Source organism: Cellulomonas triticagri, assembly GCF_003696205.1.
In the GTDB taxonomy this organism is placed as follows: domain Bacteria; phylum Actinomycetota; class Actinomycetes; order Actinomycetales; family Cellulomonadaceae; genus Cellulomonas; species Cellulomonas triticagri.
Map to the genome: position 1 here is coordinate 1 of NZ_RFFI01000012.1, position 50,534 is coordinate 50,534.

The 50,534-nt window shown below is 74.2% G+C and carries 43 protein-coding genes; 11 read left to right on the forward strand and 32 right to left on the reverse strand.

Annotated elements, in window-relative coordinates; all coding sequences use genetic code 11:
• The 15 genes from EBM89_RS03575 to EBM89_RS03645 all read right to left on the reverse strand — a co-directional run.
• Positions 1 to 990, reverse strand: a 990-nt coding sequence (locus EBM89_RS03575; protein WP_147463435.1) for a chromosome segregation SMC family protein, incomplete at its 3' end; no start/stop codon positions are given.
• Positions 991 to 1,088: 98 nt separating this feature from the next.
• A complete protein-coding gene (gene ndk, locus EBM89_RS03580; protein WP_122148093.1) occupies positions 1,089 to 1,520 on the reverse strand; it encodes a nucleoside-diphosphate kinase in 432 nt (143 codons plus the stop codon).
• 9 nt (positions 1,521 to 1,529) lie between these two features.
• Positions 1,530 to 1,997, reverse strand: coding sequence for a DUF4233 domain-containing protein (locus tag EBM89_RS03585; RefSeq protein WP_122148094.1), 468 nt, complete (start codon positions 1,995 to 1,997; stop codon positions 1,530 to 1,532).
• A gap of 12 nt (positions 1,998 to 2,009) precedes the next feature.
• Positions 2,010 to 3,731, reverse strand: a complete 1,722-nt coding sequence (locus EBM89_RS03590) for an MDR family MFS transporter (RefSeq protein WP_122148095.1) — start codon at positions 3,729 to 3,731, stop codon at positions 2,010 to 2,012.
• A gap of 131 nt (positions 3,732 to 3,862) precedes the next feature.
• Entirely contained in the window at positions 3,863 to 4,483 is a 621-nt protein-coding gene (locus EBM89_RS03595; protein WP_158609469.1) for a TetR/AcrR family transcriptional regulator, read from the reverse strand.
• Positions 4,484 to 4,541: 58 nt separating this feature from the next.
• The gene (dhaM, locus tag EBM89_RS03600) at positions 4,542 to 5,270 is read right to left on the reverse strand and encodes a dihydroxyacetone kinase phosphoryl donor subunit DhaM (RefSeq protein ID WP_122148097.1); all 729 of its coding nucleotides are present in this window, start codon (positions 5,268 to 5,270) and stop codon (positions 4,542 to 4,544) included.
• Positions 5,267 to 5,917: a dihydroxyacetone kinase subunit DhaL gene (dhaL, locus tag EBM89_RS03605; protein WP_122148126.1), complete on the reverse strand. Its 651-nt coding sequence runs from the start codon at positions 5,915 to 5,917 to the stop codon at positions 5,267 to 5,269. The genes dhaM and dhaL overlap by 4 nt, the downstream gene beginning before the upstream one ends.
• Positions 5,918 to 5,977: 60 nt before the next feature.
• On the reverse strand, positions 5,978 to 6,973 hold the full coding sequence (dhaK, locus tag EBM89_RS03610) for a dihydroxyacetone kinase subunit DhaK (RefSeq protein WP_122148098.1): 996 nt from the start codon (positions 6,971 to 6,973) through the stop codon (positions 5,978 to 5,980).
• 137 nt (positions 6,974 to 7,110) lie between these two features.
• Positions 7,111 to 8,508, reverse strand: coding sequence for a bifunctional folylpolyglutamate synthase/dihydrofolate synthase (locus EBM89_RS03615; RefSeq protein WP_122148099.1), 1,398 nt, complete (start codon positions 8,506 to 8,508; stop codon positions 7,111 to 7,113).
• Positions 8,505 to 11,804: an isoleucine--tRNA ligase gene (ileS, locus tag EBM89_RS03620; RefSeq protein WP_122148100.1), complete on the reverse strand. Its 3,300-nt coding sequence runs from the start codon at positions 11,802 to 11,804 to the stop codon at positions 8,505 to 8,507. The genes EBM89_RS03615 and ileS overlap by 4 nt, the downstream gene beginning before the upstream one ends.
• A 316-nt stretch (positions 11,805 to 12,120) precedes the next feature.
• Entirely contained in the window at positions 12,121 to 12,627 is a 507-nt protein-coding gene (locus tag EBM89_RS03625; RefSeq protein WP_122148101.1) for a phosphoribosyltransferase, read from the reverse strand.
• Positions 12,628 to 12,676: 49 nt separating this feature from the next.
• Positions 12,677 to 13,183 carry a DinB family protein gene (locus EBM89_RS03630; protein WP_122148102.1) on the reverse strand — a complete coding sequence of 169 codons (507 nt, stop codon included), beginning with the start codon at positions 13,181 to 13,183 and terminating at the stop codon, positions 12,677 to 12,679.
• Positions 13,184 to 13,261: 78 nt separating this feature from the next.
• Complete coding sequence (gene dnaG, locus EBM89_RS03635; protein WP_122148103.1) at positions 13,262 to 15,421, reverse strand: DNA primase; 2,160 nt, start codon at positions 15,419 to 15,421, stop codon at positions 13,262 to 13,264.
• A 64-nt stretch (positions 15,422 to 15,485) separates the two neighbouring features.
• Positions 15,486 to 16,166 (reverse strand): response regulator, encoded by a 681-nt coding sequence (locus EBM89_RS03640; RefSeq protein WP_199731963.1) that lies wholly within the window; start codon positions 16,164 to 16,166, stop codon positions 15,486 to 15,488.
• Complete coding sequence (locus EBM89_RS03645; protein WP_122148104.1) at positions 16,163 to 17,320, reverse strand: sensor histidine kinase; 1,158 nt, start codon at positions 17,318 to 17,320, stop codon at positions 16,163 to 16,165. Before EBM89_RS03645 ends, EBM89_RS03640 begins: the two co-directional genes overlap by 4 nt.
• Before the next feature lie 189 nt (positions 17,321 to 17,509).
• Here EBM89_RS03645 and EBM89_RS03650 point away from each other — a divergent pair, with 189 nt between their 5' ends.
• Together EBM89_RS03650 and EBM89_RS03655 are read left to right on the forward strand one after the other, a co-directional pair.
• Complete coding sequence (locus tag EBM89_RS03650; protein ID WP_122148105.1) at positions 17,510 to 18,238, forward strand: ABC transporter ATP-binding protein; 729 nt, start codon at positions 17,510 to 17,512, stop codon at positions 18,236 to 18,238.
• Positions 18,228 to 19,115, forward strand: coding sequence for a hypothetical protein (locus EBM89_RS03655; protein WP_122148106.1), 888 nt, complete (start codon positions 18,228 to 18,230; stop codon positions 19,113 to 19,115). Before EBM89_RS03650 ends, EBM89_RS03655 begins: the two co-directional genes overlap by 11 nt.
• A gap of 13 nt (positions 19,116 to 19,128) precedes the next feature.
• Here EBM89_RS03655 and EBM89_RS03660 read toward each other — a convergent pair whose 3' ends face one another.
• Positions 19,129 to 20,400 carry a deoxyguanosinetriphosphate triphosphohydrolase gene (locus tag EBM89_RS03660; RefSeq protein WP_122148107.1) on the reverse strand — a complete coding sequence of 424 codons (1,272 nt, stop codon included), beginning with the start codon at positions 20,398 to 20,400 and terminating at the stop codon, positions 19,129 to 19,131.
• A gap of 80 nt (positions 20,401 to 20,480) precedes the next feature.
• Here EBM89_RS03660 and EBM89_RS03665 point away from each other — a divergent pair, with 80 nt between their 5' ends.
• Entirely contained in the window at positions 20,481 to 20,729 is a 249-nt protein-coding gene (locus EBM89_RS03665; protein WP_122148108.1) for a FitA-like ribbon-helix-helix domain-containing protein, read from the forward strand.
• Positions 20,726 to 21,121, forward strand: a complete 396-nt coding sequence (locus EBM89_RS03670) for a type II toxin-antitoxin system VapC family toxin (RefSeq protein ID WP_122148109.1) — start codon at positions 20,726 to 20,728, stop codon at positions 21,119 to 21,121. The genes EBM89_RS03665 and EBM89_RS03670 overlap by 4 nt, the downstream gene beginning before the upstream one ends.
• 22 nt (positions 21,122 to 21,143) lie before the next feature.
• Here the strand turns inward: EBM89_RS03670 and EBM89_RS03675 are convergent, their stop codons facing one another.
• The 4 genes from EBM89_RS03675 to EBM89_RS03690 form a co-directional block, all read right to left on the reverse strand.
• Complete coding sequence (locus tag EBM89_RS03675) at positions 21,144 to 23,093, reverse strand: glycoside hydrolase family 13 protein (RefSeq protein WP_122148110.1); 1,950 nt, start codon at positions 23,091 to 23,093, stop codon at positions 21,144 to 21,146.
• 1 nt (position 23,094) lies between these two features.
• The gene (locus tag EBM89_RS03680; RefSeq protein WP_122148111.1) at positions 23,095 to 23,976 is read right to left on the reverse strand and encodes a sugar ABC transporter permease; all 882 of its coding nucleotides are present in this window, start codon (positions 23,974 to 23,976) and stop codon (positions 23,095 to 23,097) included.
• Entirely contained in the window at positions 23,976 to 25,598 is a 1,623-nt protein-coding gene (locus EBM89_RS03685) for an ABC transporter permease subunit (protein WP_122148112.1), read from the reverse strand. The genes EBM89_RS03680 and EBM89_RS03685 overlap by 1 nt, the downstream gene beginning before the upstream one ends.
• A 94-nt stretch (positions 25,599 to 25,692) precedes the next feature.
• Complete coding sequence (locus tag EBM89_RS03690) at positions 25,693 to 26,934, reverse strand: sugar ABC transporter substrate-binding protein (RefSeq protein ID WP_122148113.1); 1,242 nt, start codon at positions 26,932 to 26,934, stop codon at positions 25,693 to 25,695.
• A gap of 226 nt (positions 26,935 to 27,160) precedes the next feature.
• Between EBM89_RS03690 and EBM89_RS03695 the strand changes: the two genes are divergently transcribed.
• Both EBM89_RS03695 and EBM89_RS03700 read left to right on the forward strand, forming a co-directional pair.
• Positions 27,161 to 28,189: a LacI family DNA-binding transcriptional regulator gene (locus tag EBM89_RS03695; RefSeq protein WP_122148128.1), complete on the forward strand. Its 1,029-nt coding sequence runs from the start codon at positions 27,161 to 27,163 to the stop codon at positions 28,187 to 28,189.
• Positions 28,186 to 29,940 (forward strand): glycoside hydrolase family 13 protein, encoded by a 1,755-nt coding sequence (locus EBM89_RS03700; protein ID WP_439647157.1) that lies wholly within the window; start codon positions 28,186 to 28,188, stop codon positions 29,938 to 29,940. The genes EBM89_RS03695 and EBM89_RS03700 overlap by 4 nt, the downstream gene beginning before the upstream one ends.
• 100 nt (positions 29,941 to 30,040) lie before the next feature.
• Here EBM89_RS03700 and dusB read toward each other — a convergent pair whose 3' ends face one another.
• The gene (gene dusB, locus EBM89_RS03705) at positions 30,041 to 31,237 is read right to left on the reverse strand and encodes a tRNA dihydrouridine synthase DusB (RefSeq protein WP_122148114.1); all 1,197 of its coding nucleotides are present in this window, start codon (positions 31,235 to 31,237) and stop codon (positions 30,041 to 30,043) included.
• A gap of 82 nt (positions 31,238 to 31,319) precedes the next feature.
• Between dusB and EBM89_RS03710 the strand changes: the two genes are divergently transcribed.
• On the forward strand, positions 31,320 to 32,591 hold the full coding sequence (locus EBM89_RS03710) for a YibE/F family protein (RefSeq protein WP_233571518.1): 1,272 nt from the start codon (positions 31,320 to 31,322) through the stop codon (positions 32,589 to 32,591).
• A gap of 124 nt (positions 32,592 to 32,715) precedes the next feature.
• Here EBM89_RS03710 and EBM89_RS03715 read toward each other — a convergent pair whose 3' ends face one another.
• From EBM89_RS03715 to EBM89_RS03725, 3 genes are all read right to left on the reverse strand, one after another.
• Positions 32,716 to 33,117: a RidA family protein gene (locus EBM89_RS03715; RefSeq protein ID WP_122148115.1), complete on the reverse strand. Its 402-nt coding sequence runs from the start codon at positions 33,115 to 33,117 to the stop codon at positions 32,716 to 32,718.
• Positions 33,118 to 33,174: 57 nt separating this feature from the next.
• Complete coding sequence (locus EBM89_RS03720) at positions 33,175 to 34,326, reverse strand: YibE/F family protein (protein WP_233571519.1); 1,152 nt, start codon at positions 34,324 to 34,326, stop codon at positions 33,175 to 33,177.
• Between the two features lie 75 nt (positions 34,327 to 34,401).
• The gene (locus tag EBM89_RS03725) at positions 34,402 to 35,787 is read right to left on the reverse strand and encodes a glycine--tRNA ligase (RefSeq protein ID WP_122148117.1); all 1,386 of its coding nucleotides are present in this window, start codon (positions 35,785 to 35,787) and stop codon (positions 34,402 to 34,404) included.
• A gap of 155 nt (positions 35,788 to 35,942) precedes the next feature.
• Here EBM89_RS03725 and EBM89_RS03730 point away from each other — a divergent pair, with 155 nt between their 5' ends.
• The 3 genes from EBM89_RS03730 to EBM89_RS03740 are packed head-to-tail and all read left to right on the forward strand — an operon-like array spanning position 35,943 to position 38,628.
• Positions 35,943 to 36,905 carry a metal ABC transporter substrate-binding protein gene (locus EBM89_RS03730; protein ID WP_122148118.1) on the forward strand — a complete coding sequence of 321 codons (963 nt, stop codon included), beginning with the start codon at positions 35,943 to 35,945 and terminating at the stop codon, positions 36,903 to 36,905.
• Positions 36,902 to 37,702 (forward strand): metal ABC transporter ATP-binding protein, encoded by an 801-nt coding sequence (locus tag EBM89_RS03735; RefSeq protein WP_122148131.1) that lies wholly within the window; start codon positions 36,902 to 36,904, stop codon positions 37,700 to 37,702. The genes EBM89_RS03730 and EBM89_RS03735 overlap by 4 nt, the downstream gene beginning before the upstream one ends.
• Positions 37,703 to 37,725: 23 nt before the next feature.
• On the forward strand, positions 37,726 to 38,628 hold the full coding sequence (locus tag EBM89_RS03740; RefSeq protein WP_199731965.1) for a metal ABC transporter permease: 903 nt from the start codon (positions 37,726 to 37,728) through the stop codon (positions 38,626 to 38,628).
• Here the strand turns inward: EBM89_RS03740 and EBM89_RS03745 are convergent.
• Together EBM89_RS03745 and EBM89_RS03750 are read right to left on the reverse strand one after the other, a co-directional pair.
• Positions 38,625 to 39,473 (reverse strand): PRD domain-containing protein, encoded by an 849-nt coding sequence (locus tag EBM89_RS03745; protein WP_122148120.1) that lies wholly within the window; start codon positions 39,471 to 39,473, stop codon positions 38,625 to 38,627. The two genes, EBM89_RS03740 and EBM89_RS03745, sit on opposite strands and share 4 nt — an antisense overlap.
• A 70-nt stretch (positions 39,474 to 39,543) precedes the next feature.
• On the reverse strand, positions 39,544 to 41,580 hold the full coding sequence (locus EBM89_RS03750) for a glucose PTS transporter subunit IIA (protein WP_122148121.1): 2,037 nt from the start codon (positions 41,578 to 41,580) through the stop codon (positions 39,544 to 39,546).
• A gap of 289 nt (positions 41,581 to 41,869) precedes the next feature.
• Between EBM89_RS03750 and EBM89_RS03755 the strand changes: the two genes are divergently transcribed.
• Positions 41,870 to 42,481, forward strand: a complete 612-nt coding sequence (locus EBM89_RS03755; protein WP_122148122.1) for a DedA family protein — start codon at positions 41,870 to 41,872, stop codon at positions 42,479 to 42,481.
• Between the two features lie 91 nt (positions 42,482 to 42,572).
• Here the strand turns inward: EBM89_RS03755 and EBM89_RS03760 are convergent, their stop codons facing one another.
• From EBM89_RS03760 to EBM89_RS03785, 6 genes are all read right to left on the reverse strand, one after another.
• On the reverse strand, positions 42,573 to 44,906 hold the full coding sequence (locus EBM89_RS03760) for a penicillin-binding protein (RefSeq protein WP_122148132.1): 2,334 nt from the start codon (positions 44,904 to 44,906) through the stop codon (positions 42,573 to 42,575).
• Between the two features lie 111 nt (positions 44,907 to 45,017).
• Positions 45,018 to 45,794 carry an isoprenyl transferase gene (locus EBM89_RS03765; protein WP_122148123.1) on the reverse strand — a complete coding sequence of 259 codons (777 nt, stop codon included), beginning with the start codon at positions 45,792 to 45,794 and terminating at the stop codon, positions 45,018 to 45,020.
• On the reverse strand, positions 45,794 to 46,525 hold the full coding sequence (gene recO / locus EBM89_RS03770) for a DNA repair protein RecO (RefSeq protein ID WP_122148133.1): 732 nt from the start codon (positions 46,523 to 46,525) through the stop codon (positions 45,794 to 45,796). The genes EBM89_RS03765 and recO overlap by 1 nt, the downstream gene beginning before the upstream one ends.
• Before the next feature lie 207 nt (positions 46,526 to 46,732).
• Complete coding sequence (gene leuA, locus EBM89_RS03775) at positions 46,733 to 48,493, reverse strand: 2-isopropylmalate synthase (protein WP_122148124.1); 1,761 nt, start codon at positions 48,491 to 48,493, stop codon at positions 46,733 to 46,735.
• A gap of 185 nt (positions 48,494 to 48,678) precedes the next feature.
• Complete coding sequence (locus tag EBM89_RS03780; RefSeq protein ID WP_122148125.1) at positions 48,679 to 50,121, reverse strand: outer membrane protein assembly factor BamB family protein; 1,443 nt, start codon at positions 50,119 to 50,121, stop codon at positions 48,679 to 48,681.
• A gap of 9 nt (positions 50,122 to 50,130) precedes the next feature.
• Positions 50,131 to 50,534 (reverse strand): FHA domain-containing protein (locus EBM89_RS03785; RefSeq protein WP_147463436.1); only part of this gene is annotated, 404 nt, incomplete at its 5' end.

The window sequence follows — 50,534 nt, forward strand, 5'->3', positions numbered from 1 at the left end:
CAGGTCCGCCGGGTCCTGCCCGCCCGTGCGCTCCGGTGCCGCCGTGCCGAGCAGCCGCGCGCGGTCCGCCGCGAGCGACGCGGTGCCGTGCAGCCGCTCGCGCAGCGACGACAGCCGGTACCAGACCTCCGCGGCCTCCCCCAGCGCCGGTGCCGCCTCGGCGGCCTCGCGCTCCAGGGCGGCCAGCCGCAGCCGGGCGGCGTCGAGGGCGGCCTCGGCCTCGGCCTTGCGCGCCTTCAGCGCCGTGTCGTCCGCGACCTCCTGCTCCAGCGTGGAGGTGAGCTGGGCCAGGTCGTCGGCGAGCAGCCGCGCCCGGGCGTCCCGGACGTCGGCCTGCACCGTCTGCGCGCGGCGCGCGACCTCGGCCTGCCGCCCCAGCGGTCCGAGCTGGCGGCGCAGCTCGCCCGTGAGGTCGGTGAGGCGCGTGAGGTTGGCCTGCATCGCGTCGAGCTTGCGGAGCGCCTTCTCCTTGCGCTTGCGGTGCTTCAGGACGCCCGCAGCCTCCTCGATGAAGCCCCGACGCTCCTCGGGCGTGGCCCGCAGGACCGCGTCGAGCTGCCCCTGCCCGACGATGACGTGCATCTCGCGGCCGAGGCCGGAGTCGGACAGCAGGTCCTGGATGTCCAGCAGCCGGCAGGCGCGCCCGTTGATGGCGTACTCGGAGCCGCCGTTGCGGAACAGCGTCCGCGAGATCGTGACCTCGGTGTACTCGATCGGCAGGGCGCCGTCGGTGTTGTCGATGGTCAGGGCCACCTCGGCGCGGCCCAGGGGCGGGCGGCCGGAGGTGCCGGCGAAGATGACGTCCTCCATCTTGCCGCCGCGCAGCGACTTGGCGCCCTGCTCGCCCATCACCCAGGCGAGGGCGTCCACGACGTTGGACTTGCCGGAGCCGTTCGGCCCGACGACGCAGGTCACCCCGGGCTCGAGGTTCAGCGTCGTCGCCGAGGCGAACGACTTGAACCCGCGCAGGGTGAGCGTCTTCAGGTGCACGCCGTCACCTTAGTGCGGGGTGCGACGAGGTCGAGGGTTTGCGGCGATCTGCGGGCTGGAGACCCTCGACCTCGCCGCGAACCCTCGACCTCGCGGGGTCAGCGCGCCAGGGAGGGGAACCAGAGGGCGATCTCACGGGCCGCGGAGTCCTCGCTGTCCGAGCCGTGCACGAGGTTCTGGGTGACCTTGAGGCCCCAGTCGCGGCCCAGGTCGCCGCGGATGGTGCCGGGCGCCGCGACCGTCGGGTCGGTGGTGCCCGCCAGGGAGCGGAAGCCCTCGATGACGCGGTGCCCCTCGGCGACCACGGCCAGCACGGGGCCGGACTTCATGAAGTCCACGAGCGGCTGGAAGAACGGCTTGCCCTCGTGCTCGGCGTAGTGCTGCTGCAGCAGGGCGTCGTCGGCGGTACGGAGCTCGACGGCCACCAGGGTGTACCCCTTGGCCTCGATGCGGCGGAGGACCTCGCCGGAGAGGCCGCGGCTGACGCCGTCGGGCTTGACCAGGACCAGGGTGCGCTGGATGTCGCTCATGCCAGGACCCTAACCGGCGGCGGGCGGCTCGCGCGGGTCGTCCGCGCGCGACCGGTCCGGCAGCGCGCGGTCCGGCAGCCCGCCGTACGGCGTCTGGTCCGGGTACAGCGCGTCGAACTCGGCGCGCTCCGCGTCGACCCGCGCGCCGAGGCGCAGCGAGACGAACCACAGCGCCGCGAACAGGACGCCGAGCGCGTACATCAGCGGGATGATCACGCCGCACGCGATGACCGCGAGCTGCGCCACCGACCCCGCGACGTAGCCGCCCGGCTTCGTGACCAGCCGGGACAGCAGCACGAGGACGACGAACGCCGACCCCGCCACCGACCAGATGGCCGGTGCCGGGGCCGAGCGCAGGCCGTACGCCGTCAGGCCCGCGAACAGCACCAGCACGCCCTCGAGGACCAGGATCATCGAGGTGAACTGGGGCTTGGCGGGGCGCTTCTCGCGCGGGGGCCGGGCGGCGTGCATGCTCATGGTGCGTCGAGGCTACCCGCGGTCCGGGGTCGAGCCCGACCCGGGGCGCTCGCCGTGCCCGGCGCCGGGACCGGGGTCCGCGGTGGTCGCCGCGGAGGACGTCGCCGCGGGGGCGCCGACCGTCGCCGGCGTGCCCGCGCCGCCACCCGCGGTGGCCTCGCCGCGCGCCACCATGCCGGCGACGTCGGAGAGCTTCACCTCGCGCAGGAACAGCGTGAGCACGAAGCCCAGGGCGAGGAGCGGCACCAGGTACCAGAACGCCGGGGCGAGCGCGTCGGCGTAGGCGTTCACCACACCGTCGTGCAGCTGCTCGGGCAGCTGGGACACGATCGCGGGCGTCAGCGACTCGGCGGAGCCGGTCGGGTCGACCGCCGCCCCGTCGGCCGCGGGCGCTCCGGCGAACACCGCCTCCAGCCGCTCGGACAGCCGGCTGGTGAAGATCGTGCTGAACAGCGCCGTCCCGACGGCCGCGCCGATCTCGCGGAAGAAGTTGTTCGCGCTCGTGGCGGTGCCGAGCTCGTGCGGGTCGACGGAGTTCTGCACGGCGAGCACGATCGTCTGCATCACGAGGCCGAGCCCGGCACCGAGCACGAAGATCATCACGCCGAACAGCACCATCGACATGTCGCCGGTGAGCGTCGTCAGCCATGCCAGCCCGAGGGTCGCGATGGCCATGCCGGTGATCGGGAAGGCCTTGTACCGACCGGTCTTCGTGATCGCGATGCCCGAGCCGATGGCGGTGAGCATGACGCCGACGGTCATCGGCAGCATGAGCAGGCCGGACTCGGTGACGCCGGAGCCGGTGGACATCTGCAGGAACGTCGGCAGGAACGCCAGCGAGGCGAACATGCCCATGCCGATGACGAGGCCGACGGCGGTGGCGAGCGTGAACGTGGGGTTCTTGAACAGGCGCAGCGGCAGGATCGGCTCCTGGGCGCGCAGCTCCACCAGCACGAACGCGACGGCGGCGACGAGCGTGGCGACCAGCAGGCCGAGCAGGCGGCCGTCGGACCAGTCGTAGCCGCTCTCGCCGGACACGGAGGTCCAGGAGGTGACGAGCACCAGGCCCGAGGTGGCGACGGTCAGCAGGACGATGCCCGCGACGTCGAGCCGGCGCCCGGAGCGGTGGCTGGGCAGCTTGAGCGTGAACCACGCGGTGATGAACGCCGCGATGCCGACGGGGATGTTGATCCAGAAGCACCAGCGCCAGTCGGCGTGGTCGGTGAACAGGCCGCCGAGCAGCGGGCCCGCGACGGCGGCGACACCGAACATCGCGCCCATCGGGCCCATGTACTTGCCGCGCTCCTTGGCGGGCACGATGTCGGCGATGATCGCCTGCGACAGGATGATCAGACCGCCGCCGCCGAGGCCCTGGACGCCGCGCCAGGCGACGAGCTCGCCGAAGGACTGCGCGAACCCGGCACCGGCCGAGGCGATGGTGAACAGGCTGATGGCGACGAGGAACGGCCAGCGCCGCCCCCACAGGTCGCCGAACTTGCCGTACAGGGGCATGACGATCGCGATGGCCAGGATGTAGATCGTCACGACCCAGCCCTGGTGCTCGACGCCGTTCAGCTCGCCGACGATGGTCGGCATCGCGGTGCCGACGATCGACTGGTCGAGCGACGACAGCAGCATGCTGGCCAGCAGCGCGCCGAAGATGAGCCACACGGTGCGCTGGTTGAGCTCGACCAGCGGCTTGTCCGGTGCGGCGGAGGGGGCGGTGGTCGCCATAGTTCCGTCCTCGGGGGTCGGCCGGGAGCGGCACCGCGACGGCACGGCCGGGGCGGCGCCGTCGTCGGCGGGGTTCAGGGGGTGGCGCGGCGCGCGGGGGCACGCCGTGCGGGATGGGTGCGGGGTGGGTCTCAGGCGGGGCCGGGGCGCGCGCCGAGGAGGGCCTGGAGCTCCCCGACGACGGAGGGCAGCTGGGCGCGCACGTCGCCCTCGCCGCCGGTGGCGTCCCAGCGGTGGAAGGCCGCGTGGGACAGCAGGATGAGCAGCGCGCCGACCATCAGGACGGCGGCGTCGTCGCGGTCCGGGCCGAGGCGGCGCCGGACCAGGGACTCGACCTCGTCGTGCAGGCCCTGCACGTGGGTGTACGCGCGCAGGAGCAGGTCGGGGTGCGCCTTGGCGACCTCGAACCCGCGGGCCATGCGCTCCTTGCCGAGCGGCGGGTTGTCGAGGACGGCCCCGACGAGGACCTGCATGTCGGGCAGCAGGTCGCCGGTGGGCCCGCCCGTGGCGAACTCCTCGGACGCGGCGGTGTCGAGCCGCCAGTGGGCGAGGCCGAGCACGGCGTCGTCCTTCGCGTCGAAGTAGTTGAAGAACGTGCGGACGGAGACGCCGACCTCGGCGCAGATGGCCTCGACCGTGACGTTCTCCAGCCCGTGCTCCCCCGCCAGCCGGTGGGTCGCGTCGACGAACGCCTCCAGGCGCGCCCGCTTCTTGCGTGCGCGCAGCCCCTCGGGCTCGACGACTTCTTGCATGGCATGCATCATTGCACGCTCTGCAAGGTTGTGCCAGGCAACCGGACCGCGACCGCCGTCACACCTCGCCGAAGCCCTCCTCCACCGCGCCGACGAACGCGTCCACCGCGACCCGGGCCTGCGGCCCCGACGCGCTGACCTCGAGCGTGCGGCCCTGCGTCGCGCCGAGCTGCATGAGCTCCAGCACGCTCGCGGCGTTCACGCCGTCCACCTGCACCTGCGCGTCGAAGCCCGCCATCATCCGGGCCAGCACCGCCGCCGGACGGGCGTGCAGTCCCATCGGGTTGCGCACCACGACCTGCGCGGTGATCACCGCCGCCTGGTCGCCGGCCACGTGCGGGGTGGGGATCTCCGGCTCTCCGGCAGGAGCCGTGTCGGCCGCGCCGGTGTGCGGGAAGCCCGCCCCGGCGGCCACCGCCGCGCCGAGCACCTCGCCCACCGGCGCACCGCCCGCCGCCGTGACCCCGGCCGCGACGGCCGCCTCCACGAACGGCGCGTCCGCGAGGTGCACGCGCGCGGCGACGTCCTCGTCCAGCATCTCCACCACCGACTCGGTGGTCAGCACGGCCGAGCCGAGGTCGGTGAGCACCACGGCCGACCGACCCTCGGCCGTCGCCTCGACGAGCGCGGACTCGACCAGGTCGAAGCTCGTGCCGAGCCCGCCCCCGCCGTCGCCACCCGCGGCGAGGATCAGCACGTCCGGCGCCATCTGCGCCGCGAGCTCCCGGGCACCCTCGGCCAGCCGCGCCGAGTGCGACACCAGCACCAGGGCGACCGGGCGGGTCATGCCGCCGCCTCCGCCGCCGTCGTCGCCGCGGCGTCGAGGATCAGCGCCGTGGACGTCGCGCCCGGGTCCTGGTGCCCCGCCGAGCGCTCACCGAGGTAGGACGCGCGACCCTTCGTCGCGACCAGCGGCGTCGTCGCCTCGGCCCCGCCGCGCGCCGCCTCGGCGGCCGCGGCGAGCACGCCCGCCGGGGACGCCCCCGCGTCGGCGGCGGCGACGGCGGCCTCGACCGCCGGGGTCCACGCGTCGACCATGGTCTTCTCCCCCGGGTTCGCCTTGCCGCGCACGACGATGCCCTCCAGACCGGCCTCCAGCAGCGCGACCACCGCCGCGCTGTCCAGGGCAGGCAGCGCCGTGACCTTCGCCGCCCGCAGGTACGCGGTGCCGTACAGCGGACCGGCCGCGCCGCCCACCGTGGACATCAGCGTCGTCGCGACGAGCTTGAGCACCGCGCCGACGTCCTCCGGCTCGGCGTCCAGCGCGTCGAGCTTGGCGAGCACGGCCGTGAAGCCCCGGGCGAGGTTCTCGCCGTGGTCGCCGTCGCCGATCTGCCGGTCGAGCTCGATGAGCTCCTCCCGGTGCTCGACCACGACCTGCGCCGTCCGGCGCGTCCAGGCCACCGCCCACGCCGCACCCAAGGTTCCCGTCACGTGCGTTCCCACCTCCGCCGTCGAGCCGACGGCCACGCGCCCGGCCGGGCGACGGGCCTGCTACCAGTGCAGCGCGGCCGTGCGCACCGGCGCGTCCCAGAGCGCGGTGAGCTCGTCGTCCAACCGGAGGACAGTGACCGAGGCGCCCTGCATCTCCAGTGATGTCACATAGTTGCCCACGAGCGACCGGGTCACCTCGACCCCGCGGCCCTCGAGCAGCCTGCGTGCCTGACGATAGACGACGTAGAGCTCGGACAGCGGCGTGCCGCCCATGCCGTTGACGAGCAGCAGCACCTGCTCGCCCGAGGTCAGGCCCAGGTCCTCGGCCACGGGGGTGAGCAGCAGCTCGGTGATCTCGTCGGCCGGGGCCAGCGGGATGCGGCGCCGGCCGGGCTCCCCGTGGATGCCGATGCCGATCTCGATCTCGTCCTCGGGCAGGTCGAACGACGGCTTGCCCGCGTGCGGCACCGTGCAGGCGGTGAGCGCGACGCCCATGGACCGGACGTTCGCGATCACCTTCTCGGCCACCGCGACCACGCCGTCCAGGTCGTCGCCACGGGCCGCGGCGGCACCGGCGATCTTCTCGACCGCCACCGTCCCGGCGACCCCGCGGCGCCCGGCGGTGTACAGCGAGTCCTCCACCGCGACGTCGTCGTTCACGACCACCGAGCGGACGGTGAGCCCCTCGGCGTCGGCGAGCTCCGCGGCGGTCTCGAAGTTGAGCACGTCGCCCGTGTAGTTCTTGACGATCGCGAGGACGCCCGCGCCGCCGTCGGCCGCGGTGAACGCGGGGGCGATCTGGTCGGGGGTCGGCGAGGTGAACATCGCGCCCGGCACCGCGGCGTCGAGCATGCCGTCGCCGACGAACCCGGCGTGCAGCGGCTCGTGCCCGCTGCCGCCGCCCGAGACGAGGCCGACCTTGCCGGTGACCGCCCCGCCCGCGCGGGTGACGATCAGCGGGGCCGGGTGCACCTCGACGAGGTCGGCGTGCGCGAGGCCGAACCCCTCGACGGACTCGGCGACGACGGACTGCGGGTCGTTGATGAGCTTCTTCACGTCGGTGGTTCCTCTCGGCCAGGGCGGGACGCGGCCCCGTCGCCGCTCCTGCCCTCAGGCTCGCCGCGCAGGTCGCGGCCGTCAAGGGGCAGACGTGCGCCCGGGGTGCACGTCCGTGCACCCCGGGCGTCCGACCGTCAGGCGCGGCCCATGAGCACCCGCGCCTCGGCGACCAGGACGATCGACCCCGTCACCAGCACGGCGGCGCCGCGCTCCACGTCCCGCTCCGCGAGGTCGGCGGCCAGCGTCACCGCGTCGTCCAGGCGCTCGCGCACGTGCACCCGGTCCTCGCCGAACACCTCGACGGCGACCTCCGCCAGGTCCTCGATCTCCATCGCCCGGGGGTTCGACGCCCGGGTGATGACGACCTCGGCCAGCGACGGCTCCAGCACCGCGAGGATGCTCTCGGGGTCCTTGTCCGCCATCACGCCGACCACGCCCACGATCCGCTGGAACGCGAACGCCTCCTCGACGGCGTCGACCAGCGCCTGCGCGCCCGCCGGGTTGTGCGCGCCGTCCACGAGCACCGTCGGGCTGGAGCGCACGAGCTCCAGGCGGCCCGGGGAGTCGACGTCCGCGAACGCCGCCTCCACGATCCCGGCCTGCAGCGCGCCGCCGCCCGCCATCAGCGCCTCGGTGGCCGCGAGCGCCGCCAGCGCGTTGTGCGCCTGGTGCTCGCCGTGCAGCGGCAGGAACACGTCCGTGTACGTGCCGCCGGTGCCGCGCAGGGTGAGCAGCTGGCCGCCGACGGCGACCCGGCGGTCCACCACCTCGATGTCGAAGCCCTCGCGGACCACGCGGGCGCCGCGCTCGGCGGCGGCCTGCAGGATGACGCCCTCGGCGTCCTCCTCCTGCTGCGCGAGCACGAGGGTGGCGCCGTCCTTGACGATGCCGGACTTCTCCCCCGCGATCTCGACCAGGGTGTGCCCGAGCCACCGCTCGTGGTCCATCGCGACGGGCGTGATGACCGCGACCTCGCCGTCGGCGACGTTCGTCGCGTCCCAGCGCCCGCCCATGCCGACCTCGACCACCGCGACGTCCACCGGGGCGTCCGCGAACGCCGCGAACGCCATGACGGTGAACACCTCGAAGAACGACAACCGCGGGCGGCCCTCGGCCTGCTCGCGCACGTCGACCATGTGCACGTAGGGCGCGACGTCCTCCCAGGTGGCGACGAACGCCTCGTCGCTGATCGGCTCGCCGTCGACCGCGATCCGCTCGGTCACGCGGCTCAGGTGCGGGCTGGTGAACCGGCCGGTGCGCAGCCCGTGCTCGCGCACCAGCCGCTCGACCATGCGCGCCGTGGACGTCTTGCCGTTGGTGCCGGTGAGGTGCACGACCCGGTAGGCCTTCTGCGGGTCGCCCAGCAGCTCGCACACCGCCGCGACGCGGTCCAGCGTCGGGTCGATGTCGTGCTCGGGGGCCCGCTCGAGGATGCCCGCGTACACCTCGTCCGCCGCGCGCCGCGCCGCCGCGGCGGCCTCGTCGCGCAGGTGGTCGGCGCCGCCGCCGCTGCGGCCCGTCTGGCGGCTCATGCCTGCACCCGCTCGACGTCGACGGTGAGCTCGGCGGCCGGGGCGACGACGACCTCGGTCGCCAGCGTCTCGGTCGCGATGAACTCCTGGTGCGCCCGCACGGCCGCCTCGTGCTCGGCGGGGACGCCGAGGGTCAGGCGGATCCGGTCGGACACGACCAGGGCCGCTGCCTTGCGCGCGTCCTGGACAGCACGCACGACGTCACGGGCGTAGCCCTCCGCGCGGAGCGCGTCGTCCAGGGCGAGGTCCAGGACGACGAAACCCCCCGCCGGGAGCACGCCCGCGGCGAGCGGCTCGCCCTCGGCGGTGCTGATCGACGTCGTCAGCTCGTACTCCGACGGCTGCATGGCCACGTCGCCGTCGTCGGTGCGGACCACCACGGTGCCCTCGGCGTCCGTGGACCAGTCCCCCGCCTTCGCGGCGCGGATCACGGCCTGGACGCCGCGGCCCAGGCGCGGACCCGCCGCGCGGGCGTTGACGGCCAGGTTGCGGTGCACGGCGACGCCGCCCGCGGCGGCCTCCTCGACCGTGCTGAGCGCGACGTGCTTGACGTTGAGCTCGGCGGCCAGCAGGTCCGTGAACGGGGCCAGCGCCTCGGGCGCCGGGGTGGCGACCCGCAGCTCGCGCAGCGGCTGGCGGACGCGCAGGGAGTTCGCCTTGCGCAGCGCCAGCGCGGCGGACACGGCCTCGCGCACCCCGTCCACTGCGGCGACCAGGTCGTCGTCCGCGGCCAGGGCCACGTCGTCCGCACCCCCGTCGCCGAACACCGGCCAGTCGGTGAGGTGCACCGAGCGCCCGCCCGTCAGGCCGCGCCACACCTCCTCCGACAGCAGCGGCGCCAGCGGCGCGGTGACGCGGGTCAGCGTCTCCAGCGCCGTCCACAGCGTGTCGAACGCCGCCTGGCCCTCCGCCCAGAACCGGTCCCGCTGCGTGCGGACGTACCAGTTGGTCAGCAGGTCCAGGTGCACGCGCACCGACTCGCACGCGCCCGGGACGTCGTACGCGTCGAGCTGCGCGGTGACGTCCTCGACCAGGCGCCGAGTCCGCGCCAGCACGTACCGGTCCATGGTGGACACCGGCGTGTCCGCCGTGACGCGCTGCCCGGTGACGCCCTCGCCGTCCTTGCCCGCGTTCGCGTACAGGGCGAAGAAGTACCAGGTGGACCACAGCGGCAGCAGCACCTGGCGGACCTCGGAGCGGATGCCCTCCTCGGTCACCACCAGGTTGCCGCCGCGCAGGATCGGCGACGCCATGAGGAACCAGCGCATCGCGTCCGAGCCGTCCCGGTCGAACACCTCGGTGACGTCCGGGTAGTTGCGCAGCGACTTGCTCATCTTCCGGCCGTCCGAGCCCAGCACGATGCCGTGCGACACCGACGTGCGGAACGCCGGGCGGTCGAACAGCGCCGTCGCCAGCACGTGCAGCACGTAGAACCAGCCGCGGGTCTGCCCGATGTACTCCGTGATGAAGTCGCCCGGGTAGTGGTGCTCGAACCAGTCCGTGTTCTCGAACGGGTAGTGCACCTGCGCGTACGGCATCGACCCGGAGTCGAACCACACGTCCAGGACGTCCGGGATGCGGCGCATCGTGGACTTGCCCGACGGGTCGTCCGGGTTCGGGCGGGTCAGGTCGTCGATGTACGGGCGGTGCAGGTCCGGCTCGCCGGCGGCGTTCAGCGGCAGCCGGCCGAAGTCGGCCTCCAGCTCCGCGAACGAGCCGTACACGTCGATGCGCGGGTACGCCGGGTCGTCGCTCTGCCACACCGGGATCGGGGTGCCCCAGTACCGGTTGCGGGACACCGACCAGTCGCGGGCGTTCGCCAGCCAGTTGCCGAACTGCCCGTCCTTGATGTGCTCCGGCACCCAGGAGATCTCCTGGTTGAGCTCCACCATGCGGTCGCGGAACGCCGTGACCTTGACGAACCACGACGACACGGCCTTGTAGATCAGCGGCTTGCGGCACCGCCAGCAGTGCGGGTACGAGTGCACGTAGGACGCCTGGCGCAGCAGCCGGCCGTCCGCGCGCAGCCGCTGCGTGATCGGCTTGTTCGCCTCGAACACCTGCAGGCCCTGGAAGTCCGGCACCAGGCCGGTGAACTTCCCGCCCTCGTCGACGCTGAGCACCGTGGGGATGCCCGCGGCCTCGCACGTCTCCTGGTCGACCTCGCCGTAGGCGGGCGCCTGGTGCACGACACCGGTGCCGTCCTCGGTGGTGACGTAGTCGGCCAGCAGCACCTGGAACCCGTGCTCGGCCATGCCGGGCTGGTCGGCCAGGTAGCCGAACAGCGGCTCGTACCGCACACCCGCCAGGTCGGCGCCGCGCACCTCGCGCGTCACCGCCGCCAGCGCGTCCTCCGCGGACTCGTAGCCCAGGTCCTTCGCGTAGCCCTTGACCAGGTCGCGGGCCAGGAGCAGCTGCTCCGCCTGCGCCGAGGTGCCGAGCGGACCGGCCGGGACGACCACGTACGTGACGTCCGGCCCGACCGCGAGCGCCGAGTTGGTGGGCAGGGTCCACGGCGTCGTCGTCCACGCCAGCGCCGCGACGCCGGTCAGACCGAGCTCGTCGGCGCGGGCACCCGTCAGCGGGAACGTCACCGTCACCGTCTGGTCCTGCACGTCCTGGTAGACGTCGTCGTCCATCTTCAGCTCGTGGTTGGACAGCGGCGTCTGGTCGTTCCAGCAGTACGGCAGCACGCGGTAGCCCTCGTACGCCCAGCCCTTGTCGTACAGCCGCTTGAACGCCCAGATCACCGACTCCATGAACGTCGGGTCCAGCGTCTTGTAGTCGCGGGCGAAGTCCACCCAGCGCGCCTGGCGCGTGACGTAGTGCTGCCACTCGTCGGTGTACCGCAGCACGGACGTCCGGCAGGCGTCGTTGAACGCCTCGATGCCCATCTGCTCGATCTGCGACTTGTCGGTGATCCCGAGGATCCGCTCCGCCTCGAGCTCCGCCGGCAGACCGTGCGTGTCCCACCCGAAGCGGCGCTCCACCCGGTGCCCGCGCTGCGTCTGGTACCGGCCGACGATGTCCTTCGCGTACCCCGTCAGCAGGTGCCCGTAGTGCGGCAGGCCGTTCGCGAACGGCGGGCCGTCGTAGAACACGAACTCGTTCGCGCCGTCCTGGCCCGCCTCGCGCGCGTCGATCGACGCCTGGAACGTCCCGTCGGACTCCCAGTACGCGAGGACGTCCTTCTCCAGCGCGGGCAGGTCCGGCGACGCGGGCAGGCCGAACGAGGCGCCCGGCGCGACGGGGGCGGCACGCCGTCCGGTGGGCGTGCGGTGCAGCGGGTAGGCCATGGGGATGGCGCTCCTGTGGTCGGTGCCCCGTCGCGACCGAGGTCAGGGCGGGGCGGGCGTGTGGCGGTCCTCACGGGGACGACACCCACCAGGTCTCACCGACCCGGGAAGCACCGCGGTACCACCCCGCTTGCCGCTCGTGCCCCGGTCCCCCGGGTCGCTCGCGACCACTCGCTGACGGCTGTGACGGGCCTACCCGTCCGGGTCTACTGGGGGTCCGCCGAGGCGGGCCCTGTTCTTCCGGAGGCTCCCCGGTGATGGCCGGATCGGTGCCTGTGCGCACGAGTGTAGCGACGCCGCGGGCGTGGGCGCGCGGTCAGGCCGTGACCGGCGGCTGCGCGGACCACGGGAACGTGATCCACCGGTCCGTGCGCCGCCACACGTAGTCGGGCGCGACGATCGAGTGCGGCTTCGCGTACAGCACGGCGGTGCGGGCCTCGTCGCAGTGCTCCGCGACGAGGCGCTGCACCAGCGCCAGGGTCTCGCCGGTGTCGGCGACGTCGTCCACCACGAGCGCCCGCCGCCCGACGAGCGCGGCGGTGTCGAGCAGCGGCGGCAGCACCACCGGGTCGGGCAGGCGCGCGTCGATGCCGGTGTAGAACTCGACGTTCAGCGTCCCGCAGGCCTTGAGCCCGAGCGCGTAGGACAGCGCCCCGGCGGGCAGCAGCCCGCCCCGGGCGACCGCCACGACGACGTCCGGCTCGAACCCGGAGGCGACGACGTCCCGGGCCAGGTCGCGGGACGCCTCCCCGAACTGGTCCCAGCCGAGGATCTCGCGCTCGTCGGGCAGGTCCTGGCCGGGTGCGGCCTCCGCAGTCGTCATGGCGGTCAGGGTAGTGCGCGCACGTGTCCGTCACGTGTCGCGCGGCGGGTCAGCCGGCGAGGATCCGCTGGACGTCGTGCAGGTGGTGCAGGGCGTCGTGCGCGTTGTTCCGGGCGACGTCGGCGGCGGACTGGGGGCCGCGGGTCGCGTGGTCGAGGACGACGTCCGCGGCGAGGGCCTCCTCGACGGCGTCGGACCAGGTCGGGACCGCGCGGCGCAGCGCCAGCAGGGACGCCCCGACGGTGGCGTGCTCGTAGTCCTGGACCGCGGCGAGGGCGTCCGGGTCGTAGCCCGCGGTGGCGGCGCGGCCGTCGAGGCGCGCGGCGTCCAGGCGGTACGCCCAGGTCTCCAGGTTGTCGGCGACGTGCCGCAGGTACCCGGCGGTCGACCAGCCGAGGTCGGGGTGGCGGCGCGGCTCCGGCGCGTCGGCGAGGGCGGTGACGAACGACGTCGTCACCTCGCCGACCGCGCGGATCGCGTCCTCGGGGGTGCGGTCCCAGGTGTAGCCGCACTCGCGGCAGGGCTCGCCGTACAGGGCGGGTCCGGACAGTTCCATGGCAGGGACCGTAACCGCAGGTCGTGGCTCCGCGGGAGGGGGACGCGCGACCGTCGCCCGCCTCCACCCGGGTGAAGGTCAGGCGCTCTCGCGCAGCGCCCGTCTGCGGTTCTCCTCGGCCATGAGCTGCACGGTGAGGGTGCGGTACGCCTCCGGGTCGGACTGGCCGTCCATGCGCTGCAGCCGGCCGCGCAGGTCCGCGATGTGCCGGGTGATCTCCATCTCCACCAGCGCCATCACCAGCCCGCGGGCGTACCCGGGCAGGCGGTCGGGGCGGTCCTCCGGCAGCGGCGCGACGGCGAGCTGCGTGATGAGCGGCTCGACCGGTCCGGCGGCCTCCTCGCGGACGGCCTCCACCCACTGCACGGTGCCCGCGGGACCGGCCGACGCGACCTTCTGCCGCGCGGTCGCCGCACCACCGGCGGCCCGGATCGCCGCGTGCACGGCCCGGTAGGCGGGCGCGGTGAACGCGTCCGCCGCGAGGTCGTCGAACTCCAGCGGGACGGCGTCCGGCATCTGCAGCACCGCCTCCAGGGCGCGGCGCTCCGTCGCGGCGACGGGGTCGCGCGGGTCGGGCAGGCTCATCCGGGGCGCGGGCAGCGCGACCGACCCGCCCGACCCGTGGTCGTCGAGGTCCGGCGGGGGGCCGTCGAACTCGGGCGGCGGCTCGTCGAACCGCCGCTCTCCCCCGCCGTTGCCGCGGAACCCGCCGTTGCCGCCGTTACCACCGCCACGTCCCCGCTCCGGGAACCGGCGGCCGCCCTTGCCGCCGCGACCGTTGTCGCGCCAGGCGCCCTCGGGGCCGGGCGGGACGAAGCCGCCGCCGCCCGAGGTGGGGGCCGGGCGCGACGACCCGCGACCGCCGCCGCCGGAGCGGTTGCCGCGGCTCGCGGCCTGCACGGCGCGCTGCACGGTCTCGATGTCCATGCCGAGCCACCCCGCGAGCATGCGGGTGTACTCGGGGCGCAGCGCGGTGTCGCGGATGCCGCCGGGGATCGGCGCGGCGGCGCGCAGCGCGGCCACCCGGCCCTCGGCGGTGCTGAGGTCGAAGCCCTCCAACGTCGTGCGGATGACGAACTGGAACAGCGGCGACCGGCCCCGCACCAGCGCGCGCACCGCGTCGGGCCCGTGCGCCTGCCGCAGGTCGCACGGGTCCATGCCGCCCTCGGCGACCGCGACGAACGTCTGCGCGCTGAACGCCTGGTCCTCGCCGAACGCCCGCATGGCGGCCTTCTGCCCGGCGGAGTCGCCGTCGAACGTGAAGATCACCTCGCCGCCGACCGACTCCCCCGACGCGAGCTGGATCCCGCCGCCGCCGGACGCGCCCATCAGCCGCCGCACGACCCGCGCGTGGTCGCCGCCGAACGCCGTGCCGCACGTCGCGACCGCCGTGCCGATGCCGGACAGGTGCATGGCCATGACGTCGGTGTAGCCCTCGACGACGACGACCTGCTTGTTCTTCGCGATCTCGCGCTTGGCCAGGTCGATGCCGTAGAGCACCTGCGACTTCTTGTAGAGCGCGGTCTCCGGGGTGTTCAGGTACTTGGGACCCTGGTCGTCCTCGTAGAGCTTGCGCGCCCCGAAGCCGATGACGTCGCCCGTGACCTCGCGGATCGGCCACACCAGCCGCCCCCGGAACCGGTCGTACAGCCCCCGGTTGCCCTGGCTCATCAACCCGCTCGCCGTGAGCTCCGCCTCGGTGAACGACCGCCCCCGCAGGTGCCGCAGCAGCGCGTCCCAGCCCTGCGGGGCGTACCCCACGCCGAACTGCTCGGCCGCCGCGCGGTCGAACCCGCGCTCGGCGAGGAACGCCCGGGCCGTCGCGGCCTCCGCGGTGAGCAGCTGCGCGGCGAAGAACTCCTCGGCGACGCGGTGCGCCTCCAGCAGCCGCTGCCGCTTGCCGGGCTCGTGGCCCGGACGCGGGCCGCCGCCCTCCTCGTAGCGCAGCTGCACGCCCACGCGCCCCGCCAGGTACTCGACGGCCTCCGTGAAGGGCAGACCGTCGGTCTTCTGGATGAAGTCGATGACGTCGCCGCCCTCGCCGCACCCGAAGCAGTGGTACAGCCCCACCTGCGGGCGGACGTGGAACGACGGGGACTTCTCGTCGTGGAACGGGCACAGGCCCTTCATCGAGCCGACGCCCGCGGGCTTCAGCGCGACGTGCTCCCCGACGATGTCCTCGATCCGGGCGCGCTCGCGGACCGTCTGCACGTCCTCCCGCCGGATCCGTCCCGCCACGGGGACGATCCTAGGTCCCGCGCCGGTGTGGTCCGGCGTCGGTCCCCAGGTCGCGCGGCCGGGCTCAGGGCACGTCCGTGCCGGTGAGGCGGAGGGCGAGCGCCGTGCGGTCCCGCACGTCGAGCTTGCGCAGGACGGCGGACACGTGGTTCTTGACCGTGCCCTCCGTGATGAACAGCGACCGCGCGATCTCCCGGTTCGTCGCGCCACGGGCGACCTGCCGCGCCACCACCCGCTCCCGGTCCGAGAGCGACGCGAGGTCGAGCGACCCCGGCTCGACCACCTCCTGCGGTGCGAGGTAGCGCTGCACGAGCAGCTGCGCCGCCATCGACCCCAGCACGACCCGGCCTGCGTGCGCCTGCCGGACCGCCCGCGCGAGCTCGTCCGGCTCCACGTCCTTGAGCAGGTGCCCGCGCGCCCCAGCCCGCAGCGCGCCGTCGAGCACCACCTCGTCCTCGAAGGTCGTCAGCACCACGCACACCAGCGCCGGGAACCGGGCCGTCAGGTGCCCGATCAGCTCGACCCCGTCCATGCGCGGCATCTGCGCGTCCACGAGCGCGACGTCGACCTCCGCCAGGCCGTCGAGCGCGAGCGCCTGGACGCCGTCGGCGGCCTCCGCGACCACGCGGAGGTCGTCCTCCAGGTCGAGCAGGGTGCGCAGGCCCCGGCGGACGAGCGGCTGGTCGTCGACGAGCAGGACGCGCACGGGCGCCGGGGCGCCCGCCGCAGGGTGGTCGTGGGTCACGTCGGCCTCCGGTCGAGCCTCAGAGGAAGGACGGCGCGCACTTCCACGCCGCCCGCAGACCGCGGCCCCGCCGCGAACGTGCCGCCCAGCACCCGGACCCGGTCCGCGAGCGCGGCGAGCCCGAAGCCGCCGGACAGGGTCAGGTCGCCCTCCACCACAGCGACGCCGTCGTCCGCGACCCCGACCGCCACGGTCTCGGCGCCGATCTCGAGGTCGATCCGGACGGTCGAGGCGCGGGAGTGCCGGACGGAGTTCGCCAGGCTCTCCTGGACCACCCGGTAGACGACGAGCTGTGCACGCGGCGGCACCCGCCCCGGGTCGCCGACGACGTGGTGCTCGATCGCGACCCCGGCACCGCGGAACGCGTCCGCCAGGCCTGCGAGCGCCCGTGGACCGATCCCGTCGTCGAGGGCCGCGGGGTGCAGCGCGCGCACCCACCGGCGGGTGTCCGCGAGCGCGTCGACCACCGTGCCCGTCGCGTGCGCGACCTCCGCCCGGGCGCGCTCCGGCTCCCCGCGGTCGTCCCACCGGCGGACGAGGTCGAGGGAGAGCTTGACCGCCGTGAGCGAGTGACCGAGCGAGTCGTGCATGTCGCGGGCCATGCGCGTGCGCTCGCTCGCCAGCGTCAGCTCCTCGACCTGCGCGAGCAGGTCCAGTGCCTCGGCGCGCCGGGCACTCTCGGCGATCACGGCGTCGGCGAGCGCGATCGCGAACAGCGCCAGGACCGCGAACGACACGAGCTCGGAGACGACCGCCGCCGCACCGACCTCCGGGACGAACCGCAGGACGCCGGCGAGCAGGAGCAGCAGGCCGACGACGGCCACGCCGACCGCGACCGCCCGGCCGAGGCTGAACGTCAGGTTCGCGAGCGCCGCGAGCAGCAGCGGCAGCGACGTCGCCGGAGGGCCGACCAGCCCGAACGCCAGCGTCGCGAGCAGGAACACCACGGGCAGCGCCCGCCGCCACCCGCGCGTCGGCTCCCACGGCAACCACCGCCAGGAGGCCAGCAGCACGGCGAGCAGCACGGCGACCGCGGCCTCGGTCACCACCGGGAGCGGCGCTCGCAGGAGCGCCGCCACCGCGGTCAGCACCCAGCCGACCCAGAACGCCACCGCGAGCGGACCGGGGCACCCCGGCGGCATCAGTCGGTGCACGCCCGCGAGCGTAGGCAGTCGCCGGGACCACCTCCGGCGCCGCGTGGCACCTACCCCATGCCTCCCGACCCATGACCAGCGCACCACCACCCGGTGCCTCCGGGGGGACGCGCCCGGCCCGCGCGCCGGACGAGCATCGACCTGGCACGGCCGACCTGATCGGCCCGCCTCGACCTCGCAGGAGGAGCCATGCACCTCTGGCCCGCCGCCCTGACGGCACGCCACCTGACCAAGACGTTCGGCGACGTCACCGCCGTCGACGACCTGACCGTCGACATCCGCCCCCACCGCATCACGGGCCTCCTCGGCCCGAACGGCTCGGGCAAGTCCACCACCCTGCGCATGGCGCTGGGCCTGTCCCGGCCGACCTCCGGGTCGGTCGAGGTGCTCGGCCGCCGCTACCGGGACCTCGACCGTCCGACGCGCCGGGTGGGGGCCGCGCTCGACGTGACCGGCATCCACCCCGGGCGGTCGGGGCGCGACCACCTGCGGGTCGCGTGCCTGTCCGCGGGGCTGCCGTCCGAGCGCGTGGCGGAGGTGCTGCTCGGCGTCGGCCTCGTGGACGCGGCCGACCGGAAGGCGCGCACGTACTCGCTCGGGATGCGCCAGCGGCTGGCCCTCGCGACCGCGCTGCTCGGCGAGCCGGACCTGCTGGTCCTGGACGAGCCCGCGAACGGCCTCGACCCCGCGGGGACCCACTGGTTGCGCGAGGCGCTGCGCGCCTACGTCGACACCGGCGCGACCGTCGTGCTCGCGTCGCACGTCCTCGCGGAGATCGAGCAGACCGTGGACGACGTCGTCGTCCTGGACCGCGGGCGGCTGCTCGCCGCCGGTCCGCTGGCCGAGGTGACCGGCGGGCGCTCGCTGGAGGACGCCTACCTCGGCCTGACCGGAGGGAGGCGGTCCGGTGGGTGCTGAGCTGCTGAAGATCTGGTCCACGCTGTCCGCGCGTGTGCTGGTCGGCGTCGTCGTGGTCGGGGGCGGCGTGCTGCTGGTGCTCGCCGCCACGGCATCAGCGCTGCTGGGCCGAGTGGTGGACCTCGACCGGCGCTATCCCGGTCTGCGGCTGACCGACGTCGACCACCCCCGCTTCGACGAGGTGCTGGCGCTGCTCGACGTCGCCGACCCCGGCTACCAGAGGTCGCTGGTCGACCTGGTGAGCACCGGACCGTTCGGCACCGCGGGGTCGGTCGGGCTGACCACGACGTGCGCGCTCCTCGTCGGGGTGCTCGTCGCCGCGGGTGACCTCCGGCACGGCGGCGTGGCGCTGACCGCGCTCGCGGTGCCCGACCGGCTGCGGATCGTCGCCCACAAGGTCGGGGCGGTCGCCGTCGTCCTCGGCAGCGCCGGGATCGTGCTCGCGGTGCTGTCCGCCGGCACGCTCGCGCTCGCGGTCACCGGGACGTCCGGGGCCGCGCTCGCGGTCACCCCGCTGGAGGTCGCCGGGGTGTGGTGCCGGGGCATCGCGGTCCTGGTGCTGCTCGGCGTCCTCGGCGTCGGGCTCGGCCTGCTCGTCCGGCACCTGACGGTGGCGGTCGCCGCGGTGCTCGTCGCGGCGCTGGTCGAGCCCGTGGTCGTCGTCGCCAGCACCCTGCTCACCGGGACCGTCCCGCCCGTGGTCGCGGCACTGCCGCTGTCCGCGAGCCGCCTCGCCTCGCGTGGCACGACGATCGACGCGGACCTCGGGCTGGGGGTCGGCCTCGCACCGGGGGTCGCGCTCGCGGCGCTGGCGGCGTGGGTCGTCGTCCACCTCGCGGCGGGGGCGTGGCGCACGCAGCGGGGCGACCTGGCCTGAACGGCCCGCGGGCTCAGTACCGCGGCGGCGGCGCCAGCCGGGCGTGCCACGCTGCCGCTGAGACGTCGGTGAGGCTCGCGACCTGGTCGACCACGACCCGCAGCCGCGCGGCGTCGTCCTCGGCCGCGCGCCAGTCGGCGGCGAACGGCGGCTCCAGCGCGAGCGGCGCCCGCTCCGACAGCACGTGCACGAGGTCGGCGAGGATCTCGCGCTGCCGCTGGTAGAGCGGCTCGAGCTCGCGGGGCGCCATGACGTACGTGACGGCGAGGCCCTTGAGCACGAGGATCTCGGCGGTGGTGGTGTCGGGGACGATGAGGTCGGCGGCGTACCGGGTGAGCGGGCCGGGTCCGTACTGCTCGCGGGTGGCGACCTGCGCGGCGCGCGCGAACCGGCCGATGAGCTGGCTGGTGGTGTCCTTGAGGGTCGCGAGGGCGCCGCGGGAGCCGTCGAAGCCGGGGCGCCACAGCTCGGCGGCGACCAGCCGGTCCATGGCGGCCTCGAGCGCGCCGGCGTCCAGGGCGTCGCCGTACCAGGTGTGGATGGCCTCGACGACGCTGGCCCGCTCGTCCGGGACCGTGAGGGCGGAGAGGTCGAACCGCCCGCCCACGACGGCGTCCTCGACGTCGTGCACGGAGTAGGAGATGTCGTCCGCGAGGTCCATGACCTGCGCCTCGAGGCACTTGCGCCCCACGGGGGCGTCGTCGCGCAGCCACCGGAACACCGGGAGGTCGTCGGCGTAGACGCCGAACTTGTGGGTGGGGCGGCCGCTGGCGGACAGCGGGCCCTCCCCGATGCTCCAGGGGTACTTCACGGAGGCGTCGAGGCTGGCGCGCGTCAGGTTGAGGCCGACGGAGGTGCCGTCGTCGCGGGTGACCTTGGGCTCCAGGCGGGTCAGCAGCCGCAGCGTCTGGGCGTTGCCCTCGAACCCGCCGATGTCCCGGGACAGGTGCGCGAGCGCGCGCTCCCCGTTGTGCCCGAACGGCGGGTGGCCGAGGTCGTGGGCGAGGCAGGCGGTGTCGACGACGTCGGGGTCGCAGCCGAGGGTCTTGCCGATCTCGCGGCCGACCTGCGCGACCTCGAGGGTGTGCGTGAGGCGGGTGCGGACGAAGTCGTCGGTGGACGGTCCGAGCACCTGGGTCTTGGCGCCGAGGCGGCGCAGAGCCGAGGAGTGGACCAGACGGGCCCGGTCGCGCTCGAAGGGGCTGCGGGCCCGCGACTTGGGCGCCTCGGCGACCCAGCGGTCCCGGTCGGCGTCGACGTAGCCGTCGGGCTGCTCAGTGGTCACGCCTGCGAGTTTATCCGCCCACCCATCCCTCACTGGGGATCACCACGGCACGTGGTGCATTCTGCATGCATACTGGGTGCATGGTGGCGATCCAGATCCGCGACGTCCCCGAGGACGTCCGGGACGTCCTGACCCGACGCGCCCGGGCGAAGGGGCAGAGCCTGCAGGCCTACCTCCGCGACGTCGTCCTCCGCGAGGCGTCGTTCGAGAACAACCTCGCGGTGCTCGACAGCATCGCCGCCCGGCGCCCCGGCTCCGCCGCCACCGGGGACGACGTGCTCGACGCCCTCGACCGCGCCCGCGAGGGGCGTCCGGGCGGGGCCCCGTGATCGTGCCCGACGCGTCGGCGTTCGCGCTCGTGTTCGCGGGCGGCGACCCCCGGGCGTCCGAGGCCGACCGCGTGCTGCGGGCCGACACCGCGTGGCTCGTGCCGGAGCACTGGCACGTCGAGGTGCTCTCCGTGATCCGCGGGATGCTCCGCGGGGGCAAGCTCGACCCGGTGCGCGCGGATGCCGCCGTCGCCGACCTCGCGCGCGCGACCGTCGCGGTGACGGCGACGGCGCCGCTCCTGCCCCGGATGTGGCAGGTGCGGGACAACCTCTCCGCGTACGACGCCGCCTACGTGGCGGTCGCCGAGGCGCACGACGCCACCCTGGTCACGGCCGACGCGCGGATCGCCCGCGCCGGTGTGGCGCGGTGCCCCGTCCGCACGATCGTCTGAGCCCCGCCCCCGATCGCCGGGCTCACGCCAGGCGCCACACCTGGAACGTCGGGCCGTCGCCCTGCACGTGCAGGCCCTCGGCCGTGACGGCGAGGTCCGCGCCGCCGTAGAGGTTCTGCGGGGTCGCGCCCGCGCCGAGCAGCGTGGTGGGCAGCAGCGCGCCGGACCAGGGGCCGCGGGCGGCGAGGACGAGCAGGCGCTCGTCGGCGGTCTCCCGCAGGTAGACCATCGCGTCGTCCTCGGCGAGCACCCACCGCAGCCCGCCCTCGCGCAGGGCGCGCGACGACCGGCGCAGGGCGATGAGCGCCCGGTAGACGTCGGCGGTGGCCGCGTCCCAGCCGGGCCCGCCGCCTGCGGCGATCGACGCCCACGGCATCGGCACGCGGGCGTGCTCGCCGTTGACGCCGGTGGCGCCGCCCTCGTCCCCCGCGAAGAGCACGGGCGTGCCGGGGTAGGTGAGGAGCAGCCCGGCGCCGACCTCGACGCGCTCGCGCGAGCCGACGAGGGTGCGCAGCCGCGCGGTGTCGTGGGAGCCGAGCAGGTTCCACTGGTGCGTGGTCACCGACCACGGCACGGCCGCGCCGAACGCCCGCATCGCGGCGACGGCGGCACCGCCGGGGCGGCGGGGCACCGGCAGCGGCGCCTCGACGTACCGGACACCCGCCGCGGAGGCCGGGTCGACGAGCCAGGTCCACAGCGGCCGGGTGAACGCGGCGTAGTTCATCGTGCCGTGCCAGCCACCGGCCCGGAGGTCCTCTCCCGCGTCGTGGAAGTGCTCGGCGATCAGCACCGCGTCGGGCGACTGCGCCGCCATGGACGCGCGCAGACGCCGGGCGACGTCGTGGGTGAGGTCGTCCGCGCCCTGGCGGCCCGTCATGTTGGCGACGTCGATCCGCCAGCCGTCCATCGCGAACGGCTCGGCGAGGTACCGGCCGACGACGGACCCGGGACCGTCGAGCAGCCGCTCGGCGAGGCCGGGCGCGTGGTGGTTGAGCTTGGGCAGCGACGCGTGACCGAGCCACCCGACGTAACCGGGGTGCTCGTCGCGCCAGTAGTAGAAGTCCCGCTCGGGCGCCGTGGGGTCCTCGACCGCCCGGCGGAACCAGTCGTGCGCGTCGCCGGTGTGGTTGGTCGTGAGGTCCCCGACCAGCCGCATGCCCCGGGCGTGCAGGGCGCTGGCCAGCGACGCGAACGCCGCGTCCCCGCCGAGCAGCGGGTCGACGTGGTCGAACGACCGGGCGTCGTACCGGTGGTTCGACCGGCCCTCGAACACCGGCGTCAGGTACAGCGTGTCCACGCCGAGGTGCTGCAGGTGGTCGAGGTGCGCCTCGATGCCCGCCAGGTCGCCGCCGTAGAGCTGGGTGCCGGTCCCGGGTCCGCCGCCGATGGGCTCGTCGTCCCACGCGGCGGGCAGCGCCCAGTCCGGCAGCGGCCCGTCGGGCAGGCCCTCGTGCCGCCCCGAGCCGCGCGCGAACCGGTCGGGGAACACCTGGTAGACGACGGCGTCCCGCGCCCAGTCCGGGCCGGGCGCGGTGGTGCTCAGCCGGAAGTCCGACGCGTCCGGGACGTCCCGGGCGAGGACGCCCTCGCCGTTGAGCCAGGCCTGGCCGCCGCCGTCCGCTCCCCCGACGCCGTCCCCGGCGAGCAGGAACCGGTAGGACGTCACCGGGTTGGTGACCGGGACGTCGGCGGTGAACCACCGCTCCCCGTCCCGCTCGCCGTCGGCACGCGCCGGGTAGACGCGCGGCTCGCCGTCCTCGACGACCCGGACCAGCACCTCGGGCGCGGGCTCCCCGGCAGGGACCCGCACCCGCACGGGGACGACGTCGCCGAGCGCCGGGGTCGCGGCCGGGACGTGCAGCTCCGAGCCGTCGTGGTGCGCGGTCAGGTCGACGCGGCGCGGGCCGCGCGCGGCACGCCGCCCGCCGGACGACGCGGTGCCGGACGACGCGGTGCCGGAGAGGTCGGTCATGTCAGCCCTTCACGGATCCGGCGGTCAGGCCGCCGACGATGTAGCGCTGCAGGAACAGGAACAGCAGCACGACGGGGATCGCGGCGAGCACGGCACCGGCGGCGAACAGCCCCCAGCGCGCGTTGCGCTCGTCCGCCGCCCAGTTGTACAGGCCCAGGGCCAGGGTGAACCGCTCGGGGCGCTGCAGCACGACGCGGGCGATGATGAACTCGCCGTACGAGCCGATGAACGACAGCAGCCCGACGACGGCGAGGATCGGCGCGACCAGCCGCAGGATGATCGTCCAGAAGATCTGCGCGTGGGTCGCGCCGTCGATCTTCGCGGCCTCGTCGAGCTCGCGCGGGACGGTGTTGAAGAACCCGTACATGAGGAACGTGTTCACGCCGAGCGCGCCACCGAGGTAGACGCAGATCAGGCCGAGCTGGGTGTTGAGGCCGATGGCCGGGAACACCTCGTTGAGCGAGAGCAGCAGCAGGAACAGCGCCACGAACGCGAGCATCTGCGGGAACATCTGCACCAGCAGCAGCGTGGTCAGCCCCGCCCGGCGACCGCGGAACCGGAACCGCGAGAACGCGTACGCCGCCGCACCGCCCATGAGCACGGTGCCGATCGCGGTGACGCCGGAGACCAGCAGGGAGTTCAGCGCCCAGGAGCCGAACTGCCGCGGCCACAGGTCGACGTAGTTCTGCAGGCTGAACGTGCGGAACAGCTCGTTGGAGCCGGTGAGCGTGCCGCCGGGGTTGAGCGAGGCGGACAGCACGTACAGCAGCGGCAGGACGCAGATCGCGATCATGACGACGCCGACGACGTGCCGCCAGCCGATCTCGGACCACCAGCGGCGGCCGCGCAGCCGGGGCTCCTGCAGGGGCGCGGTGCGGGCCATCAGATCTCCTCGAGGGTGCGGGTGCGGCGGAAGCCGAGGTAGGAGATGACCCCGACGATGATGAAGATGAGGATCGACAACGCGCTCGCGACGCCGTACTGCTTGACGCCGCTCTCGAAGGCCACGGAGTAGACCATCGAGATGAGGATGTCGGTGTGCCCGACGACGTACGGCGTCCCGATGAAGTTGGGCCCGCCGCCGGTCAGCATGTAGATCAGCGAGAAGTTGTTGAAGTTGAAGGCGAACGACGAGATCAGCAGCGGCGCGACCGAGACCATGAGCATCGGCAGCGTCAGCGACCGGAAGATCCGCCACCGCCCGGCGCCGTCGATGCGCGCGGCCTCGACCATGTCCGACGGGATGGACTGCAGCGCGCCGGTGCAGATGAGGAACATGTACGGGAAGCCGAGCCAGAGGTTCACGCCGATGACGGCGACCTTGGCGAGCCACGGGTCGGTGAGCCAGCCGATGCTCGCCCCGCCGAGCACGACGTCGTTGACGAAGCCGAAGCGCTCGTTGAGCATGCCGCGCCACACCAGGGCGGACAGGAACCCGGGGAACGCGTACGGCAGGATCAGCAGCGACCGGTAGATCCGGCGCCCGCGCACCCGCCGCTCGTTGAACGTGATGGCGAGGAACAGGCCGAGCGCGAACGTCGTCGCGACGGACAGGAACGCGAACGCGAAGGTCCACAGGAAGATCTGCGCGAACGGCCCGGCCATCCGCGAGTCGGTGACCATCGACGTGAAGTTGTCGAACCCGACGCCGACGCGCCAGCCCGGGGTGAGGCGCTCGCCGTCCTCGGAGACGAAGTTGCCCGACGCGCTGGGCGTGTAGACGGTGCCGTCGTCGGTGTCCGTGAAGGTGTCCGCGGCCGCGTCGTACTCGAGCGCCGAGCGGAAGACGTACCCGGTCGAGCCGTCCTGGGTGCGCACCGACCCGCCGTCGGCGTCCTCGGAGAACGGCACCCGCAGGGAGGTGATGGCCTCCTGGTCCTGCGCGACCTCCGCGAAGCCGAGCACGTCCCAGCCGGGCACCGCGGTGATGCGGCCGCCCTCGACGGTGGCGTCGTCGGCGACCGCGAACGGCTGGTCGGGGGTGCCCACCTCGACGTCGTCGTCCTCGGTGAGGACCGCGAAGCCGAGGTCGTCGCCCTGCCGCACGACGGTGAGCGGCAGCGCGGGCGAGCCCTCGACGCGGCGCTCGTTCTGCGCGGCGATCTGCGAGATCGCGTCGGACTTCGTGGAGTTGTGCCCGTCGCCGTAGTTGGTGAACGCGACGTAGCCCGTGTAGCCCATCGCGTAGAGCTGGTAGACGACCAGGAAGAGCAGGCCCGGGACCAGGTACTTGGCGGGCAGCATCCGCCGGGAGAAGTACGCCCAGTTCGCCACCGCGAGCGCGACGACGAGGAACGCGAGGATGCCCCAGGACTGCACGGCCCACGCCGCGAGCACGCCGTAGACGCCGAGCGCGTCGACCGTGCCGATGAGGATGAGCTTGGCGATGAACCCGGGGCGGATGGAGCGGGCGTGCGAGGTGGTGCCCCGCGTCCCGCGGCGGCCGCGCTCGGTGCCGGGGTCGTCGTCGGGGACGACCTCCGGGAGGGTCGACTGGTCGGACATGCGTGGGGCCTCTCAGGGGCGGGACAGGCGGGTGGAGCACGGCGGGGGTGGACGCCGGGACCGTGCGGTCCCGGCGCCCACCCCGGTCACCAGGTCAGGCGTTGTTGCCGATGGCGTCCTGGATGTTCGCCACCATGGCGTCCCAGGCCCCGGCCGGGTCGGCGGCCTGGCCGCCGACGAGCTGCGCCTCGGTCGCGCCCCAGAAGGACCACACCGAGCTCATCGCGGGGATGGCCGGCATCGGCGCACCGGTGGCGCCGGCCTCGTTGAAGCCCTGCAGGACCGGGTCGTCGACCTTGTCGGCGGAGGCGGTCAGCGCGGGCAGGCGGCCGCCGGCCTCGTAGAGCGCGTCCTGCGCCTCCTCGCTCGTGAGGTAGTTGACGACGAGCTCGTTGGCGAGCACCGGGTTCTCGGACTTCGCCGAGATGAACACGCCCTGCACGCCGACGAACGGCTGCGCGGGCTGGCCGCCGGCGGACGGGACGGGCAGCACGGAGATGTCCATGCCGGCCTCCTGGAACGCCGCGGTGTTCCACGGGCCGGTGACGATGTACGGCGCCTTGCCGTCGAGGAACGCCTGCTTCGCGCGGTCGCCGTCGATCGACAGGTCGAGCACGCGCTCGGCGCCGAGCTTGGCGAGGTACGCGGCGTAGGCGTGGCCGGCCTCGCCCCCGAGGGCCAGCGTGTCGGTGTAGGAGCCGTCCGCGGCCTGCTCGAACACCGGGGCGCCGAACGAGGTCTGCAGCGGGTAGAGGTGGTACGGGTCGGACTCCTCGCCCTGCTGGATGAGGACGGAGAACTCGGTGCCGGCGCCCTGCGCCTGCGCGACGAGCTCGTCGAAGGTCGTCGCCGGGGTCTCGGCGAGCAGCGCGTCGTTGCGCACGAGGGCGATGTTCTCGATGGAGATCGGCACGCCGTAGGTCTGGCCGTCGTACGCCATGGCGGACACGGCGGACTCGGCGAAGCCGTCGGCCTTGTCGCCGAGCTCGATCGGGGCGACGACGCCGTTGTTCACCCACTCGCCGAGGCCGTCGTGGGCGGAGACGATCACGTCGGGGCCCTCGCCGGTCGGCACCTGGGTGACGAAGTCGGGGCCGATGTCGCCGGTGCCCTTCTGGACGAGCTCGACGTCGACGCCGGTCTGCTCGGTGAAGGCCTCGACGACGGGGCGCATGGAGTCGATGCGGGTGTCGTCGACCCACATCGTCAGGGAGCCCTCGGCGGAAGCCGCGGAGGTCTCGTCGGAGGACGTGTCGGTGCCCGAGTCGTTCGAGCAGGCGGTGAGCGCGAGCGCGAGGACCGCGGTCGCAGCGAGGGCGGGGATGCTCCGTCGCATCGGGGTGTCTCCCAGGCGTGAGAAGGGGCGGGACCGGCCACCGGCGGCACCGCCGACGCTGGCTCGATGCCCGGACGCTAGCCCGCGGCCGACGGCTCTTGCAAGTCGTTACAGCAACTTTCTGGCATCGGTTACAGTGCTCCGTGTCGCCCGGGTGCCGCCCGGTCGCGGCTCGCCAGGCAAAGACGATGACGAGGGGGTGGCCGTGCGCAATACGCTCGCCTCCGTGCGTACCCGTCTGACAGACCTCGCCGAGCAGGCCGGTGTCTCCACCGCGACCGTGTCCCGCGTGCTCAACGGCAAGCCCGGCGTGTCCTCGCAGGCCCGCCAGGCCGTCCTCGCCGCGCTCGACGTGCTCGGCTACGAGCGCCCCTCGACGCTGCGGACCAAGCACGCCGGCCTGGTCGGCCTCGTGGTGCCCGAGCTCACCAACCCGGTGTTCCCCGCGATGGCCCAGGTCATCGAGTCGATGCTGACCCAGCGCGGGTACACGCCGCTGCTGTGCGCCCAGCAGCCCGGCGGCACCACCGAGGACCAGTACGTCGAGATCCTGCTCGAGCACGACGTCGCCGGGATCCTGTTCGTCTCCGGCCTGCACGCCGACACGCAGGCGTCGACGGAGCGGTACGAGACCCTGCGGGCCCGCGGCCTGCCGATCGTGCTGGTCAACGGCAAGGCCGACGGCGTGGACGCCCCGGCCATCGCCACGGACGACGCCGTCGCGATCGAGCTCGCCGTGCGGCACCTCGTCGCCCTCGGGCACCGCCGCATCGGGCTGGCGATCGGCCCCGAGCGCTTCGTCCCGGCCGCCCGCAAGCGCGCCGCGTTCGCCGCGCAGCTGCGCGCCCAGCTCGGCGTCGAGGACGCCGCACCGCACGTGAACACCACGCTGTTCACCGTCGAGGGCGGCGCCACCGCGGCGCACGAGCTGCTCGACTCCGGGCACACCGCCATCGTCTGCGGGTCCGACCTCATGGCCCTCGGCGCGATCCGCGCCGCCCGGTCGCGCGGGCTCGACGTCCCGCGCGACGTGTCCGTCGTCGGCTTCGACGACTCCCCCCTCATCGGCTTCACCGACCCGCCGCTGACGACGGTGCGCCAGCCCGTCGCCGCGATGGGTCAGGCCGCCGTCTCCGCGCTCATGGCGGAGATCAACGGCACCCCCACCTCGCGCACCGAGCTGCTGTTCCACCCGGAGCTCATCGTGCGCGGGTCGACCAGCTCAGCACCCGCATCTCCCGGAGGACCCGCGTGACCCTGCTCGACAACCGCACCGCCGACGCCACCGCGCCGCAGGTGGTGCACGAGCCCGGCCGGGCCGACGGCGCCTGGTGGCGCGACGCCGTGATCTACCAGGTGTACCCGCGCTCGTTCGCGGACGCGAACGGCGACGGCATCGGCGACCTCCCCGGCATCACCGCCCGTCTGGACCACCTCGCCGCGCTCGGCGTGGACGCCGTCTGGCTCTCGCCGTTCTACCGGTCCCCGCAGGCCGACGCCGGCTACGACGTCGCCGACTACCGCGACGTCGACCCGATCTTCGGCACGCTCGCCGACTTCGACGACCTGCTGGCCCGCGCGCACGACCTCGGCATGCGCGTCGTGGTGGACCTGGTCCCCAACCACTCGTCGGACGAGCACGTGTGGTTCCAGGAGGCCCTGCGCACGCCGCCGGGCTCCCCCGAGCGCGCCCGCTACCTGTTCCGCGACGGCAAGGGCGCGGACGGCAGCGAGCCGCCGAACAACTGGGGCTCGATCTTCGGCGGCGCGGCCTGGACCCGGCTGACCCCGGAGCGCCACGGCGTCGACGACGGCCAGTGGTACCTGCACCTGTTCGACACCAAGCAGCCCGACCTCGACTGGTCGAACCCCGAGGTGCGCGCCGAGTTCGAGGGCGTGCTGCGGTTCTGGCTGGACCGGGGCGTGGACGGGTTCCGCGTGGACGTCGCGCACGGCATGGTCAAGGCCGAGGGCCTGCCCGACTGGGACGGCCACGTCTCGATGATCGAGGGCACCGACGACGCCGACGCCGCCGACGCGGTCAACGGCTCCGGCAACTCCGGCCCGATGTTCGACCAGGACGGCGTGCACGAGATCTACCGGGCGTGGCGCGCGGTGCTCGACGAGTACGACGGCGACCGGATGCTCGTCGCCGAGGCGTGGGTCGAGCCGCTGTCCCGGCTGGCGCGCTACGTGCGCCCGGACGAGATGCACCAGGCGTTCAACTTCGCGTTCCTCGCGACCGGCTGGGACGCGCCGGCGCTGCGCGAGGTCATCACGGCCTCCTACGCGGTCAACGACTCCGTGGGTGCGCCGACCACGTGGGTGCTGTCGAACCACGACGTGGTGCGGCACGCCTCCCGCCTCGGCCTCGCCGACCCGTCGTCGCGCCCCAAGGGCATCGCCGCGCACGACGAGCAGCCCGACGAGGAGCTCGGCCTGCGCCGCGCCCGCGCCGCCTCGCTGCTGCTGCTCGGCCTGCCCGGGTCGGCGTACCTCTACCAGGGCGAGGAGCTCGGCCTGCCCGAGCACACGTCGCTGCCCGCCGAGGTGCGCGAGGACCCCGCGTTCTTCCGCACGAACGGCGAGGAGCGCGGCCGCGACGGCTGCCGCGTGCCGCTGCCGTGGGAGGCCGCCGCCCCCGGGTTCGGCTACTCGCCGAACGGGAGGACGTGGCTGCCGCAGCCCGCGTCGTGGGCCGCCTACGCCGCCGACGCGCAGACCGGTGTCGCCGGGTCGACGCTCGAGCTGTACCGGGAGACCATCGCGCTGCGCAAGGCCGAGCGCCTCGGCCTCGGCGGGGCGGCGTGGGAGCCCGCCTACGCCGACGCGCCCGACGTGATCGCGGTGCGCAACGGCTCGGTGCTGGTCGTCGCGAACCTCGGGTCGACGCCGGTGGCGCTGCCCGCCGACGCCGAGGTGCTGCTCGCCTCCGGCCTGCCGGGCGACGCCCCGGTCGGCGCGGACCTGCCGGGCGACACCACGGTCTGGCTGCGCGTGCGCTGACGCGCCGGGCCGCGAGGTCGGCAGAACGGGACGAGGTCGGCACATCGGATGTGCCGACCTCGTCGCGTACCCCCGACCTCGCGCGGCCGGGGGCGGTGCCTCAGCCGCCGCTGACGCTCAGCTCGGCCTCCGCGAGGCCGCGCCGGAAGTCCTCGGACAGCGCGCGGCTGTCCAGCCAGCCGTCCGGCAGGTGCGGGCGCTTCGGGGTGCCCGCGCGCCCGCGCTGGCCCTCGGCGGCCTCGCCCGGGTACGGCTGGTCCAGGTCGAGGGCCGCGAGGCGGTCGTCGAGCTCCGCGAGCGACGACACGAGGCCCAGCGCCGCGCGCTGCTCGCCGCCGACGACGTAGCCCTTCCAGTACCAGGCCATGTGCTTGCGGAGCTCGCGCAGGGCCTTGCCCTCGTCGCCGAACGCCTCGACCATCAGCTCGGCGTGCCGGCGGATGACCTGCGCGACGTAGCGTGCACCGGGGCGGATGCGCTCCGGCGAGCCCGCGAACGCCGCCGCGAGGTCGGCGAACAGCCACGGACGCCCCTGGCAGCCGCGGCCGACGACGACGCCGTCGCAGCCCGTCTCCGTGACCATCCGCACGGCGTCCTCGGCGGACCAGATGTCGCCGTTGCCGAGCACCGGGATGTCGGTCACGGTCTCCTTGAGCCGGGCGATGGCCTCCCAGTCCGCGGTGCCCGAGTAGTACTGCTCGGCGGTCCGGGCGTGCAGCGCGACGGCGGCGACGCCGAGGTCCTGCGCGACGAGGCCCGCCTCCAGGTACGTCAGGTGGTCGTCGTCGATGCCCTTGCGCATCTTCACGGTCACCGGGACGCCGTAGGGCGCCGCCGCGGACACGGCGGCGCGCAGGATCGACGTGAAGAGCTCGTTCTTCCACGGCAGGGCCGAACCGCCGCCGCGCCGGGTGACCTTGGGCACCGGGCAGCCGAAGTTCAGGTCGACGTGGTCGGCGCGGTCCTCGGACGCGATGAGGTGCACGGCCGCACCGACGGTCGCCGGGTCGACGCCGTACACCTGCACGGACCGCGGCTTCTCGTCCGGGGCGTGCGAGATGATCCGCATGGACTCCTCGCCGCGCTCCACCAGCGCGCGGGACGTCACCATCTCGGCGACGTACAGCCCCGCGCCGGACTCCCGGCACAGCCGCCGGAACGCCGCGTTCGTCACCCCGGCCATGGGCGCGAGGACCACGGGGGTGTCGATCTGCAGCGGACCGATCCGCAGCGGCGGCAGGACGTGCCCCGGCGCCGCGGTGGCGGCGTCCGAGGAGGCGGTGGGGAGAGCGGTCATGCCCCGATTGTCCCCCACCGGCGCGGCGCACCCGGAACCGGGGCGTCGCGCCGGGTGCCGTGCGACCCGGCACAATCGTCGGGTGCCGACCCGCCCCACGCCCGCCGCGGCGACCCGGACCCGTCGCGCGATCGCCGCGATCCTGCTCCCGCTGATCCTCGCCGCCGCGGTCGGCATGGCGCTGACCTGGCCGCACGGCGAGGCGTCCACCGCGCGCACCGTCGAGGCCGTCGCCATCGACTACCCGTCCGCCACGGTCACCGGGACCACGCAGGAGCAGTGCGAGGGCACCGTCGAGGACCGGCGGACCGACGGCACCATCCCCACCACCGTGGACTGCCTGCGGGTGCAGGCGACGGTCACCAGCGGCGAGCAGCGCGGGCAGGAGGTCGAGGTCTGGGCCACCGCCGGGACCACCGCGGCCGACGTGCCCGCCGGGACGCGCATCCTCGTGGAGCACTACCCCGCCACCGACTCCGACTCCGAGGTCTGGGCGTGGCACGACTACGACCGGACGCTGCCGCTGGTGTCGATCGCGCTGCTGTTCGTGCTCGCGATCGTGCTGGTGGCCCGCACGCGCGGGCTCCTGGCCCTCGTGGGGCTCGTGCTCGCGTTCGTCGTCATCGGCGCCTACGTGCTGCCCGCGCTGCTGCGGGGCGAGAACGCCGTGGTGGTCGCGCTCAGCGCGTCCACGGTGATCATGGCGGTGGTGCTGTACCTGGCGCACGGGCTGTCGCTGCGCACCTCCGCGGCGCTGCTGGGCACCCTCGCCGGGCTCGCCGCCACGACCGCGCTGGGAGTGGTGGCCGCGCAGTGGGCGCGGCTGTCCGGGGTGAGCTCGGAGGACTCCTACCGGCTGTCGCAGCTGCTCGGTGAGTCCGGGGCGACGTCGCTGCGCGGGCTGTTCCTCAGCGGGCTGGTCCTCGCCGGGCTCGGCGTCCTCAACGACGTGACGATCACGCAGGCGTCCGCGGTGTGGGAGCTGCGCGCCGCGTCGCCGGGCGCCACCCGCCGCGAGCTGTTCCGGGGCGGCATGCGCATCGGCCGGGACCACATCGCGTCCACCGTGTACACGATCGCGTTCGCGTACACCGGGGCGGCGCTGCCGGTGCTGATGCTGCTGGAGATCTACCAGCTGCCGCTCGGCCCGACCCTGACCTCCGGGGAGTTCGCCGAGGAGATCGTGCGGACCATGGTGTCCTCGATCGGGCTGGTGCTGGCGATCCCGCTGACCACCGGCATCGCGGCGCTGGTGGTGACCCGCTCCGGCGCGGCGCCCGCCCGGCACGCGCAGCCCGACGGGCACGCCCACGCCCACGTGCACACGCTCGGCGACCCCGACCGCACGCCCTGACCCCCCTTCCCCCCCAGCCGCCGAACGGTCACCAGGTGCTGGTCCGCGCGCCCGGAACCCCGCACCTGCTGACCGCTCGGCGGCGCGCGGTGCTGGGGGGCGGGGTGCTGGGGGCGGCGGTGCGTCAGCGCCGGACGGCGGCGATGCCGGAGACCTCCACCAGTGCGCCGGGGACGCCCAGGCCGGCGACGCGCGCGAGCGTGATCAGCGGGGGCCGGCGCTCCGGGTTGAGGACACCCGCCGCGACCCGGGCCCCGGCGGCGACGTCGACCCCGTCCACGACGAGGATCGACCACGACACCAGGTCGTCCAGCGTGGCCCCGCCCGCGGCGAGCGCGGTCCGCAGGTTCGCGAGGGCCTGCGCGGTCTGGGCGGTGAAGTCCTCGCTGACGAGGTCCCCGTGCGCGTCCACGCCGTTCTGCCCGCCGACGTAGAGCGTCGTCGCGCCCGGGGGCACGACGGCGACGTGGGAGTACGCGGGGCTCTGCACGAGCCCGTCGGGGCTGAGCAGGGTGACCTCGTCCATCCGGCGACGGTACTGCCGGGAGGTTGGGCCCGCGCGGCCGGGACCCGTACCGGGAGGTCAGGGAGTCGCGGGGTCCGCGACAGGGCCGGGCGCCGAGGGCGTCGAGGGCTCCGGGGACGCAGGGGACGCCGTGGGCTCGGCCGCCGGGACGAGCAGCGCCGCGATCGCCGTCGTCAGCGGGATCGCCAGCACGAGGCCGATGGACCCGACCATCGTCCGGACGACCTCCTCGGCGATCTCCCCGCTGGTGAGGGTGTCGAGCAGCGTCCGGTCGGACATCGCCACGAGGATCACCAGCGGCAGCGCCGCCCCGAGGTAGGCGAACGCGACGGTGTAGACGGTCGACGCGATGTGGTCCCGGCCGATCCGCATGCCGCCGCGGAACAGGTCCCGGCGGGTCGACGCGGGCGACGCGGCCCGGAGCTCCCAGACCGCCGACACCTGGGTGATGGTGACGTCGTTGAGCACGCCGAGCCCGGCGAGGACGATGCCGCACAGCAGGATGCCGCGCAGGTCCGCCTCGGGGGCGAGCGAGCGCAGGTCCATGGCGTACTCGCCGCCGAGGAAGTTCAGGTGGGTCGCACCGGTGGCCCAGGCGGCGAGCCCGGCGGTGGCGACCAGCCCGCCCAGGGTGCCGAGCAGCGCCGTGGACGTGCGCACCGAGACGCCGTGCGCGAGGTACAGCAGCACGAACATCAGCGCCGACGCGGTGACGAGCGCGACGGGCAGCGCGGGCCGCCCCTCGACCAGGGCGGGCACCGTGAACCACAGCACCCCGCCGACCGAGACGACGAGGCCGGCGATGGCGCCCAGCCCCCGCAGGCGGGCGACGACGAGCACGAGCACGCCCATGACGGCGGCGAGCAGCGCCATCGGCGGTCCGCGCACCAGGTCGACGAACACGTACGGCGCGGCGACGCCCTCGGCCACCGGCAGGTTCAGCACCCGGATGCGGTCCCCCGCCTCGACCACGTCGAGGTACTCGGGCGCGACCTGCACCATGATCTGCTCGCCGTCGGCGTCGTCGGCGAGCAGCACGGGGCCGCTCGCGGAGTCGGCGAGCAGCTCGACGTCCGTGACCGTCACCTCGGAGTACGACGACCCCTCGGGGGCGGTCTCCAGGACGGGACGGTCCCCGCCCGGCCACAGCGCGACCAGCCCCGCGACGGTGACGGCGGCGGCGAGCACCAGCAGCACGACGACCACCACGCGGGAGCGCCGCCCGACCTCCAGGTCGGGGGCGCCACCCGCGCGGTGGCCGTGGGAGTGGCCGAGGCCCAGGGGTCAGGCCCCGAGCAGGCGCGCGCCGAGGTACGCGGTGACCTGGTCCAGCGCCACGCGCTCCTGCGTCATGTCGTCGCGGTGCCGGATGGTGACGGCCTGGTCCTCGAGCGTGTCGAAGTCCACCGTGATGCAGAACGGCGTGCCGATCTCGTCCTGGCGGCGGTAGCGGCGGCCGATGGCACCGGCGTCGTCGAAGTCGACGTTCCAGTTCTTGCGGAGCTCGGCGGCGAGGTCGCGGGCCTTCGGGGACAGCGCCTCGTTGCGGGACAGCGGCAGCACCGCGGCCTTCACCGGGGCGAGTCGCGGGTCGAGGCGCAGCACGGTGCGCTTGTCGACGCCGCCCTTCGCGTTCGGCGCCTCGTCCTCGTGGTACGCCTCGACCAGGAACGCCATCAGCGAGCGGGTCAGGCCCGCGGCGGGCTCGATGACGTAGGGCACCCAGCGCTCGCCGGACGTCTGGTCGAAGTACGACAGGTCCTGGCCGGAGTGCTCGGTGTGCGTCTTCAGGTCGAAGTCGGTGCGGTTCGCGATGCCCTCGAGCTCGCCCCACTCCGAGCCGCTGAACCCGAACTTGTACTCGATGTCGACGGTGCGCTTCGAGTAGTGCGAGAGCTTCTCGGCCGGGTGCTCGTAGTGCCGCAGGTTCTCGCGGGAGATGCCGAGGTCCACGTACCAGTCGGTGCGCTGGTCGATCCAGTACTGGTGCCAGGTCTCGTCGGTGCCGGGCTCGACGAAGAACTCCATCTCCATCTGCTCGAACTCGCGGGTGCGGAAGATGAAGTTGCCCGGCGTGATCTCGTTGCGGAACGACTTGCCGATCTGGCCGATGCCGAACGGCGGCTTCTTGCGCGCGGTGGTGAGCACGTTGGCGAAGTTCACGAAGATGCCCTGCGCGGTCTCGGGCCGCAGGTAGTGCAGGCCGGACTCGTCCTCGACGGGGCCGAGGTAGGTCTTGAGCATCATGTTGAAGTCGCGCGGCTCGGTCCACTGGCCGCGGGTGCCGCAGTTGGGGCAGGCGATGTCGCCGAGGCCGTTCTCGGGCGCGCGGCCCTTCTTCTCCTCGAACTCCTCCAGCAGGTGGTCCTCGCGGAACCGCTTGTGGCAGGACAGGCACTCGGTCAGCGGGTCGGTGAACACGCCGACGTGGCCGGAGGCGACCCACACCTTGCGGGGCAGGATCACCGAGGAGTCGAGGCCGACGACGTCGTCGCGGCTCTGCACGACGGTGCGCCACCACTGCTTCTTGATGTTCTCCTTGAGCTCGACGCCCAGGGGCCCGTAGTCCCACGCGGAGCGCGACCCGCCGTAGATCTCGCCGCTCTGGAAGACGAACCCACGCCGCTTGGCGAGGGAGACGACGGAGTCGAGACGGGAGGGTGCTGCCACGGTGAGTGCTCCTGGTGCCGGTGGTCCCGCGCCTGGGTGGTGCGGGGAGGATCGCGGCCCAGGCTACCGGGCGGAGCCCGCCCCGCGCGGTCGGTGCCGAGCCCGTGGTCGGCGCGGGTTTTGACTCTCGTTCTCAACAGGCGGATGATGGCCCGATGCCCCGTCCTCGCCGCACCCTGACCCTCGCCGTGCCCACCGCAGTCGTCGCCGCCCTGGCGCTCGGCGCGTGCTCCTCGGGCGGCTCCGGGGGCTCGGGCGGGACCGGTGACGCGGGGGACGGCATCAGCGTGCTGGCCTCGTTCTACCCGCTGCAGTACGTCACCGAGCAGGTCGGCGGCGACCTCGTCTCCGTGGACTCCCTGACGCCCCCCGGCGCCGAGCCCCACGACCTCGAGCTCTCCCCCGCCCAGGTGGACGAGGTCGGCCGCGCCGACCTGGTCGTGTACCTCTCGCAGTTCCAGGCCGCCGTGGACGACGCCGTCGACGCCAACCCGCCCGCGCACATCGTCGACGCCGCGCAGGACACCGACCTGCACGAGGCCGAGCACGACGAGCACGGCGAGGAGGCCGAGGACCACGCCGAGGACGAGCACGAGCACGGCTCCCTCGACCCGCACTTCTGGCTCGACCCCTCCCGCCTGCCCGCCGTCGCCGACGACGTCGCCGCGCAGCTGTCCGAGATCGACCCGGACAACGCCGCCACCTTCGAGGCCAACGCGGCCGCGTTCACCACGGCGATGACCGACCTCGACACCGAGTACCGCGAGGGCCTGGCGACCTGCGACACCCGGACCATCGTCACCACCCACGAGGCGTTCTCCTACCTCGCCGAGCGCTACGACCTGGAGCAGGTCGGCATCGCGGGCGTCGACCCCGAGGCCGAGCCCTCCCCCGCCCGCCTCGCCGAGGTCGGGCAGGTCGTCCGCGACGAGGGCGTCACCACGATCTTCTTCGAGACCCTCGCCAGCCCGAAGGTCGCCGAGACCCTGGCCGACGAGCTCGGTGTCGACACCGCCGTGCTCGACCCGCTGGAGGGCCTGACCGACGACTCCCAGGACTACGCGTCGATCGCCCGCACCAACCTCGAGACGCTGCGCACGGCGCTGGGGTGCGCGTGACCGGCACGCCGACCGGGGCGGGGACCCCGGCGGTCCTCGCCACGGGGATCGACGTCACGCTCGGCGGGCACCAGATCCTGCAGGGCGTGGACCTGCGCGTCGAGCGCGGCGAGGTCGTCGCGCTGCTCGGCGCCAACGGCTCCGGCAAGTCCACGCTGGTCCGGGCCCTGCTCGGCATCGCCCCGCGCACCGCGGGCGAGGTGCACCTGCTCGGCTCCCGGCTCGGCAACGGCGTGCCCTGGGACCGCGTCGGCTACGTGCCGCAGCGGCTCCCGGTCGGCGCGGGCGTGCCCGCGACCGCCGTCGAGGTCGTCGTCTCCGGCCTGGTGCACGGCCGCACGCTGCGCCCGCCGCGCGACGCCCGCCGCCGGGCGCTGGCCGCGCTGGAGCAGGTCGGCATGGCCGCGCACGCGAAGCGGTCCGTGCTGCAGATGTCCGGCGGCCAGCAGCAGCGCGTGCTGATCGCCCGCGCCCTGGTCCGCGAGCCCGACCTGCTGGTCCTGGACGAGCCGACCTCCGGCATCGACCTGCCCACGCAGGAGACGTTCGTCGCCACCGTCCGCGCCCTGCACGAGCGCGGCGGCACCGTCCTGGTGATCCTGCACGAGCTCGGCTCGTTCGCCGACCTCATCGACCGCGCCGTCGCCCTGCGCCACGGCCGCGTCGTCTACGACGGCCCGCCACCGTCGGCGCGCGGCGAGCACGCCGACCACGCGCACGACCACACCCACCCGCACGCCGACCCCGCCCAGCCCGGCGCGGGCAGCACCGGGCTGTCCATGGAGGTCCTCCCGTGACCTGGTTCGAGACCCTCCAGGCGATGCTCTCCTCGCCGCTCATGCAGCGGGCGCTGCTCGCCGCCGTGCTGGTCGGCGCCGCCGCGCCCGTCGTCGGGACGTTCCTCGTCCAGCGCCGCCTCGCGCTCATGGGCGACGGCATCGGCCACGTCGCCCTCACCGGCGTCGCCCTCGGCTGGCTGGTCGGCACGTGGGCGGGCCTGGTCCCGTCCGACACGCTCGCCGTGCCCGGTGCGGTCGTCGCGTCCGTCGTCGGCGCCACCGCGATCGAGTGGGTGCGCGCCCGGGGCCGCACGTCCGGCGACCTCGCGCTCGCCATCATGTTCTACGGCGGCATCGCCGGGGGCGTGCTGCTGATCAAGCTCGCGGGCGGCACCAACGCCAACCTCGTGTCCTATCTGTTCGGCTCGATCTCCACGGTGTCCACCGCGGACCTGTGGTGGATCGCCGGGCTCGCCGTCGGGGTCCTGCTCGTCGGCCTCGGCCTGCGGCACGCGCTGTTCGCCGTCAGCCACGACGAGGAGTTCGCGCGCGGCTCCGGCCTGCCGGTCACCGCCCTCAACATGGTGGTCGCGACCATGTCCGCGCTCACCGTGACCGTCGCGATGCGCGTCGTCGGGCTGCTGCTGGTCAGCGCGCTGATGATCGTCCCGGTCGCCGTCGCCCAGCTGATCGCGGGGTCGTTCGCGCGCACCATGGCGCTGGCCTCGGCCATCGGCGTCGCCGTCAGCGTCGTCGGCCTGTCCATCACCTACTGGGAGGACGTGCCGCCCGGCGCCACGATCGTGCTGCTCGCCATCGCCCTCTACGCGATGGCGGCGGTCACCCGGCCGCTGTTCGCCGGACGACGACGGGGCGACGCGCCGCACCACGACCCGCACCCCGAGCTCCCCGACGACGTCCAGCTGCCCGTGGCACGCGGCTAGGGAGCCTGCCCCGCGTCCTGCGCGATCCGGGTGATGTGCAGCGCCAGGTACGCCACCTCGTCGTCGCTGAGCGTGGCCCGCAGGCGCAGCTCGACGAGCCGGGCCAGCTGGTCGGCCGTCCGCGCCTCCGCGGGGTACGCCCGCCGGATCGCCTCCCCCACCTCGGAGTGCCGGTGGTCGTCGAGCTGGCGTCCCTGGTGGATGCGGACGAACAGGTACCGCAGGTGGGTGATGAACCGCCCCACGGTCACGCTCCCGGGGACGACCACGACCCCGTGGGCCGCGGCGACGACGTCGAGGAACTGCTGGATCAGCCCGGTCATCGTGTAGCTGTGCGCGAGGTCGCCCGTGGCGACGCCGGCGTTCACCAGGTGCAGCGCCAGCCCGACCGCCTCCGTCCGTGGCAGCGGCACCGGGACGCGCGCGTTGATCGCGGCGAGGAGCGTCGTGGCCTGGGCGTGCTCCTCGCCGTACAGCGTCGTCACCTCGGCGAGCAGCGGGTACTCGACCACCTGCCCCGCCCGGGCCCGCTCGAGGGCGAGCCCGACGTGGTCCGCCATGGCGACCACGAGCGCGGGGCGTGCGGCGAGGCGCTCGAGCCCGACCTCCACCAGCGCCTCGCTGACCAGCTGCACGTGCTCGGGCGGGATGCCCGCGAGCAGCCCCGCGAGGTGGTCGGGGTCCCGACCGTCGTCCGGGCGGAACACCCGCACGACCCGCTCCTGCACGACCCGGGAACCCGGCTTCGCCTGGAAGCCGAGCCCGCGACCGGTGAGGATCACCTCGGTCCCGGAGTCGTCGCGGGCGAGCACCAGGTTGTTGTTGAACACGCGGAGCACCTCCACGGCGCCCTCCCCTCGTCCAGGTCGGGGACCGTCGCGGGGCGCGTGCCCCGCGACGGTCCGGTGCGGCTGGTCAGGCCTCGACGTCGATGACCGTGTCCCCACGCCCGGCCGTGCCGGGTCCGTGCGGGGTGACCGCCGTGAGCGCGCGGGAGTTGAGCACGGTCACGAGCGTGGTGGTCGCGAACCCGGCGGCCCGCACCGCGTCCAGGTCGACGGTGGCGAGCGCGTCGCCCGCGGCCACCCGCTGCCCGACCTCGACCGCGACGGCGAAGCCGGCGCCCGCCATCTGCACCGTGTCGACGCCGACGTGCACCAGCACCTCGACACCGTCGTCCGTGCGGATGCCGAACGCGTGCCCCGTGTCGGCCACGGTCACCAGCTCGCCCGCGACCGGGGCGACGACCGTGCCGTCGACCGGGACGATGCCGACCCCGTCGCCCAGCGCGAGCGACGAGAACACGGGGTCGCCGCAGTCCGCGAGCGCGACGACCTCCCCCGCCACCGGGGCGCCGACGGCGGTCGTGACGGCGACGGTCGCCCCGACGGGGCCGGGACCGCCGGAGCGAGCCGCGCCCGACCCGGGCGTCGGCGTGGCCGCGACGGCCAGCGCGAGGTCGGCCTCCGCCTGCTCCCGCGCCGCGCGGGCCTCGGCGCGCTGCTCCGGGGTCCGGTAGTCCGAGAGGACGACCAGCAGCATCGACACCGCGAAGGCCGCGGCGACCGCGATGACGTAGGTGGGGATCGGGTCGAACACGGGGATCGTCAGCAGCGAGGTGAACGCGAAGGCGTTCGTGTCCACGCCCCCCGCGAGGCCGATGATGAGGCCACCCACGAGGCAGCCGACGAGCATGCGGGGGTAGATCCGCTTGAACCGCAGGTGGATGCCGTACAGCGACGGCTCGGAGATGCCGCCGAGCAGACCGGCGGCCAGCGCACCCGTCGCGGTCTGGCGCATCTGCACGTCGCGGTCCCGGACGGACAGCAGCAGGACGCCGGCGGTCGCGCCGAAGCACGCGAAGTTCCACGCGCCCATGGGGCCCTGGATGAAGTCGTAGCCGAGGGTGTTCAGGTTGACCAGCATCAGCGCGTTCAGCGGCCAGTGCAGACCGAGCGGCACCAGGAACGGGTACAGCAGCGGGATCACGATCGCGAACACGAGCGGGGCGTTGCCGTTCAGCCAGGCGAGCGCGTCACCGAGCCCGGAACCGAGCCACACCCCGAGCGGGCCGAGCAGGAACGCGGTCACCGGGATCATCACGACCATGGACAGCGCCGGGACGAAGACCATCTGCACGTTCTCGGGGAACACCCGCTTGAGCCCGCGGTAGAGCGGCGCCAGCACCGCGACCATGATCAGCGGGACGAAGACCTGGCCGCCGTACTCGTTCAGCTGCAGCGGCAGGCCGAGCACGTCCGCGACGCAGGCGGTGGTGCCGAGGGTGTCGTTCGTGGTGCAGACCGTGCTCGCCGCGGAGCTCAGGCTCAGGAACTCCGGTGTCATCACCGCGGCCATCACCGTCGCCCCCAGCCACGGGTCGACCTGGAGCTTCTTCGCGGCGTTGTACGCCACCATGATCGGCAGGAAGTAGAAGACCCCGCGCCACATCGCGTCGACGAACACCCAGGTGGCCGGCTTGTCGTCGGCCCGGAAGTCGACGACGCCCAGCGCGTCGAGCACGGCCGCGGTCGCGATGATGAGGGACGCCCCGAGCAGCACCCCGAGCAGCGGGCGGAACGAGTCCGACAGGTACTCGAACACCGCGTCCAGCCACGCGACGCGACCGCGCCCCCGGGACCGCGCCGCCGCCTTGACCTCGGCGTCGGAGGCGCGCCCCGTGCCGACGCCCGCCATCGACGGCAGGTGGGTGATCTGGGTGAACACGGTCTGGACCGCACCCCCGACCACGACCTGGTAGCGGTCACCGGACTGCGGCACCGCCCCCAGCACCCCCGGCACGGCTTCCAGGGCGGCGCGGTCGACCTGCCCGGCGTCGCGGAGCTCGAACCGCAGCCGGGTGGCGCAGTGGGTCAGGCTCAGCACGTTCGCCGGTCCGCCGACCGCCTCGATGATGGCTTCTGCTCGGTCACGCGTCGTCGCGGACGTCATCTGGTACTCCCTCGTAGCATCTGTCCGCCGGTGTCCGGGCACAAAAAAGACCTGAGTCGCAGCGCAGCGGCTCAGGTCTTGCCCCGCGACAACAGCGGGTAACAACCCTGGTGATCGAACGACTCAGGTTCGCGCGGCGACTGTACCGAGCCGTGCACCGAGCCCCCGTGGGACCTTCGTCCCGAATCGGGCAGACCGTCGCGCACGCTGAGCACCCACCACGTGACGTCGCACTCATCTGCGGTCCTGTCCCGGGGGTGAGGGTCCCCTCACTCGTAGACTCGACCCCGTGAGCGAGACGGCGGCGACGTACGGCATGGGCGGGTGGCCCTTCTGGGCCGTCATCGTCGGGCTGTTCGTCATCGTCATGGCGCGCTCGCACCTGTTCTACTGGCTCGGCCGGAGCGTCGCCGGCGGCGCGACCCGCCTCGCGGAGCGGTCGACGCCGGCCCTCGCGCCTGCGGCGGGCCAGAGGCCGCACGTCGAGGGCGCGCCCGCGGCCGAGCGCTCCGCGCTCCCCCTGCCGCACCGGCCGGACGACGACCGGACCGGCGTCGGGGCCTCCGTCCTGCGGCTCGCGCACACCCCGGGCGCGCAGCGCGGGCTCGCGCTCGTGCACCGGTTCGGGCCGTTCGCGGTGACGCTCGCCTACCTCACCGTCGGCGTGCAGACCGCCGTGTTCGTCGGCTCCGGCCTGCTCCGGATGCCCTACCCACGGTTCCTCGTCGCGTCCGTGCCGGGCAGCGTCGCGTGGGCGTTCATCTGGGGCACCATCGGGCTCGGCGCGTTCTGGGCCGCCGCACGCCTCGCCGCCGCGTCCCCGTGGGCGCTCGCCGCCGCGGTGCTCCTGCTGGCCGCAGCCGCCGTGGCGATCACCCACCACCGCCGCACCCGCCGCTGACCCGGCAGCCCTCGCCCGCGAGGTCGAGGGGTTCCCGCGAGGTCGAGGGGTTCCGGACCACCGATCCGGGGAAACCCTCGACCTCGCGGGGTCAGCCGCGGGAGAGGTAGAGCGTGACGGTGGTGCCGGGGTCCGCGCTGCCGATCCGGCTCTGGGTCGCGACGGTGCCCGCCGGGAGGGTGGACGACGTGCTCCCCGCGACGAACGGCTCGAAGCCCGCATCCCGGATCGCCGCGACGGCAGACGCCTCGTCCTGCCCGATCACGGACGGGACGGTGCCCGCGGCGCTGCCCGTGCCCGTCGCGTCCGCCCGCGACGGCGCGGCGAACCCGGGGTTCGGCTCCCCGTCCGCGAGGGCCTGGTCCATGAACCGCTTCCAGGACGCCCCGGCGAGGGTCGCGCCGTAGACGTAGCGGATGCGCTTGCCGTCGACCACCACGTTCTGCATCGGCGTGAACGAGTCCGGGTACCCGGCCCAGGTCGCGGCGGCGAGCCGGGGCGTGTACCCGACGAACCAGGTCTGCTCGTTGCGGCTCGTCGTGCCGGTCTTGCCCGCGGCGGGGTACGAGGGCGTGCCGAGCTCGCGTCCGGTGCCCTGCCAGACGCCGCCGAGCGCGTCGTTCAGCTGCGCGGCCACCTGGGGGTCGATCGCCTGCCGGCACCCCGCGTCCGGGACGGGCAGCTCCGCGCCGTCGCGGTCCTGCACCCGGGTGATCGCGATCGGCGCGCAGTACAGGCCGTCCGCCGCGAACGCGGCGTACGCCCCGGCGAGCGCCAGGGGCGTCGTCGAGTCGGAGCCGAGGACGTTGGCCGCGAAGGCGTCGAACGGCTCGCCCTCCCGGGCGCGCGAGGACTGCGTGACGCCGAGGTCGGCCGCGCCGTCCATGATGTCGCAGAGGTCGAGCTCCATGGCCATCGAGACGTAGGCCAGGTTCACGGAGCGACGGGTCGCCTCCCGCACCGTCATCGTCCCGGAGGCGGCACCCTCGGCGTTGCCCACGCGCCAGGACTGGCTCGAGAGCCGCGACCCGCACGCGGTGAACTGGTTGGTGTTCACGGTGCGGGGCGTCCCGTCGACGCGGCGCTCGAGGCCCTTGCCCTGGCGCAGCCACTCCAGCAGCGTGAACGGCTTGAACGTGGAGCCCGGCGCGAACCCGCCCGAGCCGCCGTAGGAGTACGAGGTGTTGTAGTTCACCGACACGTGCCGGTCGGCCGCCTCGGCGGTGTTGTCGAAGACGCGGTTCTGCGCCATCGCGAGGATCTTGCCGCTGCCAGGCTGGACGACCGACATCGCCGAGCCCACGCCCGAGCGGTCCTCGACGGGGACGCCTCGCTTGACCTCCTCGTCGGCGAGCGTCTGCAACCGGGGGTCGAGCGTCGTGGTGATGACGAGCCCGCCGCGGTACAGCAGGTCCTCCCGCTCCTCGGGGGTCTCACCGAAGGCGGGGTCGTGCCGGATGACGTGCGCCACGTAGTCGCAGAAGAACCCCGAGCCCGCGACGACCTCGTCCGCGGACATGCAGCCGCTGCGCGCCTCGCTGACGTGCAGCGTGTCGGCCAGCGGGGTGGCCACCGCCGCGTCGTGCTCCGCCGGGGTGATGTACTCCTGGTCGCGCAGCAGCATGAGCACCGTGTCGCGGCGTTGCTGCGTCGCCTCGGGGTGGCGCGTGGGGTCGAGCGCCGTCGGGCTCTGCGTGATCCCGGCGATCGTCGCGGACTCCACCAGGTCGAGGTCGGCGGCGGGCTTGCTGAAGTACCGCTGGGCCGCCGACTCCACGCCGTAGATCCCCGCGCCGAACGGCGCGATGTTGAGGTAGGCCTCGAGGATCTCGTTCTTGGAGAGCTCCTTCTCCAGCGCGATCGCGAGGCGCGCCTCGCGGAGCTTGCGCGCGTACCCGGCGGTGCCGTGGGACTCGCTGGCGGCCCGCGCGCTCTCGGCGTCGCCGTCCCGGACCGAGCGGTCGACGAGGACGTTCTTCACGTACTGCTGGGTCAGGGTCGAGCCGCCCTGCACGCCGTCGTCGCCGAGCTGGTTGCGGACCACCGCGCGCAGCATCCCCGCGGGGTCCACGCCGCCGTGCTGGAAGAACCGCCGGTCCTCGGTGGCCACCACCGCGTCCCGGAGGTGCTGGGCGACGTCCGCCAGCGGGACGACCACCCGGTTCTCGGCGAAGAACTCCGCGAGGGCGGTGCCGTCCGCCGCGAGCATGGTCGACCGCTGGGACAGCGGACGGCGCTCGAGGTGGGCGGGCAGGTCCTCGAGGACCTCCTCCGCCGAGTCGGTCGCGGTCCGGGCCGCCGCGACGCCCGGCATCAGCAGCCCGGCGACGACGATCCCGCCGACCCCCGACGCGAGCAGGAAGGACAGCAGCAGCGCGAGCACCTGCGCGGGGGTCGCGTGCCGCCGCGGATCGGGAACAGCCATCCGCACACGGTAGGAACGCCGGACCCGCACGGCCGACACCCGCGGCAACCGCGTAGGTGCTGCGGTGACGACCTCCGGGACACCCCGTGAAGACCCGGTGCGCGGGGTCGGCTAGGTCGTCGCGGGCTGGTCCACGGCCCCGCCGTAGCGGCGGTCCCGGCGGGCGTAGGTCTCGACCGCGCGCCACAGGTGCCGCCGGTCGACGTCCGGCCACGGCTCGTCGAGGAACACCATCTCCGCGTACGCGGCCTGCCAGATCATGAAGTTCGACGTCCGCTGCTCGCCGGAGGAGCGCAGGAACAGGTCGACGTCCGGCAGGTCGGGCTCGTCCAGGTACCGCTGGACCGTCTTCTCGGACACCTTGTCCGCCTTGAGGCGGCCGGCGGCGACGTCCTGCGCGATGGCCTTGGCGGCGTCGGCGATCTCGGCCCGGCCGCCGTAGTTGACGCACATCGTCAGCGTGCAGGTCGTGTTGCCGGCGGTCAGCCGCTCCGCCTCCTCGAGCTCCGAGATGACGGACCGCCACAGCCGCGGCCGCCGCCCCGCCCAGCGCACCCGCACGCCCCAGTCGTTCATCACGTCCCGACGGCGGCGCAGCACGTCCCGGTTGAAGCCCATGAGGAAGCGCACCTCCTCGGGCGACCGCGACCAGTTCTCCGTGGAGAACGCGTACGCCGACACGTGCGTCACGCCGACCTCGATGGCCCCGGCGACGACGTCGAGCAGCGACGCCTCCCCCGCGGCGTGCCCCGCGGTGCGCGGCAGACCCCGGGCGTTGGCCCAGCGGCCGTTGCCGTCCATGACGATCGCGACGTGCTTCGGCACGAGCTCCTTCGGGAGCACGGGCGGGCGGGCCCCGCTCGGGTGCGGGGGCGGCGGAACCGGCATCAGACCCTCTCGACCAGCGGCAGCGAGCGCAGCGTGCGCTCCAGGTGGAACTGCGAGTACGCGGAGACCATCCCGTTGCCCTCCTTGCGGTGCCGCTCGGCGGACGCGTCCGCCACGGCCCAGTCCCCGGCGAGCAGGGCGGCGAGCAGCCGGAACGTCTCCGGGGCGGGCGCGGTCGCGCCGGGCGGACGGCACGCCCCGCAGACGGCACCGCCCTGCGCGACCGCGAACGAGTGGTGCGGGCCCGGGCGACCGCAGCGTGCGCAGTCGGTGAACGACGGGGCCCAGCCCGCGATGGCGAGCGCGCGCAGCAGGTAGGAGTCGAGCACCAGGCCCGGCGCGTGGTCGCGCTGCGCGAGCGCCCGCACCGCCCCGACCAGCAGCCAGTACTGCTGGACGGCGGGCTCGCGCTCGGCCTCGACCAGCCGCTCGGCGGTCTCCAGCATCACGGTGCCCGCCGTGTACAGCGCGTAGTCCTCGCACACCGGCCGCCCGTAGGCGCCCAGCGTCTCGACCTGGGTGACGACGTCGAGGTTGCGGCCCGTGTTCAGCTGCACGTCGATGTGCATGAACGGCTCCAGCCGCGACCCGAACCGCGAGGTCGTCCGGCGCACGCCCTTGCCGACCGCGCGGACCTTGCCGTGGGTGCGGGTCAGGAGGGTGACGATCCGGTCCGCCTCCCCGAGCTTGTGGGTGCGCAGCACGATCGCCTCGTCGCGGTAGAGGCTCACGTGCACCATTGTCCCCCGTCCCGCCGACACCGGCGCGCAGGTGGACGGAGTGTTCGCCGTCCGCGTGCGGCACCCACCCGCCACGCGCACACCCCGGACGTGCAGGCGCCCGGTCCCGCGCGCGCCGGTGGGCGCTGGCGTGCGGGACCGGGCGCCTCGGGGCCGGTCAGGGGTGGCGACCGCCCCGTCCTGGGGCGCGCAGCCGGGTCAGGCGGCGGCGGAGTCGCGCTGCGCGCGGTTGACGGCGGAGATGATCGCCTTGAGGGAGGCCGTCGTGATCGACGGGTCGATGCCGACGCCCCACAGGGTCCGGTCGCCGACGGCGCACTCGACGTACGCGGCGGCGGTCGCGTCACCACCGGCGGACAGGGCGTGCTCGGCGTAGTCGAGCACCTGCACCTGCACGCCGACCTGGCCGAGCGCCGCGACGAACGCCGCGATCGGGCCGTTGCCGGACGCCTCGACGGTGCGGTCCGCGCCGTCCTCGACGAGGTCCACCGCGAGGGTGTCGGGGCCCTCCTCGGCGCTGGTGGTCCGGGTGCCGCGCAGCGCGTACCGGCCCCACGGCGCGAGGTCGGACCCCGCCTCGACCGGCAGGTACTCGTCGGTGAAGATCGACCACAGCACGTCCGCGGTGACCTCGGAGCCGTGCGCGTCGGTGAACTTCTGCACGACCTGCGAGAACTCGATCTGCAGGCGGCGCGGCAGGTCCAGGTCGCGCTCGGACTTCATCAGGTAGCTGATGCCGCCCTTCCCGGACTGCGAGTTGACCCGGATGATCGCCTCGTACGACCGGCCCAGGTCCTTCGGGTCGATCGGCAGGTACGGCACCGCCCACGCGATGTCGTCGACCGTCTTCCCCTCGGCCTCGGCGGTGACCGCCATGGCGTCCAGACCCTTCTTGATCGCGTCCTGGTGCGACCCGGAGAACGCGGTGAAGACCAGGTCGCCGCCGTACGGGTGCCGCTCGGCGACGGGCATCTGGTTGCAGTACTCCACGACGCGCCGGACGTGCGCGATGTCGCTGAAGTCGATCTGCGGGTCCACGCCCTGGCTGAACAGGTTCATGCCGAGGGTCACCAGGCAGACGTTGCCGGTGCGCTCCCCGTTGCCGAACAGGCAGCCCTCGATGCGGTCCGCCCCGGCCAGGTAGCCCAGCTCCGCGGCCGCGACGCCGGTGCCGCGGTCGTTGTGCGGGTGCAGGGACAGCACGACGTTCTCGCGGTGGTTCAGGTGCCGGCTCATCCACTCGATGGAGTCGGCGTAGACGTTCGGCGTCGCCATCTCGACCGTGGCGGGCAGGTTGATGATCACCGGGCGGTCGGGGGTCGGCTCGAAGACGTCCAGCACGGCGTTGCAGATCCGCACCGCGAACTCCAGCTCGGTGCCGGTGTACGACTCCGGGGAGTACTCGTAGAACACCTCGGTGCCGGGGACGGTCTCCTCGTACTTCTTGCACAGGTGCGCGCCCTGGACGGCGATGTCGACGATGCCGTCCTCGTCGGACCGGAACACGACCTCGCGCTGCAGCACCGACGTCGAGTTGTACAGGTGCACGATGGCCTGCTTGGCCCCGGAGATGGCCTCGTAGGTCCGCTCGATGAGGTGCTCGCGCGCCTGCGTCAGGACCTGGATCACGACGTCGTCGGGGATGCGGTCCTCCTCGATCAGCATCCGCACGAAGTCGAAGTCGGTCTGCGAGGCCGACGGGAAGCCGACCTCGATCTCCTTGTAGCCCATCTGCACCAGCAGCTCGAACATGGCGAGCTTGCGGGCGGCGTTCATCGGCTCGATCAGCGCCTGGTTGCCGTCGCGCAGGTCGACGGCGCACCAGCGCGGAGCCTGCGTGATCGTCTTCGTCGGCCAGGTGCGGTCCGGCAGCTCGACGCGGATCTGGTCGGCGAACGGGCGGTACTTGTGCACCGGCATGCCGGACGGCTGCTGGGCGGTGCGGGAGTGGTAGCTCATCGGAGGTCCTTCGCTTCGCGGGTGCTGGGGGTCAGCCGGCGCACCGAACACCGCGACGAGGATCCGGCCTGATCAGGCCTCGTCGCGGCAGCGAAGAAGGAGGCTGCGGGTCGTGAGCACATCTGCACCATACTCCGCACCCCCGGACGCCCCGCAACCGCTCACGATGCGGACACCCGCCGCGCTCAGCGCAGGAGCAGCAGGTCCTCGCGCGTGCGGACCAGCAGGTGGCCCCCCAGGGCGCTGACCTCGCGGACGTCGTCGGGCAGCGGCACGGTCCACAGCAGCCGCCCGTCGGCCAGCCCGCGCGCCTCGACCGTCTGCCGTCCCTGCCCCGAGCGTCCCGGGCCGAGCACCACCTCGCCGTCCGTGACCGGCGACCACCACATCAGCCCGCGTTCCGGCGTCTGCCACGCCACCTGCCCGGTCCGCGCGTCGACCACCTGGTAGCCGTCGACCCCGAGCAGCAGCAGCCGACCGGCCACCTGCGTGCGCGGCGTCCGGTAGGTGTCCAGGCGCCACAGCTCGTCCCCGTCGGGCAGCGACCGGCCGACGACCGTGCCGCCCTCGTCCAGCACCACCAGGTCGTCCGGGGCGCCGTCGGTCGCGGTGAGCGCCGGGAACAGCGCCCGGTCGGTGAACAGGGGCTCCCCCTGCCCGTCGCGCACCGTCACCCCGGCACCCCCGGTCCAGGTCGCGAACACCTCCTCGCCGAGCGACCCCACGGAGAACGACGCGGGCGGCGAGGACGCGAGCAGGCTGCCGTCCCGGACGTCGAGCACCGTCGCCGTCCACCCCTGCACCAGCACGAACTCGGGCGTCACCCGCAGGTCCGCGCCCGACACGATGCCCGAGCGCAACCGCATGGGGTCGTCCGCCCGGTGCGACCACCGCAGCGCCCCCGTCGTCCCGTCGTGGCGGGAGACGCGCGCCCGACCGTCCTCGTCGACGTGCAGCAGGACCAGGTCGTCCGCGACCCGCCCGGCGCCGACCAGCCGGCCCGACGTCGACCAGGACCCCAGCGGCGCGCCGGTGGCGGCGTCCAGGGCCAGCACCCGCGCCCAGCGCCGCGCGGGCGCGGGCACGGGCGCGTCCGCAACCACGTCCCGCGGCTGCCGGGGCTCGGGCGGCGGCTCCACCACGCACAGCAGCACGCCCCCGACGTCGCCCCCGCCGTGCGGGCAGGACGTCAGCGGCCGGGTCCCCGCGACGGCGCCCAGGTCCCGGTCCCAGCGGGTCTCCCCCGACGCCACGTCGTGCGCGACCAACCCGAACCGGCGGTCCCGCACCGCGGCCACCACGAGGACGTCCCCCGCCGCGACGACGTCGTCCGTCCGCGCGGCGGGCACCCGCCACCGCGTCCAGGGAGGGCCGTCGAGCGCCGCGAGCATCCCCGCGGGCACCGCGACGCGTTCCTCGACCGACGAGACCCGCCCGGCCACCTCGACCGCGGCCAGCGCCACGACCGCGCACACCGCCACCGCCCACCAGCGCCGCCGGCGGCCCTGGCCGCGCGGCGGGGCCGTCACCCGCGGGGCCTCCCGGGGCCGCACCGGGGCGCGACCGACGCCAGCGACGTCGACGACCTCGACGTCCTGCATCGTCGCAGCAGACCGCGGGCGGCCCATGCGGCCAGCCTAGACGCGCACCCCCACGGAGAGCGAGAGGTCGCCGAAGGCCACCAGCGACCCGTCGGTGAGCCGCACCCGACGGTCCGGCATGCACACGATCCGCTGCCCGTCACCGAGCGTCACGAGGGTGCCGTTGGTCGAGCCGCGGTCCACGACCCACGGACCGTTCTCGTCCACACCCAGCATCAGGTGCGTCTTGGAGACCGACCGGCTCGGGTCCGCCACCGGCGCGACCCGCACGCCCGGCAGCGCGTCGGGGTTCCGACCCACCAGCAGCGGGACGTCCAGCGGCGCGGGCGTGCCGTCCGGCAGCCGCACCCACCAGTCGGCGGCGGCCGGGGCGGCCGCGGCCGCGGGGAACACCTCGGGCGGCAGCGGCGCGGGGTCCGCCGGGGACCCGGGCCACGACG

Coding starts and splice junctions, on each gene's coding strand:
- ndk (WP_122148093.1), bottom strand. CDS start 1,520: ATGAGCGACATCCAGCGCACCCTGGTCCTGGTCAAGCCCGACGGCGTC.
- EBM89_RS03585 (WP_122148094.1), bottom strand. CDS start 1,997: ATGAGCATGCACGCCGCCCGGCCCCCGCGCGAGAAGCGCCCCGCCAAG.
- EBM89_RS03590 (WP_122148095.1), bottom strand. CDS start 3,731: ATGGCGACCACCGCCCCCTCCGCCGCACCGGACAAGCCGCTGGTCGAG.
- EBM89_RS03595 (WP_158609469.1), bottom strand. CDS start 4,483: ATGCAAGAAGTCGTCGAGCCCGAGGGGCTGCGCGCACGCAAGAAGCGG.
- dhaM (WP_122148097.1), bottom strand. CDS start 5,270: ATGACCCGCCCGGTCGCCCTGGTGCTGGTGTCGCACTCGGCGCGGCTG.
- EBM89_RS03615 (WP_122148099.1), bottom strand. CDS start 8,508: ATGAGCCGCCAGACGGGCCGCAGCGGCGGCGGCGCCGACCACCTGCGC.
- ileS (WP_122148100.1), bottom strand. CDS start 11,804: ATGGCCTACCCGCTGCACCGCACGCCCACCGGACGGCGTGCCGCCCCC.
- EBM89_RS03625 (WP_122148101.1), bottom strand. CDS start 12,627: ATGACGACTGCGGAGGCCGCACCCGGCCAGGACCTGCCCGACGAGCGC.
- EBM89_RS03630 (WP_122148102.1), bottom strand. CDS start 13,183: ATGGAACTGTCCGGACCCGCCCTGTACGGCGAGCCCTGCCGCGAGTGC.
- EBM89_RS03650 (WP_122148105.1), top strand. CDS start 17,510: ATGCACCTCTGGCCCGCCGCCCTGACGGCACGCCACCTGACCAAGACG.
- EBM89_RS03665 (WP_122148108.1), top strand. CDS start 20,481: ATGGTGGCGATCCAGATCCGCGACGTCCCCGAGGACGTCCGGGACGTC.
- EBM89_RS03675 (WP_122148110.1), bottom strand. CDS start 23,093: ATGACCGACCTCTCCGGCACCGCGTCGTCCGGCACCGCGTCGTCCGGC.
- EBM89_RS03680 (WP_122148111.1), bottom strand. CDS start 23,976: ATGGCCCGCACCGCGCCCCTGCAGGAGCCCCGGCTGCGCGGCCGCCGC.
- EBM89_RS03685 (WP_122148112.1), bottom strand. CDS start 25,598: ATGTCCGACCAGTCGACCCTCCCGGAGGTCGTCCCCGACGACGACCCC.
- EBM89_RS03690 (WP_122148113.1), bottom strand. CDS start 26,934: ATGCGACGGAGCATCCCCGCCCTCGCTGCGACCGCGGTCCTCGCGCTC.
- dusB (WP_122148114.1), bottom strand. CDS start 31,237: ATGACCGCTCTCCCCACCGCCTCCTCGGACGCCGCCACCGCGGCGCCG.
- EBM89_RS03715 (WP_122148115.1), bottom strand. CDS start 33,117: ATGGACGAGGTCACCCTGCTCAGCCCCGACGGGCTCGTGCAGAGCCCC.
- EBM89_RS03730 (WP_122148118.1), top strand. CDS start 35,943: ATGCCCCGTCCTCGCCGCACCCTGACCCTCGCCGTGCCCACCGCAGTC.
- EBM89_RS03740 (WP_199731965.1), top strand. CDS start 37,726: ATGCTCTCCTCGCCGCTCATGCAGCGGGCGCTGCTCGCCGCCGTGCTG.
- EBM89_RS03750 (WP_122148121.1), bottom strand. CDS start 41,580: ATGACGTCCGCGACGACGCGTGACCGAGCAGAAGCCATCATCGAGGCG.
- EBM89_RS03760 (WP_122148132.1), bottom strand. CDS start 44,906: ATGGCTGTTCCCGATCCGCGGCGGCACGCGACCCCCGCGCAGGTGCTC.
- EBM89_RS03765 (WP_122148123.1), bottom strand. CDS start 45,794: ATGCCGGTTCCGCCGCCCCCGCACCCGAGCGGGGCCCGCCCGCCCGTG.
- leuA (WP_122148124.1), bottom strand. CDS start 48,493: ATGAGCTACCACTCCCGCACCGCCCAGCAGCCGTCCGGCATGCCGGTG.
- EBM89_RS03780 (WP_122148125.1), bottom strand. CDS start 50,121: ATGGGCCGCCCGCGGTCTGCTGCGACGATGCAGGACGTCGAGGTCGTC.